General features: G+C 61.0%; 53 protein-coding genes, 1 other RNA gene and 1 pseudogene (1 of these 55 only partly in view). 36 read left to right on the forward strand and 19 right to left on the reverse strand.

Features of this window, described 5'->3' with window-relative positions; all coding sequences use genetic code 11:
- Nucleotides 1-449: 449 nt before the first annotated feature.
- Nucleotides 450-656 (forward strand): hypothetical protein, encoded by a 207-nt coding sequence (locus JJQ51_RS30890; protein ID WP_092720247.1) that lies wholly within the window; start codon nucleotides 450-452, stop codon nucleotides 654-656.
- A gap of 66 nt (nucleotides 657-722) precedes the next feature.
- On the opposite strand, the gene JJQ51_RS30895 is transcribed toward JJQ51_RS30890, so the two are convergent.
- Nucleotides 723-2075: an ATP-binding protein gene (locus JJQ51_RS30895; RefSeq protein WP_269245707.1), complete on the reverse strand. Its 1353-nt coding sequence runs from the start codon at nucleotides 2073-2075 to the stop codon at nucleotides 723-725.
- A 3-nt stretch (nucleotides 2076-2078) separates the two neighbouring features.
- Entirely contained in the window at nucleotides 2079-2798 is a 720-nt protein-coding gene (locus JJQ51_RS30900; protein ID WP_092720253.1) for a response regulator, read from the reverse strand.
- Between the two features lie 361 nt (nucleotides 2799-3159).
- Between JJQ51_RS30900 and JJQ51_RS30905 the strand changes: the two genes are divergently transcribed.
- The 5 genes from JJQ51_RS30905 to JJQ51_RS30925 all read left to right on the forward strand — a co-directional run bounded on the left by JJQ51_RS30905 (nucleotide 3160) and on the right by JJQ51_RS30925 (nucleotide 9151).
- The gene (locus JJQ51_RS30905; RefSeq protein ID WP_145324536.1) at nucleotides 3160-3960 is read left to right on the forward strand and encodes a pseudouridine synthase; all 801 of its coding nucleotides are present in this window, start codon (nucleotides 3160-3162) and stop codon (nucleotides 3958-3960) included.
- A gap of 12 nt (nucleotides 3961-3972) precedes the next feature.
- A complete protein-coding gene (locus tag JJQ51_RS30910) occupies nucleotides 3973-4656 on the forward strand; it encodes a phosphoribosyltransferase (RefSeq protein ID WP_145324538.1) in 684 nt (227 codons plus the stop codon).
- A gap of 143 nt (nucleotides 4657-4799) precedes the next feature.
- Complete coding sequence (locus JJQ51_RS30915; RefSeq protein ID WP_152094695.1) at nucleotides 4800-5744, forward strand: phosphoribosylaminoimidazolesuccinocarboxamide synthase; 945 nt, start codon at nucleotides 4800-4802, stop codon at nucleotides 5742-5744.
- Between the two features lie 350 nt (nucleotides 5745-6094).
- Nucleotides 6095-7564, forward strand: coding sequence for an efflux transporter outer membrane subunit (locus JJQ51_RS30920; protein WP_113354112.1), 1470 nt, complete (start codon nucleotides 6095-6097; stop codon nucleotides 7562-7564).
- A gap of 705 nt (nucleotides 7565-8269) precedes the next feature.
- Entirely contained in the window at nucleotides 8270-9151 is an 882-nt protein-coding gene (locus JJQ51_RS30925) for an SH3 domain-containing protein (protein WP_113330912.1), read from the forward strand.
- A 227-nt stretch (nucleotides 9152-9378) separates the two neighbouring features.
- Here the strand turns inward: JJQ51_RS30925 and JJQ51_RS30930 are convergent, their stop codons facing one another.
- Both JJQ51_RS30930 and JJQ51_RS30935 read right to left on the reverse strand, forming a co-directional pair.
- Entirely contained in the window at nucleotides 9379-9621 is a 243-nt protein-coding gene (locus tag JJQ51_RS30930; protein WP_095433530.1) for a DUF982 domain-containing protein, read from the reverse strand.
- 232 nt (nucleotides 9622-9853) lie between these two features.
- Nucleotides 9854-9976, reverse strand: a complete 123-nt coding sequence (locus tag JJQ51_RS30935) for a hypothetical protein (protein ID WP_257714005.1) — start codon at nucleotides 9974-9976, stop codon at nucleotides 9854-9856.
- A gap of 612 nt (nucleotides 9977-10588) precedes the next feature.
- On the opposite strand from JJQ51_RS30935, the gene JJQ51_RS30945 reads away from it, so the two are divergent.
- The 3 genes from JJQ51_RS30945 (at nucleotide 10589) to dnaJ (ending at nucleotide 16556) form a co-directional block, all read left to right on the forward strand.
- Complete coding sequence (locus JJQ51_RS30945; protein ID WP_152094669.1) at nucleotides 10589-13009, forward strand: transglycosylase domain-containing protein; 2421 nt, start codon at nucleotides 10589-10591, stop codon at nucleotides 13007-13009.
- A 397-nt stretch (nucleotides 13010-13406) separates the two neighbouring features.
- On the forward strand, nucleotides 13407-15326 hold the full coding sequence (gene dnaK / locus JJQ51_RS30950) for a molecular chaperone DnaK (protein WP_269245708.1): 1920 nt from the start codon (nucleotides 13407-13409) through the stop codon (nucleotides 15324-15326).
- Between the two features lie 84 nt (nucleotides 15327-15410).
- Nucleotides 15411-16556 carry a molecular chaperone DnaJ gene (dnaJ, locus tag JJQ51_RS30955; RefSeq protein WP_152094670.1) on the forward strand — a complete coding sequence of 382 codons (1146 nt, stop codon included), beginning with the start codon at nucleotides 15411-15413 and terminating at the stop codon, nucleotides 16554-16556.
- Nucleotides 16557-16626: 70 nt separating this feature from the next.
- On the opposite strand, the gene JJQ51_RS30960 is transcribed toward dnaJ, so the two are convergent.
- The gene (locus tag JJQ51_RS30960; RefSeq protein WP_269245709.1) at nucleotides 16627-17430 is read right to left on the reverse strand and encodes an APH(3'') family aminoglycoside O-phosphotransferase; all 804 of its coding nucleotides are present in this window, start codon (nucleotides 17428-17430) and stop codon (nucleotides 16627-16629) included.
- A gap of 363 nt (nucleotides 17431-17793) precedes the next feature.
- Here JJQ51_RS30960 and recF point away from each other — a divergent pair, with 363 nt between their 5' ends.
- From recF to JJQ51_RS30975, 3 genes are read left to right on the forward strand one after another with little or no spacing between them, the layout of a single operon-like run.
- Nucleotides 17794-18921, forward strand: coding sequence for a DNA replication/repair protein RecF (recF, locus tag JJQ51_RS30965; RefSeq protein WP_152094671.1), 1128 nt, complete (start codon nucleotides 17794-17796; stop codon nucleotides 18919-18921).
- 35 nt (nucleotides 18922-18956) lie between these two features.
- On the forward strand, nucleotides 18957-19727 hold the full coding sequence (locus JJQ51_RS30970) for a molybdopterin-synthase adenylyltransferase MoeB (RefSeq protein WP_145324544.1): 771 nt from the start codon (nucleotides 18957-18959) through the stop codon (nucleotides 19725-19727).
- Nucleotides 19724-20203, forward strand: coding sequence for a GNAT family N-acetyltransferase (locus tag JJQ51_RS30975; protein WP_145324545.1), 480 nt, complete (start codon nucleotides 19724-19726; stop codon nucleotides 20201-20203). The genes JJQ51_RS30970 and JJQ51_RS30975 overlap by 4 nt, the downstream gene beginning before the upstream one ends.
- Nucleotides 20204-20230: 27 nt before the next feature.
- Here JJQ51_RS30975 and murA read toward each other — a convergent pair whose 3' ends face one another.
- Nucleotides 20231-21544, reverse strand: coding sequence for a UDP-N-acetylglucosamine 1-carboxyvinyltransferase (gene murA / locus JJQ51_RS30980; RefSeq protein ID WP_269245710.1), 1314 nt, complete (start codon nucleotides 21542-21544; stop codon nucleotides 20231-20233).
- A gap of 142 nt (nucleotides 21545-21686) precedes the next feature.
- A complete protein-coding gene (locus tag JJQ51_RS30985) occupies nucleotides 21687-22688 on the reverse strand; it encodes a 2-hydroxyacid dehydrogenase (RefSeq protein ID WP_095433520.1) in 1002 nt (333 codons plus the stop codon).
- 192 nt (nucleotides 22689-22880) lie between these two features.
- Between JJQ51_RS30985 and JJQ51_RS30990 the strand changes: the two genes are divergently transcribed.
- Nucleotides 22881-23420, forward strand: coding sequence for an SH3 domain-containing protein (locus tag JJQ51_RS30990; protein WP_113330920.1), 540 nt, complete (start codon nucleotides 22881-22883; stop codon nucleotides 23418-23420).
- A gap of 94 nt (nucleotides 23421-23514) precedes the next feature.
- On the forward strand, nucleotides 23515-24117 hold the full coding sequence (locus JJQ51_RS30995; RefSeq protein WP_233788791.1) for a cadmium resistance transporter: 603 nt from the start codon (nucleotides 23515-23517) through the stop codon (nucleotides 24115-24117).
- Between the two features lie 180 nt (nucleotides 24118-24297).
- On the opposite strand, the gene JJQ51_RS31000 is transcribed toward JJQ51_RS30995, so the two are convergent.
- Nucleotides 24298-25290, reverse strand: coding sequence for an adenosine kinase (locus JJQ51_RS31000; protein ID WP_145324186.1), 993 nt, complete (start codon nucleotides 25288-25290; stop codon nucleotides 24298-24300).
- Nucleotides 25291-25687: 397 nt separating this feature from the next.
- On the opposite strand from JJQ51_RS31000, the gene JJQ51_RS31005 reads away from it, so the two are divergent.
- Nucleotides 25688-26632 carry an AEC family transporter gene (locus JJQ51_RS31005; RefSeq protein WP_113354125.1) on the forward strand — a complete coding sequence of 315 codons (945 nt, stop codon included), beginning with the start codon at nucleotides 25688-25690 and terminating at the stop codon, nucleotides 26630-26632.
- 121 nt (nucleotides 26633-26753) lie between these two features.
- A complete protein-coding gene (locus JJQ51_RS31010) occupies nucleotides 26754-27911 on the forward strand; it encodes a patatin-like phospholipase family protein (protein ID WP_113396127.1) in 1158 nt (385 codons plus the stop codon).
- Nucleotides 27912-27971: 60 nt separating this feature from the next.
- Here JJQ51_RS31010 and JJQ51_RS31015 read toward each other — a convergent pair whose 3' ends face one another.
- Nucleotides 27972-28550, reverse strand: coding sequence for a c-type cytochrome (locus JJQ51_RS31015; protein ID WP_113354127.1), 579 nt, complete (start codon nucleotides 28548-28550; stop codon nucleotides 27972-27974).
- A 151-nt stretch (nucleotides 28551-28701) separates the two neighbouring features.
- On the opposite strand from JJQ51_RS31015, the gene JJQ51_RS31020 reads away from it, so the two are divergent.
- Together JJQ51_RS31020 and JJQ51_RS31025 are read left to right on the forward strand one after the other, a co-directional pair.
- Nucleotides 28702-29457: a 3-deoxy-manno-octulosonate cytidylyltransferase gene (locus JJQ51_RS31020; RefSeq protein WP_113354128.1), complete on the forward strand. Its 756-nt coding sequence runs from the start codon at nucleotides 28702-28704 to the stop codon at nucleotides 29455-29457.
- A 23-nt stretch (nucleotides 29458-29480) separates the two neighbouring features.
- A complete protein-coding gene (locus JJQ51_RS31025; RefSeq protein WP_269245711.1) occupies nucleotides 29481-30335 on the forward strand; it encodes a prephenate dehydratase in 855 nt (284 codons plus the stop codon).
- A gap of 190 nt (nucleotides 30336-30525) precedes the next feature.
- On the opposite strand, the pseudogene JJQ51_RS31030 reads toward JJQ51_RS31025, so the two are convergent.
- The 6 genes and pseudogenes from JJQ51_RS31030 to JJQ51_RS31055 all read right to left on the reverse strand — a co-directional run bounded on the left by JJQ51_RS31030 (nucleotide 30526) and on the right by JJQ51_RS31055 (nucleotide 34363).
- Nucleotides 30526-30923, reverse strand: a pseudogene (locus tag JJQ51_RS31030) (VOC family protein).
- 272 nt (nucleotides 30924-31195) lie between these two features.
- The gene (locus JJQ51_RS31035) at nucleotides 31196-31564 is read right to left on the reverse strand and encodes a VOC family protein (RefSeq protein WP_113354130.1); all 369 of its coding nucleotides are present in this window, start codon (nucleotides 31562-31564) and stop codon (nucleotides 31196-31198) included.
- 320 nt (nucleotides 31565-31884) lie between these two features.
- Complete coding sequence (locus JJQ51_RS31040) at nucleotides 31885-32112, reverse strand: hypothetical protein (protein WP_269245712.1); 228 nt, start codon at nucleotides 32110-32112, stop codon at nucleotides 31885-31887.
- Nucleotides 32113-32297: 185 nt separating this feature from the next.
- Entirely contained in the window at nucleotides 32298-32984 is a 687-nt protein-coding gene (locus JJQ51_RS31045; protein ID WP_269245713.1) for a helix-turn-helix transcriptional regulator, read from the reverse strand.
- A gap of 12 nt (nucleotides 32985-32996) precedes the next feature.
- Nucleotides 32997-33956: an NAD(+) diphosphatase gene (gene nudC / locus JJQ51_RS31050; RefSeq protein ID WP_113330927.1), complete on the reverse strand. Its 960-nt coding sequence runs from the start codon at nucleotides 33954-33956 to the stop codon at nucleotides 32997-32999.
- Nucleotides 33953-34363 carry an HIT family protein gene (locus tag JJQ51_RS31055; protein ID WP_083258209.1) on the reverse strand — a complete coding sequence of 137 codons (411 nt, stop codon included), beginning with the start codon at nucleotides 34361-34363 and terminating at the stop codon, nucleotides 33953-33955. Before JJQ51_RS31055 ends, nudC begins: the two co-directional genes overlap by 4 nt.
- A 91-nt stretch (nucleotides 34364-34454) precedes the next feature.
- Between JJQ51_RS31055 and ffs the strand changes: the two genes are divergently transcribed.
- The 3 genes from ffs to JJQ51_RS31070 all read left to right on the forward strand — a co-directional run bounded on the left by ffs (nucleotide 34455) and on the right by JJQ51_RS31070 (nucleotide 36928).
- An RNA gene (gene ffs, locus JJQ51_RS31060) (signal recognition particle sRNA small type) lies at nucleotides 34455-34552 on the forward strand.
- A gap of 65 nt (nucleotides 34553-34617) precedes the next feature.
- Nucleotides 34618-36498 carry a DNA polymerase III subunit gamma/tau gene (locus tag JJQ51_RS31065; RefSeq protein WP_269245714.1) on the forward strand — a complete coding sequence of 627 codons (1881 nt, stop codon included), beginning with the start codon at nucleotides 34618-34620 and terminating at the stop codon, nucleotides 36496-36498.
- A 106-nt stretch (nucleotides 36499-36604) separates the two neighbouring features.
- Entirely contained in the window at nucleotides 36605-36928 is a 324-nt protein-coding gene (locus JJQ51_RS31070) for a YbaB/EbfC family nucleoid-associated protein (protein WP_037155519.1), read from the forward strand.
- A gap of 240 nt (nucleotides 36929-37168) precedes the next feature.
- Here the strand turns inward: JJQ51_RS31070 and JJQ51_RS31075 are convergent, their stop codons facing one another.
- Nucleotides 37169-37645 (reverse strand): Lrp/AsnC family transcriptional regulator, encoded by a 477-nt coding sequence (locus JJQ51_RS31075; protein ID WP_269245715.1) that lies wholly within the window; start codon nucleotides 37643-37645, stop codon nucleotides 37169-37171.
- Nucleotides 37646-37758: 113 nt separating this feature from the next.
- Between JJQ51_RS31075 and JJQ51_RS31080 the strand changes: the two genes are divergently transcribed.
- Both JJQ51_RS31080 and JJQ51_RS31085 read left to right on the forward strand, forming a co-directional pair.
- Complete coding sequence (locus JJQ51_RS31080) at nucleotides 37759-38295, forward strand: RBBP9/YdeN family alpha/beta hydrolase (protein WP_113397398.1); 537 nt, start codon at nucleotides 37759-37761, stop codon at nucleotides 38293-38295.
- 95 nt (nucleotides 38296-38390) lie between these two features.
- Nucleotides 38391-39002 (forward strand): LysE family translocator, encoded by a 612-nt coding sequence (locus tag JJQ51_RS31085; protein ID WP_113354135.1) that lies wholly within the window; start codon nucleotides 38391-38393, stop codon nucleotides 39000-39002.
- A 2-nt stretch (nucleotides 39003-39004) separates the two neighbouring features.
- On the opposite strand, the gene JJQ51_RS31090 is transcribed toward JJQ51_RS31085, so the two are convergent.
- Entirely contained in the window at nucleotides 39005-39628 is a 624-nt protein-coding gene (locus JJQ51_RS31090) for an MOSC domain-containing protein (protein ID WP_269245716.1), read from the reverse strand.
- A gap of 57 nt (nucleotides 39629-39685) precedes the next feature.
- Here JJQ51_RS31090 and recR point away from each other — a divergent pair, with 57 nt between their 5' ends.
- The 13 genes from recR to JJQ51_RS31155 all read left to right on the forward strand — a co-directional run bounded on the left by recR (nucleotide 39686) and on the right by JJQ51_RS31155 (nucleotide 54930).
- Nucleotides 39686-40291 carry a recombination mediator RecR gene (gene recR / locus JJQ51_RS31095; protein ID WP_113330933.1) on the forward strand — a complete coding sequence of 202 codons (606 nt, stop codon included), beginning with the start codon at nucleotides 39686-39688 and terminating at the stop codon, nucleotides 40289-40291.
- Between the two features lie 202 nt (nucleotides 40292-40493).
- The gene (locus JJQ51_RS31100) at nucleotides 40494-41777 is read left to right on the forward strand and encodes a lytic murein transglycosylase (RefSeq protein ID WP_269245717.1); all 1284 of its coding nucleotides are present in this window, start codon (nucleotides 40494-40496) and stop codon (nucleotides 41775-41777) included.
- Nucleotides 41778-41935: 158 nt separating this feature from the next.
- A complete protein-coding gene (gene rimP / locus JJQ51_RS31105; protein ID WP_269245718.1) occupies nucleotides 41936-42541 on the forward strand; it encodes a ribosome maturation factor RimP in 606 nt (201 codons plus the stop codon).
- A gap of 63 nt (nucleotides 42542-42604) precedes the next feature.
- Nucleotides 42605-44215 carry a transcription termination factor NusA gene (gene nusA / locus JJQ51_RS31110; protein WP_069613595.1) on the forward strand — a complete coding sequence of 537 codons (1611 nt, stop codon included), beginning with the start codon at nucleotides 42605-42607 and terminating at the stop codon, nucleotides 44213-44215.
- The gene (locus tag JJQ51_RS31115) at nucleotides 44212-44904 is read left to right on the forward strand and encodes an RNA-binding protein (protein WP_145324199.1); all 693 of its coding nucleotides are present in this window, start codon (nucleotides 44212-44214) and stop codon (nucleotides 44902-44904) included. Before nusA ends, JJQ51_RS31115 begins: the two co-directional genes overlap by 4 nt.
- Before the next feature lie 101 nt (nucleotides 44905-45005).
- Nucleotides 45006-47753, forward strand: coding sequence for a translation initiation factor IF-2 (infB, locus tag JJQ51_RS31120; protein WP_269245719.1), 2748 nt, complete (start codon nucleotides 45006-45008; stop codon nucleotides 47751-47753).
- Nucleotides 47754-47832: 79 nt separating this feature from the next.
- Nucleotides 47833-48447: a hypothetical protein gene (locus tag JJQ51_RS31125; RefSeq protein WP_269245720.1), complete on the forward strand. Its 615-nt coding sequence runs from the start codon at nucleotides 47833-47835 to the stop codon at nucleotides 48445-48447.
- Between the two features lie 68 nt (nucleotides 48448-48515).
- On the forward strand, nucleotides 48516-48923 hold the full coding sequence (gene rbfA, locus JJQ51_RS31130) for a 30S ribosome-binding factor RbfA (RefSeq protein ID WP_095433499.1): 408 nt from the start codon (nucleotides 48516-48518) through the stop codon (nucleotides 48921-48923).
- A 12-nt stretch (nucleotides 48924-48935) separates the two neighbouring features.
- Nucleotides 48936-49868 (forward strand): tRNA pseudouridine(55) synthase TruB, encoded by a 933-nt coding sequence (gene truB, locus JJQ51_RS31135; RefSeq protein ID WP_069613591.1) that lies wholly within the window; start codon nucleotides 48936-48938, stop codon nucleotides 49866-49868.
- A gap of 91 nt (nucleotides 49869-49959) precedes the next feature.
- Nucleotides 49960-50811: an alpha/beta fold hydrolase gene (locus JJQ51_RS31140; RefSeq protein ID WP_269245721.1), complete on the forward strand. Its 852-nt coding sequence runs from the start codon at nucleotides 49960-49962 to the stop codon at nucleotides 50809-50811.
- Between the two features lie 152 nt (nucleotides 50812-50963).
- Nucleotides 50964-51233: a 30S ribosomal protein S15 gene (gene rpsO / locus JJQ51_RS31145; protein ID WP_069613589.1), complete on the forward strand. Its 270-nt coding sequence runs from the start codon at nucleotides 50964-50966 to the stop codon at nucleotides 51231-51233.
- Nucleotides 51234-51558: 325 nt separating this feature from the next.
- Nucleotides 51559-53697, forward strand: a complete 2139-nt coding sequence (gene pnp, locus JJQ51_RS31150) for a polyribonucleotide nucleotidyltransferase (RefSeq protein ID WP_113354186.1) — start codon at nucleotides 51559-51561, stop codon at nucleotides 53695-53697.
- A gap of 216 nt (nucleotides 53698-53913) precedes the next feature.
- Nucleotides 53914-54930, forward strand: coding sequence for a class I SAM-dependent methyltransferase (locus tag JJQ51_RS31155; protein ID WP_113420956.1), 1017 nt, complete (start codon nucleotides 53914-53916; stop codon nucleotides 54928-54930).
- A 42-nt stretch (nucleotides 54931-54972) separates the two neighbouring features.
- Here the strand turns inward: JJQ51_RS31155 and JJQ51_RS31160 are convergent, their stop codons facing one another.
- Nucleotides 54973-55554: a GNAT family N-acetyltransferase gene (locus JJQ51_RS31160; protein WP_269245722.1), complete on the reverse strand. Its 582-nt coding sequence runs from the start codon at nucleotides 55552-55554 to the stop codon at nucleotides 54973-54975.
- A 76-nt stretch (nucleotides 55555-55630) separates the two neighbouring features.
- Nucleotides 55631-56109, reverse strand: the 3' portion of a protein-coding gene (fabI, locus tag JJQ51_RS31165) for an enoyl-ACP reductase FabI (protein WP_113354146.1). The gene runs 328 nt beyond the window's last position; 479 of the gene's 807 nt are visible here — the last part of the coding sequence; the start codon falls outside the window, past its right edge; its stop codon occupies nucleotides 55631-55633.

A 56109-nucleotide genomic window follows, 5' to 3' on the forward strand; every position in this document is an offset into this window, starting at 1 on the left:
AGAACCACCAATCAGCATCGCAGCCAATCCAGGAAACACCAGAGCGAGAGACTTCGTCGCCAGCAGCGCCGCCGCCCTCGTCAGTGATCGGGCTTATAGACCCCCCAACCCGATATAGTCAACAGGCTCGCTGTAAAAATTCTGACATTTTTGTAAGTGATTGAATTAAAAAGCGGATTTGTGGGGCGCGACGGAAAACAGGTGGTTTTTGCCTCAAAAGCTGCAAAAATCTTGTCCGGAAGGTCAAATTTTGCTCTGGCGTCAGAATCTGAAGACGTTCTCCCTATTATGCGCCCTACGCATCCATTAAAGCCCTTCCTTACAAGCAACCGAACGACAGATCGGGTTTCCGGGGCAAATCCCTCGACCGCAAGCCTCAGAAAAACCAAGATTTTCCCTAAGGTTTCTGCTATGGTTGAGGCTAGATATAAAGGGGAAGGGAGGAAAAAATGCATACTACAAGACCGGAAAGCATTATCGAAGTCAGCTTCGACAGCGCTAACGGCCGCCGTGCGCTCGGTATTATGAGCATGCGCCAGGCATTGGATCTGCCCGACCTGCCGAGCTTCACCTATACGCATCCTGATCCGCAGAAGGCGGCGGCTGGCATTGTCTTGAGCCGGCAAGAGCTGCAGAGCTTCCTGACCTGCCATTGAGTGGGCCGCCTTGCATACCGCGTCGATCGTGCCCGGGCGCGATCGACGCTTAAGCGACGCCTGTCTTCAGGCCGCTCTTTTTTCCATTACCGCCAGCGGCAGCAGGACGACGGCATTCAGGCCGCCTCCTTCGCGGTCTTCCAGACAGAGTGTGCCGCCATGCGCATCGAGAATCTGGCGGACGATCGCCAAGCCGAGCCCGCTGCCGCCGAGATCGCGATTGCGCGATTCCTCCAGCCGCACGAAGGGTTCGAGGACCTCTTTGCGTCGCTCTTCCGGGATGCCCGGTCCGCGATCGCCGACAACGATGGCGGCGTGGTCGCCACGACGCTCGATGACAATATCGGCCCGGCCACCATAGCGCAGCGCATTGTCGATAAGATTGTCGAGTACCCGTACCAGAGCGGTCTCGGTCATCGTCACCCCGATCGACTGCCCGATCGGCGCAAAACCCGCGAGGCCCTGCCCGTCCTGCCGCTCCGCAAGGTGACCTCGAATGGCCGCATCGAGATCGACGATGGTCTTGCCTTCCGAAACGACGGTGCTGCGGGCAAAGCCGAGCGCATCCTCCACCAGCCGCTGCATGGCCTCGACATCCGCGATCGCCCGCTCTCGATGCGGCGTGTCCGGCATCATTTCCATGCGCAGGCGGAAGCGGGTGAGATAGGTCCTCAGATCATGCGAGATCGCTCCGAGGATCAGGGTACGATTACTGACCAGGGCGGCGATGCGCAGCTGCATGGCGTTGATCGCCTTGATCAGCATGCGCAGCTCGCAGGCGCCTCTTTCAGGAATATGAACCGGCTGCAGACCATTGCCTATCGAGTTGACGGTTCGCGACAGGCGCGTCAAGGGCCGGGTTTCGCGCGCCACCGCGGCAATGGCGATGACTGCGACCAGCATGCCGAGAATGCCCGAGATAAGGCCGATGGGAATTCCGCGCAATCTCACGGTCGGGGTCTCGGGAAGATTGAAGACCGCAATCTTGCCGCCGGCGACGCCGATCGACACTTCCATGATCCGGTCCGGCGCACCGACCGAGAACCAGCCCTGCGGTCTTTCCGACAGCGAGCGCATGTTGAAGTAGCGGTTGCCGAAGGCGATGTTGACGAATTCACGCGCCAGCTTGCCGGTAAGCGTCAGATCCGAAGTCTCGCTCTTCTCACCGGCTGCCGGCGCATCGGCAAGCCGTATCGCCAAACCATAGGCATGCAGCGCCCGCACGGCGATCGGCTGCGCCTCAGGCGGAACGGCATCGAGAAGACGGACCGCCGTCTTGACCTGCATGGCCGGCGACAGTTCCGGATTGAATGGCGTATCCGGCTTGAGCTGCGCGGCAACGAAAGCCGCAAGCTGGATAATGAACAATGCCACGGCGACGATCATGATGATGCGGGCGACGAGACCGAGTTTCAGCATGGCTCAGACATCTTTCACGTCCATTGTGAGGAGATAGCCGGCGTTGCGCACGGTGGTGATGATATGGGCGCCATCGGGCAGACAATGGCCGAGCTTGGTGCGCAAGCGGGAGACCGTGACATCGATGGTGCGATCGAAAGGATCGGCACCGCGGCCGCGCGTCCAATCGAGCAGTTGCTCACGCGACAGCACACGGCGGGGCCTTTCGAGGAAGCAGACGAGCAGATCGAATTCGGCCGTCGTCAGATGCACGACGCGCTCACCGTCCATCTCGATCACCCGGCCATCAAGGTCGACCGTCAGCCCCGCAAAGCTCTTTCTCCTCGACGGACGGCTGATATCTTCCGGCCGCTCCGGGCCGGAACGGCGGAGGATGGCGCGGATGCGCGCCAGGAGCTCGCGCGGATTGAAAGGCTTGCCGAGATAATCGTCGGCCCCCATTTCGAGGCCGAGGATGCGGTCTATATCTTCCGTTTTCGCCGTCAGCATGAGGATCGGTACCTTGCTGCGGGCGCGGATACGACGGCATGCCGACAGGCCGTCTTCGCCGGGCAGCATCAGATCGAGGATAATCAGATCAGGAAAGCCCTTGGACAAAAGGCGATCCATGGCAGCGGCGCTGTCGGCCGCCTGCACGGAAAAACCCTCACGGCTCAGGAACTCTTCCAGGAGCGCCCTAATCTCGCGGTCGTCCTCGACCAGAAGCAGCGATGCGGAAACCATGGCTCTTCCATGCGGGGCGAGAGGCGGTCTTGGCAACAGGGAAACGGCCGGCGTTACAAACTGTAACAAATTTCCCCTCTTTTGAAAAATCCCAGCAAAAGAAGCAGTGCAGTTTCTCTGCAATCGCGATCCCTCCGGAGCGAATGGCGGCAGCCATGTTGCCGTCTACCGACCCCATCGCCCGCTCCGGTCCGCGACAGGGCTCGCATCCATGAAATGCGAGCCCTGTCTGCATTTCAGATCGGTCTTTCCGATCCTGCCTCGACAATGCGATTTGCGTCCGGTTCGCTGCCATGCGAAAGGATTGTGCTCCACCGGCTGCCATGCCGGGCCACGGCAACAAGCATATGAGGCAAGACGGGTGAGCCAACGGCAATCACCGCAGAGATCCGGCAGGGCGGCGAAAGGCAGGCCGGAGCCAGAGGGCAAGCGCGTGACCTTGCCGCGGGCGCTTTCCAAGCTCGGCTATTGCTCCCGCACCCAGGCAGAGGCGCTGATCGCTGCCGGCCGTGTGAGCGTGGACGGGCGCAAAGTGTCAGATCCCGCCGTCTGGGTCGATCTCGAACATTCGAAATTCGCGGTCGACGGCACGGAAATCGCTGCGGAGAAAAAACTCTATTTCATGCTGAACAAGCCGCGCGGGCTGGTGACCACCCGCGATGACCCTGAAGGGCGACCGACGGTTTATGACTGCCTGAAGGAGATCGATGCCCGCCACCTCGCTCCGGTCGGGCGACTGGACAAGGCGAGCGAGGGGTTGCTGCTCTTTACCAATGATACGGTGCTGGCGCAGGCCCTGCTCGATCCGGTCAGCCATGTCGGCAAGACCTATCATGTGCAGGTCGACCGGATCATGGATCACGAGCAGCTTTCGCGCATGGAACGCGGCATCATCGACGATGGCGAACTGCTGACCGCCAGTTCCGCCCGCCTCCTGCGCAGCGGCGATCGCAATGGCTGGATCGAGGTGGAGCTGAAGGAGGGTCGCAACCGTCAGATACGGCGCATGCTCGAGGCGCTCGGCATCGAATGCCTGCGGCTGGTGCGCGTCGCCTTCGGCGATATCGCGCTCGGCGATCTGCCGAAGGGGGCCGCTAGAGCCCTGACCGAGGCAGAGATCCTCGGGTTGCACCGGCGCGCAGGAATGAAGATCAACAGATAGAGGCAGGCTGCCATGCAACCCCATGACTTCTGGCAGGAGCTGCATGCGCCTGACACGTTCGATCCCATGGCGGAGCGCACGGATTTTCATGTCGCCGAATTGCCGGACGGGCGTCAGCTGCGTCTGCCGATCCGGGTCCTTGCCGATGGCGAACATGCGCTGGCATCGCTGATCGTCAACCAGGCAAGCTTCACCGTGCTGGAAGCTCTGGCGGAGGCGCTTGTGGAGCGGATAGCAGCTTATGATATCGATGTCGTCGCCGGCTTGCCGACCCTCGGTCTGACGCTGGCAGCAGCAGTTGCCCGCGCACGTGGCCATGCGCGTTACGTGCCGCTCGGGACATCGCGCAAGTTCTGGTATCGCGACGAACTGTCGGTCACGCTTTCCTCCATCACCACGCCGAACCAGGAAAAGCGTCTTTATATAGATCCGCGCATGTTGCCATTGCTGCAAGGCAAGCGCGTGGCACTCATTGACGACGTCATCTCCAGCGGCGCGTCGATCGTGTCCGGGCTTGCTCTCCTGGCATCCTGCAATATCGAGCCTGTCGTGATCGGCGCGGCCATGCTGCAATCCGATCGCTGGCGGGATCGTGTCGATCTCAACGGGAAGCGATGGAGCGAGAGGATCGTCGGCGTGTTTTCGACACCGATCCTCGAGCAAGGTGAAAACGGTTGCTGGCGCCGGCCGGGCTGACACTTTTCGCGCCCGCGCCCCGACGAATGGAGCCGTTTCCATATTATTATATGTGAAAACCGTTCCGATTCCGGCTGCAATGCGCTAAGGGTCCGCTCAAGAAGCATCCGCCGTGCGGATGCACGAGCCTGTTGGTGGACGCGTTGCGAATTCTCTCCGAAGCCCATTTCCCCGAATTGCCCAACTACTATCGCGGCAAGGTGCGCGAGAATTACGATCTGCCCGATGGCAGCCGCATTATCATCAGTACCGATCGGTTGAGTGCCTTCGACCGCATCCTTACCTGCATCCCCTACAAGGGTCAGGTGCTGACGCAGACGGCCCGCTACTGGTTCGAACAGACACGCGATATCTGCCCGAACCATGTCATCGACTATCCGGACCCGAACGTCGTCGTCGGAAAGCGGCTGAATATCCTGCCCGTCGAGGTCGTCGTTCGCGGCTATCTCGCCGGCACCACGGGCACATCGGTTCTGACGCTCTATAAAAAGGGTCAGCGCGAGATGTACGGCATCACGCTCCCGGATGGCATGCGCGACAACCAGATCCTGCCCGAGCCGATCATCACGCCGACGAGCAAGGAATTCGACGGCGGACACGATGAGCCGCTGACGCCGACCCAGATTGTCGAGCACGGGCTTCTGACAAAAGAGCAATGGCAGACGCTGACACATTATGCTTTTGCCCTGTTCGCACGCGGGCAGGACATCGCCCGCAAGCGCGGGCTGATCCTCGTCGATACCAAATATGAATTCGGAACCGACGAAAACGGCACCATCATCCTTGCCGACGAGATCCATACGCCCGACAGCAGCCGCTACTGGCTGGCCGACAGCTATGAGGACAGATTCGAAAAGGGGGCACGCCCGGAAAGCTTCGACAAGGATTTCGTCCGCGCCTGGGTCACCGAGCGCTGCGATCCTTACAAGGACGAGATTCCGGAGATTCCGAGCGACCTCATCGAACAGACGTCCAAAGTCTATATCCGCGCCTATGAAGCAATCACGGGCATGTCTTTCGTGCCTGACGATCGCGGCGCGACACCGCTTGACCGGGTTCGCGCAAGCCTCGCTCGCTACTTCCCGTAAGGACAGTCCGAACGGACTTTCGACTGGAGCGATTCTGCGAAGCAACTCCCTAGAGTTGCGGCGTTGGCCTATTTTTGGCTACGCTGCAGCCTTGAGTGGTGCGCAAAAGGGTATGTTTTTTGCAACACCTTAGATTTTTTTTAACGGCACGCTGATATTTCGGCCGATCCCACATATGTTCGCAGCCGAGAATTCGTAAAAGCCACTGTGCTATTGCAAAACTCATTGCTAGATTGACGCCGACCGCTTCGGGTCATTGTTTGTGTTGCGTAAGACTGGAGCGCCAGCATATGGGGTCACGCCGATCCCGAAAAAAAACTGATCAGTAAATTGAATTGTGGGACAATGTGATGGTTTCCATTCGTACTGCCGCCCCCGCCCTGCTGCTTGTTTTGGCAGGCTGCGTCAGCGGCCCAGACCATAAGCCACCGGAAATGCCTCTCCCGGCCAAATTCTCGGAGGGCGGTACGAAGGCGAACGGCGATATCGCCGGCTCGCAATGGTGGACTGCTTTCGGCGATTCCAAGCTGAATGCCTTCGCCGCACAGGGACTTGCCCAGAACCTTACCATCCAGCAGGCACTGGAACGTATCAACCAGGCAGAAGCTGCCGTCGTCACGGCAGGTGCAGGCGGCCTCCCAAGCCTTACTGTCTCCGGCGACAACACGACCAGCGGCCAGAAGGGTGGCTCGAGAGTATCAAGCTCAGCTGGACGACGGAACACGACGACGGGCACTGCTTCGGCTTCCTGGCTGCTCGACCTGTGGGGTCAGTATCGCCGCGCAACGGAAAGCGCCAACGCCTCGCTCGACGCCGCCTACTCGACCGTCGACGTCCAGCGCCTGACCTATCTGCAGGATCTCGCCAACAGCTACGTCAATGCCCGGTATTATCAGAGGCTCATCTCGATCGCGCAGGAGAACCTGAAATCGCGGCGCGATACTCTTTCGCTGACCAAGTTCCAGCTCGAAGCCGGTGCGGCATCACGTCTTGATGTGGTTCAGGCGGAAGGCCTCGTCAATCAGACGCTGGCTCTGGTGCCTGGTTATGAAATCAGCTATCGCCAGCAGGTGCATCATATTGCAACGCTGCTCAACGTTCCTTCATCGACGATCATCGCGCAGATGCAGGGTAGCGGCAGACAGCCGGTGTTCCGCGGCAGCGTCCGCAGCGGCGTTCCGGCAGACCTGATCCGTAACCGTCCGGATATTCGCGTGGCAGAGCGCACCCTCGCAGCTTCGACGGCCCAGATTGGCGTTGCCGAAGCCAAGCTCTTCCCGTCGATCACGCTTAGCGGCTCGATTTCGCCGACCTACATCCATACCTCATCGGCGAGCGGTGGTCTGACCACCTGGTCCTTCGGCCCGTCGCTGAACCTGCCGATCTTCGATGGCGGCGCCCTGCGCGCTGGTGTCAAGAGCGCTGAATCGACAAGCCGTGAGAACTATCTCGCCTGGCAGCAGACGGTGCGAGAAGCTGTTGAACAGGTTGAAAACGCGCTATCCGCAGTTGCGCGTGACGCACAGACGGTCGCCGCGCTGCAGGCTCAGGTCAAGTCCTATCAGGAAGCCCTGCAGCTCTCGACGGCAAGCTATAAGGACGGTGCATCCTCGCTGCTCGACGTTCTCGACGCACAGCGCAACGTGACCGCAGCCCAGCAGAGCCTGGCGCAAGCCATTCAGCAGAGCGCCCTCGACTATATCTCGCTGAACGTCGCGATCGGCGCAGGCTATGTGCCAGCCGGCAAGGCGACCATTGCCGCAGGGCCGACCAGAGCCAAAGCCGAGGCCATCAAGGTTGCGGCCAAGAAGACGAACTAAGCACATTGACCGGGCTACGCCTGGTCTTATCGCTTAAACCGAGAACCGCCGCGGGAATCTGTGGCGGTTTTCTTTTGAGCGCAAGGAAATGGCGAAAATGAAAATGGCGTGCTACGCTTGCGCGAACACGCCATAACCAAAAACAAAAAAGGCCGGAATGATCCGGCCTTTCGCCATCCGCCTTCGCATCAGTGCCAGTACATCCGTGGTCAAAGGCAAGGGCGGAACTGCAGCCAGATTGATTATGAAAGGTCAACGAAGAGTTAACGCTGCTTCCATGATATCGACGGACCAAACGGCTCGCTTTCCAGCGCGCCAGCGCCCATCGGCTGCATGACTGGATCGTATATCGGCGTCCAAGGTGTCAATTTCAAGGCCGCTTTTTAGTTTCTTCGAAAAAACCTTGAGGCAGCCGACGCTGCTACGCCGGTAATGCCGAGGAAGGCAAGTGAGCCTTGTCAAAAAGACTCGCAGCTTTTCAGTTTCGAACTGATGCCGTTCAAGCTGCATTCATGCAATTACTTCTACAACACATGTAAAGATTGAAGAGGCACCATGGAATCCTATCAGATTCCGTGCAGCGCCAGGCCTTTATCTTGCCGAAATTGGAAAGTCTTACCGAAGAGCGCCGGGGTAGGCGCACGACAGCGGAACAGGCACCAGCCGGCGATTTCGCGGCTTGGATGCGCAAAGGGAGAGTAATCTATGAGGTTCAAGATTCTTGCGGCGGGCATTCTGGCGGCGCTCGTGGCGCTGCCAGCCATCGCGGAAGCGGCAGAAGGCTTTGCCACCGCGAACGTCAACATGCGGTCCGGTCCGAGTACCGCCTATCCGGCAGTGACGATGATCCCCGTCGGTGTGCCGCTTCAGATCAACGGCTGCCTTAACGATACGCCATGGTGCGATGTTTCCTTCTATGGCGGCCGCGGATGGGTTGCGGGTCGTTATATCCAGGCAACCTATCAGTCACGCCGCATCTATGTCGGTCCGCAATATTACCGCCCGCTTGGCATCCCGACGGTGGTCTTCAACTTCGACGACTACTGGGGTCGCTATTATCGCGGTCGCGACTTCTATCGTGACCGCGACCGCTGGCGGCGCGGCCCGGGCTGGGTCGATCGCCGCCCCGACAGCGGCTGGGACCGCAATCCTCCAGGCTGGGATAACGGGCCGGACCGCAATTGGGACCGTCGCCCGGATCGCAATCGCGATTGGGATCGCGGATCGGACTGGAATGACAGACCGGACCGCAACTGGGATCGCCGGCCCGACCGTGATCGCGACTGGGACAGGCAACGCGACGGCAATCGCGACTGGGGCAGACAGCGCCCGGACAACAACCAGGATTGGGGTAACCGGCCGGATCGCCAGCGCGACAACAATCGCCCTGACAATAATCGTCCGGACAACCGCCCGCGTCCGGAACCGCAGCAGGCTCAACCGCAACCACAGCCGCAGCAGCCGCCGCCGCAGGCCAATCCGCGGCCGAATGCAGGCGAGCCGGGGCCTTATAGCCCTGACCACAGGGATCCATGCCCCGCGTCGGAGCCCAATTGTCGGATGTCCGTGAGAGGCTCGAACCGCTGACGGCCAGCCCTGCGACCGCCTGAAAAACCAAAGGCCGGCGACTTCGAAAGTCGCCGGCCTTTTCATGAGATTGCATCGCCTCCGAGGAGAATGCGCTCACCATCATGGGGGAGCTGCATTCAAGAGATGCTTTCGTGGAGGAAACGCGCTCAAAACTCTCGCCTTCTGCCGCGCTTCCGCCGGTTCGCAAGATTTGGGCGGTTGATCCGCGGTGGTAGCGGCATGCTTCAATGCATCTTGAGATGCGCTTCCCGCGTCGCCGAGATGAACATTTCCCGTGCCTCTTCGGCGGACTTGCGGCCGTCGATGGCAGCCCGGCAAAGGCTTCTTGCCGCCACGTAGAGCGGACCGCGCCGGTCAGGCCAGAGATTGGCCATGCAATTGAGGGCCTCGGACGGGCCTGTCACGACCTGGAACGTACCCTGAGCAAAACCGATCTCAATTGGATTGCTCCATTTGATGTGTCGCATGAACACTCCTCCTCACGCGCTACCAATTGCTTGGAACCGCCCTGCAAGACGGCCACATGTCAATACTATAACCTTGATCAGCCCATTCGAAAATATGGAAGATTGCGTGCGCCGCGCGAAGTATCGACGCATTTGGATCGCAGCCTCGCTCCGTATGAAGGCAAGCGAAGCGCTGTCCTGAGATTTCAGGAGAGCGGGCATGGTCGCGGATAACGGAAGCCGCACGGGCGATCTATTTTTCACGTGCGATCCGCCTTGCCTCATCCGGGGAAAAACCGGCGCGGCGTGCGAGCCGTTCGAGGCCAAATATCCGGTCAATCTGGTCGACCAGCCACAATTCGAAACGTTTCCACATCGGCATAGCCTCCTCCGCTGCGAATCGCTCGGTCGCAGCAGCCCACGAAACATCGCGCCGGCCTGCCAAATCCTTCAGCGACCCATCAACGGAATTGGGGCGGCCTTTGCGCGTTTGAGAGCAATTCCTGCTTTGTTGCGAAGTCGCCGAACAGCTTTTTCAGCCGGGCTTCCTCCTCCTTGCAAATCCGATGACGCCGGACGAAATCCTCGACGCTCCAGACCTCGCGCAACTTGCTCTCTTCAACTTCCTCTATCTTCAGCAATGAACTCATGGGTTCGCCCTCTATCGTTTTTGTGAGGGGATAATGCTCAGGATGGCGAAAAGTTCCCTGCACACGCTTGGCAGGCGCCGGGCGAAGGCAGCGGCAAGCGAATCGGAATGTTCTTAATCCCTCCTTAAATCGCCGCATTTACAGTTCAGGCGGGACTTGATGTCTTCACGAGCGGTGCGTGGACGAATAGCGGGTTGCTCCGCCTTGAAAGCCAATGAGGGTTTTCGAGGTCGCGCGCCGACCAGGCGACGGATCAAGCTTAAGGATTTCTACCGCTCCCGTAATCAGCCTGATAGAAGACATGGAATACAAGGGCACCGAGGTACGACCGGCCGGCAATGGCAGATAAGAAGAAATCACGCCAGAGGATAGAACCATCCTTTTCCAGCGGCCGAGAACGCATCGAGGACGGATTCAATGCCGGGGAGCGCATCGTCGGCAACAGGCGCTCGGCCAAGAAATATTCGTCTTCTTCCAAAACATACTATGAAGAGCCGGAACCCGACGAAGACGAGGATGAAGACGACGAGGATGAACCCGTGGTCGAAAAGCCTCGCCGCACCCGTGCCAGCAACCGCCGCAAACCGGCACGTCGTGCGCGGCCGCGGCGCGGCTTTTTCGGCTTCATCCGTTCGACGATCTACTGGGGCCTCGTGCTTTGCCTCTGGGCCGGCATCGGCCTTGCCGGTCTCGTCGCCTATTATGGCTCGCGCATGCCGAGCGCCAGCACGTGGTCGATCCCAGAGCGGCCACCGAACGTCAAGATCAACGATCTCGACGGCAGCCTGATCGCCAATCGTGGCACGACGGGCGGCGAAGCGGTCGCGCTCGGCGACATGTCCCCCTATATCCCGGAAGCCATCATCGCCATCGAGGATCGGCGCTTCTATTCGCATTTCGGCTTCGACCCGATCGGCCTTGCCCGCGCCGTCGTGACCAATGTGGTAACCGGGCATGCCGTCCAAGGCGGCTCGACGCTGACGCAGCAGCTCGCCAAGAACCTGTTCCTTTCGCCGGACCGCACGCTGGAACGCAAGGTGCAGGAAGTGCTGCTGGCGCTGTGGCTGGAGCACAAGTACACCAAGGATCAGATCCTGACGATGTACCTGAACCGCGTCTATTTCGGCTCCAACGCCTATGGCGTCGAGGCTGCCTCGCGGCGCTACTTCAACAAATCGGCAAAGGACGTCAATCTCGGCGAAGCCGCCATGCTCGCTGGTCTGGTCAAGGCCCCCTCGCGACTGTCGCCGGCCCGCGATCCGGCCGCCGCCGAGGCCCGCGCGCAGCTCGTGCTGCAGGCGATGCACGACCAGGGCTTCATCAGCGAATCCGACATCAAGACGGCGATGGCGCAGCCGCCGACCCGATCGAAGAGCTATTGGAGCGGTGCCGAGAATTACGTCGCCGACATGGTCATGGACCAGTTGCCGAAGCTGATCGGCGGCGACGTCAAGGAAGATCTGATCGTCGACACGACGCTCGACATGTCGCTGGAGGAAAAAGCCGAGAAGGCGCTGAGCGACGTGCTCGAAAAGGAAGGCAAGAAGCTCAACGCCTCGCAGGCCTCACTCGTCTCCGTCGATGCGACGGGTGCGATCCGCGCACTCGTCGGCGGCCGCGACTATGCGCAGAGCCAGTTCAACCGTGCCGTGACGGCTAAGCGCCAGCCCGGCTCCGCCTTCAAGCCCTTCGTCTATACCGCGGCGCTTGAGATGGGCCTGACGCCGAATTCGATCCGCAACGACATGCCGGTCAAGATCGGCAACTGGGCGCCTGAGAATTACGAGCAGCGCTACAGCGGCCCGGTGACGCTAGCAACTGCGGTGGCTAAATCGCTGAATACCGTTGCCGCGCAGCTCGTCGCCGAAGTCGGGCCGGACCAGGTCATCAAGGTTGCCCGCAGGCTCGGCATCGAATCCGACCTGCAGGCCAATGCCTCGATCGCGCTCGGCACCTCGGAAGTATCTCTGCTGGAGCTCACCTCCGCCTATGCCACCTTCATGAACGGCGGCTACAAAGTGGCTCCGCATGTCATCACCAAGGTGACGGCCGCTTCCGGCAAGGTGCTCTACCAGGCCAATACCGACAATCCGGAGCGCGTCCTGAACCCGGATATCGTCACGAACATGAACGCCATGATGGCGGGCGTCATCGCCAATGGCACCGGCAAGGCGGCGCGCATTCCCGGTTGGCAGGCGGCCGGCAAGTCAGGCACGACGCAATCCTTTCGCGACGCGCTCTTCGTCGGCTTCACCAGCCATCTGACCACGGGCGTCTGGTTCGGCAATGACGACGGCAAATCGATGCGCAAGGTGACTGGCGGCGGGCTGCCGGCGAAAGCGTGGAAGGAATTCATGGTCGCCGCCCACAAGGGCATTACGCCGACGCCGATCTTCGGCGGCGGCCAGATCATCGACAACGGCCTGCCAATGGCGCAGACGGCGCCGAACAGCGACCAGCCGACCACCATCGGCAACATCATCTCCGGCGTCGCCGATGGTGGACAGCCGGTGCAGCAGCCGACCTTGCAGCAAAGGCCGTCGCAGCAGCCGATCCAGCCGCAGATCGTCAACCAGACCGCCGCCAACGACGATCCGCAGGATTTGCCGCCTGCAAATCTTGCCGACGATACCAATCCCTACAGCTCCAACCCCTATGATAGCGATATACCGCCTGCCGATGTCGGCGACAGCGGCGCTCCGGTCGCCACCACACGGTCGCACCGCTCGTCGCTGCTCGACGTCATCCTCGGCCGATAAAATTGCAATTTTGCGCCTACAGCGCCGCGCGTCATATATCGCGCGCAAAGGCCGCCGCAGCCCTTCATATCTGCTGCATAATTTTTTCCCTAAATCGATCCCGATTTAAGGAATCATGCAGCAGACGCTTGCATGGCCGCGGCAAGGCTGCTCTGATACGCGGTCGTGTCAAATCCGCTGATCCCCGGCGCATACGGGACCACATGGAATTTGGGCGACAAACCATTTGTTTTGCTGGATTTCAGGCTATTTCCTGCCTTGCAGTCAGTAAAACCGCTACTTATATACGCGGCATCACCGCAGTCATGGCTGCGCAATCCTCAAGACCATCCCGTAAGGGGCTGTCAATGGAATGCCTGACAGGGGTTCCGATAGCTTGCTTCAAGGAGAGAATGACATGGCAAAAGTAATTGGTATCGACCTTGGAACGACAAATTCCTGCGTCGCCGTCATGGACGGTAAGGACGCAAAAGTGATCGAAAATGCCGAAGGCGCCCGGACCACCCCCTCCATGGTTGCCTTCACCGACGACGGTGAACGTCTCGTCGGCCAGCCGGCCAAGCGCCAGGCTGTCACCAACCCCACAAATACCCTCTTCGCTGTCAAGCGCCTCATCGGCCGCCGCTACGAAGATCCGACCGTCGAGAAGGACAAGCACCTTGTTCCCTTCAACATCGTTCGGGGCGACAATGGCGACGCCTGGGTCGAAGCCAACGGCAAGGGCTATTCGCCCGCTCAGATTTCCGCAATGATCCTTCAGAAGATGAAGGAAACCGCCGAATCCTACCTCGGCGAAAAGGTCGACAAGGCCGTTATAACCGTTCCCGCATACTTCAACGACGCTCAGCGCCAGGCAACCAAGGATGCCGGCAAGATCGCCGGTCTTGAAGTTCTGCGTATCATCAACGAGCCGACGGCTGCAGCACTCGCTTATGGCCTCGACAAGAAGGACGGCAAGACCATCGCCGTATACGACCTTGGCGGCGGCACCTTCGATATCTCCATCCTCGAAATCGGCGACGGCGTCTTCGAAGTGAAGTCGACCAACGGCGACACCTTCCTCGGCGGTGAAGACTTCGACATGCGTCTCGTCGAATACCTCGTTGCCGAGTTCAAGAAGGACAACGGCATCGACCTCAAGGCCGACAAGCTCGCTCTGCAGCGTCTGAAGGAAGCTGCCGAAAAGGCCAAGATCGAACTGTCTTCTTCGCAGCAGACCGAAATCAACCTGCCCTTCATCACGGCAGACGCAACCGGCCCGAAGCACCTGACGCTGAAGCTGACCCGCGCCAAGCTGGAAAGCTTAGTCGACGATCTCGTCCAGCGCACCATCGCTCCGTGCAAGGCAGCGCTCAAGGATGCCGGCGTTACCGCTGCCGAAATCGACGAAGTCGTTCTTGTCGGCGGCATGAGCCGCATGCCGAAGGTACAGGAAGTCGTCAAGCAGCTGTTCGGCAAGGAGCCGCACAAGGGCGTCAACCCGGATGAAGTCGTCGCACTCGGCGCCGCCATCCAGGCCGGCGTTCTGCAGGGCGATGTCAAGGACGTTCTGCTCCTCGACGTGACCCCGCTGTCTCTCGGCATCGAAACGCTGGGCGGCGTCTTCACCCGTCTGATCGAACGCAACACGACGATCCCGACGAAGAAGTCGCAGACCTTCTCGACCGCCGACGACAACCAGTCGGCCGTGACCATCCGCGTTTCGCAGGGCGAGCGTGAAATGGCTGCCGACAACAAGCTGCTCGGCCAGTTCGACCTCGTCGGCCTGCCGCCGGCACCGCGTGGTGTTCCGCAGATCGAAGTCACCTTCGATATCGACGCCAACGGCATTGTTCAGGTTTCGGCCAAGGACAAGGGCACCGGCAAGGAACAGCAGATCCGCATCCAGGCTTCCGGCGGTCTCTCCGATGCCGACATCGAGAAGATGGTCAAGGATGCGGAAGCCCATGCCGCTGAAGACAAGAAGCGTCGCGAAGGCGTTGAAGCCAAGAACCAGGCCGAAAGCCTGATCCACTCCAGCGAGAAGTCGCTGAAGGATTACGGCGACAAGGTCAGCGAAGCCGATCGCACCGCGATCTCCGACGCGATCGCAGCGCTGAAGACGGCGACCGAAGCTTCCGAGCCGGATGCCGAAGACATCAAGGCCAAGACCCAGACGCTCATGGAGGTTTCCATGAAGCTCGGCCAGGCGATCTATGAGGCCCAGCAGGCGGAAGCCGGTTCCGGTGATGCCTCGGCAGCAGGCGGCAAGGACGATGTCGTCGATGCCGATTACGAGGAAATCAAGGACGAAGACGACCGCAAGCGGTCTGCATAAGCGCGAACCGAAAGGTTTGAGGAAACTTAGATCCGGCTGCCTTTTGGCAGCCGGAAATCCATTTCCGGGGTTCTAATCCTTAATATGGCAAAAGCGGATTTTTACGAGACGTTGGGCGTCTCCAAGACGGCGGACGAGAAAGAGCTGAAGAGCGCCTTTCGCAAGCTCGCAATGCAATATCATCCGGACAAGAATCCGGGCGACAGCAATGCCGAGCGGAAGTTCAAGGAAATCAACGAAGCCTACGAAACGCTCAAGGACCCGCAGAAGCGCGCAGCCTATGACCGCTATGGCCACGCCGCTTTCGAGCATGGCGGCATGGGCAGCGGTGGCGGCTTCGGAGCCGGTTTCGGCGGCGGCGGTTTCTCCGATATTTTCGAGGACATTTTCGGCGAGATGATGGGTGGCGGCCGCTCGCGCGGGCGTTCTTCCGGCGGCCGCGAGCGCGGCGCCGATCTTCGCTACAATATGGAAATCTCGCTGGAGGAGGCCTTCAGCGGCAAGACGGCGCAGATCCGGGTTCCGACCTCGATCACCTGCGACGTCTGTTCCGGCTCGGGCGCCAAGCCCGGCACGCAGCCGAAGACATGCGGCACCTGCCAGGGTTCCGGCCGCGTGCGCGCTGCGCAGGGATTCTTTTCGGTCGAGCGCACCTGTCCGACCTGCCATGGCCGCGGCCAGATCATCCCCGATCCCTGCACCAAGTGCCACGGCCAGGGCCGCGTGACCGAGGAGCGCTCGCTCTCCGTCAACATTCCCTCCGGCATCGAAGATGGTACGCGCATTCGCCTGCAGGGCGAAGGCGAGGCTGGTCTGCGCGGTGGACCGGCGGGCGATCTCTACATCTTCCTCTCCGTCAAGCCGCATGAGTTCTTCCAGCGCGATGGCGCCGATCTTTATTGTGCGGTGCCTATATCGATGACGACCGCGGCACTTGGCGGCACCTTCGATGTCGCAACGCTCGACGGCACCAAATCGCGCGTCACCGTTCCCGAGGGGACGCAGGTCGGCAAGCAGTTCCGACTGAAGGGCAAGGGCATGCCGGTGCTGCGCTCCAGCCAGGTCGGCGATCTCTATATCCAGATCCAGATCGAGACGCCGCAGAAGCTGACCAAACGGCAGCGGGAACTGCTGCAGGAATTCGAGCAAATCTCCTCGAAGGACAACAATCCCGAATCGACAGGCTTCTTCGCCCGCATGAAGGATTTCTTCGACACGTTCAGCGACTGAGCCGCGAATCAAAATGTTTCACATGAATCCGGCCGATGATTCGGCCGGATTTTTTATTGGCATGCGCGAATCAGCCCCAGGTCAGCGGATCGAGCCGGAGGTAGAAGGCGAGACGTTCGCGGTCCGGCTCTGCGATTTCCAGGGTTTCGAACAGGATCGAAAAGGCTCGCTCTCGTTGTTCGGGCGTCACCCAGCTTTCCTCGGCATTGGCAATCATCAGCGAGAGATCGACATAACGATCGGCCTTGCCGACACGGCCTAGATCGATCACCCCGGTACATTGCAGGCTATGCGGATCGATCATGAAATTGGGCATGCAGGCATCGCCATGGCAGAGAACCCTGTCGATGGCTTCCTGATCGAGCCGAACCGGCAGATCGCGCTCGACGCGATCAAGCAGTTCGCGGACCGGCCTATCCTGATCCTCCGGCGGCAGGAAATCTGGGTTTACGGCATTTCGCGAAACCACATCCGCTGCCTTTGCGAACATCAGCGACAGGCTGCGATCGAAGTGGCATCGATCAATCGGCAGCTCATGAAGAGATTTCAGCTGCCGCGCCATCGATGGCCAGGCCTTCAGCAGCGCATCTCCATCCAGCTCGGCTGCCGGTATGCCGGGAATTGTTGTCATGATCAGGCATGCACCCTCCTCCACCTCGCGCCAATCGATAACTCCTGGGACGGCGACACCCTTGCCCTGCAGCCAAAGCAGCCGATCGCGTTCGCCTGCAAGATCGGCCGACCGGGCTGACGACGCGATTTTCGCATAAGCAAGGCCATCTTCGCGGCGATAGACGAGATCGCCCGATTCGCCCGTTTTCACGCGCGCCCAATCGGCGCGCGTATGCACGAGCAGTGCTTTTGCAAATTCCAATTGATGCCCCCTTTCATCCCAAACCTCCCCGAGCATGGCGATATAGGTAGTGCCGTGCGTTAATGCCAATATCGGCAGGAATTCAAATAGATCTCCTCAAAAGACAAGGATGCCGAATGGCGGGCGAATCACCCGCCCTCGTGGTCCGAGACGGCCCCTTGGCCTCTCACCATGAGGGCTCATCCCCTCGCTTTGCCCACAGCTTCCCTCAGCCTGCGGCTTCACTCCAACCCTCATCCTGCGCCCGTCGAAGGACGAGGGTGGCCCGTGACGGCGCTTACATTTCAAACCATCGGCAAAAACCTTGCACTTGCGCGGGGTTCGGCATACCCCTCGGCCATCGATTGCGAATCTTAAAGACAGATGCCGAACAAGGTTTCCATCTCGCGCCTCAAGCTGACCGACTTCCGCAACTATGCGGCGGCGGCGCTGACGCTTGACGAGCGGCACGTGGTGCTGACCGGCGACAACGGCGCCGGCAAGACCAATCTCATGGAAGCGGTCTCCCTGCTATCGCCTGGCCGCGGCCTGCGTCGCGCCGCCTATACCGATGTCACCCGGGTCGATGCGCCAGGCGGCTTTTCCATCTTCGCGGAGCTCGAGGGCATGGATGGCAGCGTCGAAATCGGCACCGGCATCGATACGACCGACGAATCAGCCGCCCGTCGGCTGCGAATCAACGGCACTCCAGCCAAGACGGTCGACGAACTGACCGATCATCTGCGCGTTCTCTGGCTGACGCCGGCCATGGATGGCCTCTTTACCGGCGGCTCCTCGGAACGCCGCCGTTTCCTTGACCGACTAGTCCTGTCGCTTGACCCCGCCCATGGCCGCCGCGCCAGCGATTTCGAGCGCGCCATGCGCAGCCGCAACAAGCTTTTATCCGAAAGCCGGTTCGATCCATCCTGGCTCGGCGGCATCGAGGAACAGATGGCAAGCCTCGGCATCGCCATGGCGATCGCGCGGCAGGAAATGCTCGGCCTCCTTTCGCGACTGATCGCCGAAACGCGCGAGGCGACGCCGTTTCCATCGGCGGCACTGGAGCTTTCCGGCTTCCTCGACGGACAATTCGACCGGCCGGCCGTCGATCTCGAAGACACCTATGCCGATATGCTGCGCGAGGGGCGTTACCGCGACGCGGCCGCCGGTCGCACACTGGATGGGCCGCATCGGGCCGATCTTCTGGTGAGGCATCGCGAGAAGGATATGGAAGCGGAGCGGTGCTCGACCGGTGAGCAAAAGGCGCTTCTCGTCGGCCTCATCCTTGCCCATGCGCGTTTAGTTGGCAATCTCACAGGCTATGCGCCGATCCTGCTGCTCGACGAGATCGCCGCCCATCTTGATGAGGGACGGCGTGCTGCGCTTTTCGATCTCATCGACGGGCTCGGCGGCCAGGCCTTCATGACCGGCACGGACAAATCCATGTTCTCGGCTCTTGGCGAGCGCGCGCAATTCTTTACCGTGGCGCATGGCGGCATTACGAAATCCTAGCGCCTCCTCGCCCTCGATTGTGCTAGACTTTTGCCATGGATCCTTTGAGCTCAGACGAAATCGCCCGCTATCACCGCCATATCCTCCTGCCGGAGGTCGGTGGCACTGGCCAGCAAAAATTGAAGGCGGCGCGTGTGCTTGTCATCGGCGCCGGCGGCCTTAGTGCGCCGGTGTTGCAATATCTTGCGGCCGCCGGCGTCGGCACGCTCGGCATTGCCGATGATGACCGCGTTTCGCTGTCCAACCTGCAGCGGCAGGTGATTCACGATACGGGCACGATCGGCGAACTGAAAACCCAGAGCGCGGCAGACGCCATCACGCGGCTGAACCCGCATGTGCGCACCATCCGCTTCGAGGAACGGTTCAGTGCCGATACGGCTGCGCGGCACCTCGCCGGTTTCGATCTCGTCATCGACGGCTCCGACAATTTCGATACGCGCTATGCGGCTGCCGATGCCACCGAAGCAGCGCATTTGCCGCTGGTGACAGGTGCTGTCGGGCGCTTCGATGGATCTGTCACCACGTTGAAGCCTTACGAGAGCGATGCGGACGGTAACCTCAATCCTCGCTATCGCGATCTCTTCCCGGCGCCACCGCCGGAGGGTCTCATTCCGAGCTGCGCCGAGGCGGGCATCATTGGCGCCTTGACCGGCGTCATCGGCACGCTCATGGCGATGGAGGCGATCAAGCTCATCACAGGCATCGGCGAGCCGCTGATCGGTCGCCTGTTGCTTTATGACGGGCTTTCATCGCGCTTCGAAACCGTGCGCTATCGCCGCAAACGCGCCCGGGTTGCTGCTGAATGAGCGATATCACGCTTCGTCGCCTCGATGATGGCTTCGATCGCTGGGATGCGTTGCTGGATCTGATCCTGACGTCCTTCGCCTATATGAACGGACGCATCGATCCGCCCTCCTCGGCGCTGGCGCTGACATCCGAAACGCTGAAAGCGAAGGCACTTAGCGAGATCGCTTATGTGGCGCTCGATGGCGAACAGTTGGTCGGCTGCATTTTCTGCCGGCCGGAGGCAGAGAGCCTTTATGTCGGCAAGCTCGCCGTGGTGCCGGCGGCGCAAGGTAAAGGTATCGGCAAGCAACTGCTGGGCCTGGCCGAGACAGCGGCGCGAGAGCTTGGCCTCAAGGCGTTGCGGCTTGAAACGCGGATCGAGCTCACCGACAATCACGCCACCTTCGCAGCATGGGGCTTTCGGAAGACGGCCGAAAATCGCCACGCCGGGTTCGATCGGACGACGTCGATCGAGATGCGCAAGGCGATTGCCTAACGCATCCTCAGCCGGTGGATGGAGCCGTCACGCCTCGCGCGGCGGGATGCGGGTGATGCGGGCACCCAGGGCGTTCAGCCGCTCCTCGATGCGCTCATAACCGCGCTCGATCTGCTGGGCATTGTTGATGACGCTCGTGCCCTCGGCGCACATGGCCGCGATCAACATGGCCATGCCGGCACGAATGTCAGGGCTTTCGAGCTGAGCGGCGCGCAGCTTGGAGGGGCCGGCAACGATGGCGCGATGCGGATCACACAGCACGATGCGGGCGCCCATGGCGATCAGCTTGTCGACGAAGAACATGCGGCTTTCGAACATTTTCTCGAACATCAGCACGACGCCATCACATTGCGTGGCGGTGACGATGGCAATCGACATGGTATCGGCCGGAAAGGCGGGCCAGGGCTGGTCTTCTATCTTCGGAATATGACCGCCGAAATCCGGCTGGATCTTCATTTCCTGGCCGGAGCCGATGATGAGATCGTCACCGTCAATCTGGCAGCGGATGCCGAGGCGCTCGAAGGTCATCAGCGTGGAGCGCAGATGCTCGACGCCTGCACGGCGAATGGTGATTTCCGAACCGGTGACGGCGGCAAGGCCGATCAGCGAGCCAACCTCATTGTGATCGGGACCGATGCGATGCGATGCACCGTCCAGCCGCTGCCCGCCGTGAATGGTCATCATATTGGTGCCCACGCCTTCGATTCGGGCGCCCATGGCAATCAGGAAGCGGGCGAGATCCTGAACATGCGGCTCAGAGGCGCAATTGCGCAGGATCGTCGTCCCCTCGGCGAAAACGGCGGCGCAAAGAGCATTTTCCGTCGCCGTCACGGAGGGCTCGTCGAGAAAGACATCGGCGCCGCGCAATCCTTCCGTGCGGAAGCTATAGACGCTGTTGACCTCGATCTTCGCGCCGAGCTGTTCCAGCGCCAGGAAATGCGTATCGACACGCCGGCGACCAATGACATCGCCGCCAGGTGGCGGCAGGGTGATCTCGCCACAACGCGCCAACATCGGTCCGGCAAGCAGGATGGAGGCGCGGATGCGGGCGCAAAGATCGGGATCGAGATTGGCAGGACGAAGCTCCCGCGCTTCGATTTCGAGCTCGTTCTTACCCAGCCAACGCACTTTTGCACCGACCGATTGGATCAGCTCCACCAGCGCCTCGACATCGCGAATACGCGGCACATTGCTGAGCTCGACACGTTGATCGGTCAGAAGCGATGCGGCGATGATCGGCAACGCAGCATTCTTGTTGCCGCTGGGTTCGATCTCGCCCGAGAGCTTGAAGCCGCCCTCGACCACATATTGCACCCGCTCATGCGGCAGCGCCCGCGCCATGATTTCCGCCCTTCCTGATTTATGTTTGTGGTCACCTCTGGGCCGGCTTTGTGACATGCACATGACCGGCGAGAGGGAAGTGAGATCAAATTTGCAGCCGGGTATTCAGCCGCGTTTCGGCGGGCGAATCAGCATGCTTCAGTCACCGAAACGGCAGAACGCGATTGGGCGGGCGATGGCCGTCGATGAAGGTGCGGATGTTGATGATGACCTTGTCACCCATGTCGATTCGGCCCTCGAGTGTGGCCGAGCTCATATGCGGCAGGATCACCACCTTGCCTTCGTTGGCGAGCTTCACCAGCTTCGGATTGACGGCGGGTTCGTTCTCGAACACGTCAAGGCCGGCGCCGGCAATCTTGCCCTCGCGCAGGATCTTGATCAGCGCCGTCTCGTCGATGACGTCGCCGCGCGCCGTGTTGACGATATAGCTCGTCGGCTGCAGCAGCGCCAGGCGGCGGGCCGAGATCAGATGATAGGTCGCCGGTGTCGACGGGCAATTGACCGAGACGATATCGACGCGAGCGAGCATCTGGTCGAGGCTGTCCCAATAGGTCGCCTCCAGTTCGTCCTCCGTCGCCGGATTGACGCGCTTGCGATTGTGATAATGGATTGAAAGGCCAAAAGCCTTGGCGCGGCGGGCAACGGCCGTGCCGATCCGCCCCATGCCGACGATGCCGATGCGCTTACCGTGGATGCGGCGGCCGAGCATCCAGGTGGGCGACCATCCGGCCCATTCGCCGGGGCTGTCCGTCAGCACGCGCGCACCTTCCGCTAGCCGCCGAGGCACGGCGAGGATGAGCGCCATGGTCATGTCGGCGGTATCTTCGGTCAGCACATTGGGCGTATTGGTGACGGTGATGCCGCGGCGGGCGGCGGCTTCGACATCGATATGATCCGTGCCGTTGGAGAAGCTGGCGATCAGCTTCATCTGCGGGCCGGCTTCTTCGATGATCTCGGCATCGATGCGGTCGGTGACTGTCGGCACGAGCACGTCGACAGAGCGGACGGCCTCAATCAATTCGTCTTTCGTGCGCGGGCGATCATCGATGTTGAGTTCGGCATCGAAGAGCTCGCGCATGCGCGTCTCCACCGCGTCAGGCAATTTGCGCGTGACATAGACCTTCGGTTTTTTCTTCGTCGTCATGGCGAGCGGCGATGCCTTGTTCAGATGTTCTTAACCAAGAAGCAGGATAATTTTCCCGTTCCGGGCATTTCTACCAGACCCGCAGGCGAAGACAAACAAAACTCGCTGACGCGATCCGAGGATTTGCCGCTCACCGGAGCGAAAGGTCGCCGGAATGGCGCGCCTTTGTCATGACGAACGAACGGAAATCCCATGCGTGGCAACGTCTTGAAGTCCTGCGCCATTTTCGCAATCGGCCTGATGATGGCCGCTGTGTCGGCCGATCTTGCCGCCGCCCAGGCCGCCAAGGGGCCGAGCGGCCTACCGCTGCCGCGCTTCGTCACACTGAAATCGAAGCGGGTCAATCTGCGCATCGGCCCGAGCGCGGATTACGCCGTATCGTGGCTCTATCTCAAGCAGGGTCTGCCGGTCGAAATCATCCAGGAATATGATAACTGGCGGCGCGTGCGCGATGCCGACGGCACCGAAGGCTGGGTCAACCAATCTCTGCTGTCGGGCCAGCGCTCGGCCATTGCCGCTCCCTGGATGAAAGGCAAGGGCAAGGCCGTCTTCGTCAACATGCGCCGCGAATCCCAACCGTCCGCCGCCGTCATTGCCAAGCTTCAGCCCGGCGTGATGATGAGCGTCAAGGAATGCACGGGCGATTGGTGCCTCGTCACCGCCGACGGCACCGAGGGATGGGTGGCGCAATCCGAGATCTGGGGCGCTTACCCCGGCGAAGCCTTCAAGTAACGACCGCTCGCTTGGCGCCGAACGCAGCCACGCGACTTTCGCTACGCAATGCTGTATCCGGGATCGGATAGGGAGACCGGCGATCTTGGGTTACGTGCTAGGCGTTTTCGGCGTTGCCATCGTCATGTTCGCATCGACGAACATAGACGACATATTCGTCCTTCTCGGCTTTTTCGCCGATCGGAAATTCCGCCTGAGACAGATCGTCATTGGCCAATATCTCGGCATCGGCGCGCTCTATGGCTTCAGTGCCCTCGCCTCGTTTCTGGTTCTCGTCATTCCCGCTGCCTATATTGGCCTGCTCGGCCTTGCGCCGATCTATTTTGGCCTCAGGCGACTATGGGAGCTCTGGAACGGCATCGAGACCGGCGAAGATCCGGAAGATCATGCGAAAGCTTCGGCGGGACATGGAAACATTGTGGCGGTCGCGCTGGTGACGATCGCCAATGGCGGCGACAATATCAGCATCTATACGCCGATCTTCGCAACACGTTCCGCCTATGAGATCCTCGCCATCGGCTGCATGTTCGCGGTGCTGACGGCCATCTGGCTTGGTGCCGCGCACTCGCTCGTCAATCATCCGACCTTGGGTGCACCGATCCGTCGCCACGGCCACAGGATCGTGCCGTTCGTCCTGATCGCTCTCGGCATCCTCATCTTCTACGAGGGCGGGACCGCAACGCTCTTCTGGCACTAAAGCACGTCGCGATCTTCAGATTCGCTCCCTGTGCTTTAGGTCCTTGATTTTGCGCATGTCGTTCTCGCAAAACCGCTACACGCTTTTGCGCGACACTTTAGGCAGCCGTGTCAAACGTAAAAACCGCCCGGCGCTCTCGGCAGCGGGCGGCTGTTACGATCATGCGCGGACGGATTTCCGTCAGAGCAGGCCGAATTCCTTCGCGGCCTCCGAGAGTGACCGCATCGGCCGCGGGCCGATCTGTTCGATGACAATCGCTGCGGCGAGGTTGCCGAGCTTGGCGCAATCTTCCAGGCTGCGGCCCTGCGTATAGCCGAACAGGAAGCCGGCGGCGAAAAGATCGCCGGCGCCGGTCGTGTCGACACGTTCCTCGATCGGATGGGCGTCGACGACATAGCGTTCGCTGCCGCGCACGATGACGGCGCCGTCCTTGCCTGTCGTCACGGCGGCGATCTTGCAGTCGGCTGCAATGAGCTTCAGCGCCTTCTCGAAATCGTCGGTCTCGTAGAGCGAGAGGGCTTCGTCGCGATTGGCGAAGACGATATCGACGGTGCCGGAGCGCATGAGATCGAGAAATTCGTCGCGGTAGCGACCGACGCAGAAGCTGTCGGAGAGCGTCATCGACATTTCCCGGCCATTGGCATGGGCGATACGGGCGCATTCGAGGATAGCTTCCTTGGCGCGCGGCGGATCCCAGAGATAGCCTTCGAAATAGGTTACCTTGGCATCTGCGACGACCTGTTCCTCGACGTCTTCCGGACCGAGTTCGACGCAAGCGCCGAGATAGGTATTCATGGAGCGCTCCCCATCCTCGGTGACGAAGATCATCGAGCGGGCAGTCGGCGGGAACGTGCCCTTCGCCTTGGTCTCGTAATGCACGCCCTGGGCGCGGATATCATGGGCGAAAATCTCTCCGAGCTGATCCTCTGCGACCTTGCCGAAATAAGCTGCCCTGCCGCCGAAATTCGCAACACCCGCAGCCGTATTACCGGCGCTGCCGCCGGAGGCTTCGAGAGCCGGGCCCATACGCGAATAAAGGAGCTCGGCACGTTCGGCGTCGATGAGGTTCATCGCGGCTTTGGTGATCTTGTTGTCGATCAGGAACTGATCGTCGCAACGGGCGATAATGTCGACGATGGCATTGCCAACGGTCAGTACGTCGAAACGAGTCATCTATTGGAGGATCCCGGTATTGGTGATAGCCGGTATCCGGTAATATCGGTTTTTCCGAAGTTTGGAAGAAAAATCAGCGCCGAGGCTGCCAACTTAATTCCAATCAGTCATTTGCCTGTCACTTTCTATCTTTAAATGCTTATCAAGCGGCTGGGATGGGAAGCTCGAAAGACTTCCGAGCCAGTCTGGGAAGGAATGATGCCTTCCGCCTCACCGGTACGCGGGCCGACCACGGATGAACTGGCGGCATGTGCACCGGGGGGACTTTCCGGCGAGACCGGACACACAAGCGGGCAATGCCCGCTTTTTTGTTTTTGTGGGTTCTCACACGTCGGCGAACTGCTACAACTCCCGGATCATCCTCCAGAGTCACACTTTTTTCACGACCTCGCCCGGCATGTCCGAAATCCTCACCGATGTTCTTCCGGTCTTCCTGCTCATTCTTGTCGGCTGGATGATCGTTCGCACCGGCCTGTTGAAGGCCGAGGTCGGCGAGGCGATGAGCGAGTTCGTCTTCAAGATCGCCGTGCCGCTCCTGCTGTTCCAGACCATAGCGGAGGCGGATTTTCGCGGCGCATCGCCTTTTCGGCTCTGGATCGCCTATTTCTCCGGCGTCGCCATCACCTGGACCGCCGGCCATATTGTCGCGACCCGGTTCTTCGGGCGGGATGCTCGCATAGGCGTGCTTGCCGGCGTTTCCTCGGCCTTCGCCAACACGATCTTCATCGGCCTGCCGCTGGTCGGGCGCACCGTCGGGCCGGATGGCGTCATGGCGATGTCGATCCTGATCGCCGTGCACCTGCCGACCATGATGATCGCCGGCACGCTGCTGATGGAACAGGCCGAGCGCAAGGAAAATGCCGGCGCCGGCCGCAGCACCCCCGAGCTGCTGCGGCAGGTCGGCAGCAATCTCGTCCGCAATCCGCTCGTTATCGGCCTTTTCTGCGGCCTCGTCGTTCATCTGACCAGCCTTCCCATTCCCGCGACGCTCGGAACCGCTATCGACAGCATTGCCAATATCGCCGGCCCGGCGGCGTTGATCTCGCTCGGCATGGCGCTGCGTCAATACGGAATGTCAGGCAATCTCGGCATCACCAGTGTGATCGCCTCCTTCAAGCTATTCCTTCTGCCAGCCTGTGTGCTAGCAGCCGGCCACCTCCTTGGCCTTAGCGCGGAATGGCGCGCCGCGCTCGTGCTGACTGCCGCAGTTCCTACAGGTGTGAACGCCTGGCTGATTGCCAATCGCTTCGGGGTCGGCCACAGTCTCGCGGCCTCGACGATTACCTTGACGACAGCGCTCGGGGCGTTCTCAGTGTCGCTTTGGGCCTATCTGCTCGGATAGCCGAAGCTCGACCCCGCCGACAACAATGGCATCTCTCCGCTTACGGAGAGGCAGGCAGGAAAATGGTCATATATTTTGCGCATCCCGGCCTTCCCACCCGGAGCGCAGCAAAGGATGGCACATGAATATTGCAGCTCCAGTCACCAACCCCGCGTCAGCCTATTCGCAGAAGGTCTTTGTGCTTCAAGGCGGCGGCGCGCTCGGCTCCTATCAGGCGGGTGCCTTCCAGGCACTCAGAGAACAGAATATCGAACCGGATTGGATCGCCGGCATCTCGATCGGCGCGATCAATGCCTCTATCATGGCCGGCAACGTGCCCGGCGAACGGCTTGAGGCTCTGCGTTCCTTTTGGAACAAGGTGACCGTGCATCTTCCCGTCGATCTGCTGATGGAAGATCGGCGCGAGACCAATCCCTTCTATCGCTCGGTCAGCAGTTGGTGGGTTTCGACCTTCGGCGTGCCCGGCTTCTTTTCCCCTTGGCAGATTCCGGCCTGGTTTCAGACACGCGGCTCGGCGGGCGCGACCAGCATCTATGATACGGAGCAGCTGCGCCAGACGCTGATCGATCACGTGGATTTCGACCGAATCAACCATGGCCCGGTGCGCTTAAGCCTCGGCGCCGTCAATGTGCGCACCGGCAATTTTGCCTTCTTCGACAATAGGGACATCAAGATCGGGCCTGAGCACGTGATGGCGAGCGGCGCCTTGCCGCCCGGTTTTCCAGCGGTCAAGATTGGCAACGAGCATTACTGGGACGGTGGCCTCGTCTCAAACACGCCGCTCAGCTACGTGCTGCGCAATGGTGCCGATATCGATACGGTCGTCTTTCAGGTCGATCTCTTCAGCGCCGTCGGCCCGCTGCCGCAGGATCTCGAGGAAGTCGAGGAGCGGCGCAAGGACATTACCTATTCCAGCCGCACCCGGCTCAACACCGACCTCTTTCTCGAGCGTCATCGCCTGCGGCGGACCATCTCAGATCTTTATGCCCGCCTTCCCGAAGAGGCCAAGGCCGATCCGGAAATCAAGAAACTGGAGCAGCATTGCTCCGATTACGGCGTGACGATCATCCACCTGATCTATCGCAACAAGCAGTTCCGCTCGCATTCGAAGGACTACGAATTTTCTGCGTTGTCCATGCGCGAACATTGGGAGGCCGGCCTGCGCGATGCGCGAAAGGCGCTGATCGCCGAGGATTGGCGCATGCCGCCAAGCGCCGAGGATGGATTGAAGGTCTTCGACCTCGATCAGCGGACGCGCTCACGCCGGCTTTCAATCTGAACGATCAATACAAAAACGCGGCCTGGCGACCGCGTTTTTCAATTGGTCCGAGAATTTGCCTCAGTTCGTCGCGGCCGGTGCGTTCGGATCCGGCAGCGGCACCTGGGTGTCGGCGAGCGTGCGCAGATAGGCGATCACGTTGGCGCGATCCTCTTCCTTCGGCAGGCCGGCAAAGCCCATCGCCGTTCCGGCGACAAATTTCTTCGGAGCGGCCAGGAAGTGATAGAGGTGGTCATAGGTCCACTTTTCCGAACCGCCCTTGGAGAAGTCCTTCATGCCAGCCGAATAGGCAAAGCCCTCGTGCTCTGCGACCGGGCGGTCGACAATGCCCCAGAGATCAGGGCCAACCTTGTTTGGCCCTCCCTTCTCTCCGGAATGACAGGCCTGACACTTCTTGAAGATCGCTTCGCCGGCCTTGGCATCCGCCTTCTGCAGCAGCTGAGCGATCGGCGTTTCCGCCTTGGCAGCAGCCCCCTTGTCACCGCCAGCAGCCGGCTCCTCGGTCGCGACGATGGCAAAACCGGGCTTTTCCGGTGCCTCTGAATGGAAAATAAATCCTGACGCGAGCGACACGGACTTCAACACGAACAGCGTGGCCAGAAGTGCCCCGACTCCCATGTTCACGTAGGATGAATTCATCTGCTATGCTCCCCTCGCCGCCAGCATCCTCCGCTGGCCCATCTTGAATTCGCGCGAAACCTATGTCTTTTGGCTGTTTCTTGCAACTCTGTAAACGGTCTCCACCATGAGACGTTTTGACACTTTTCCCTCGGGAATAGAAGGCCCAACAATGAGTGATTCAAATTTAGACAAGACGCTGGTCCTCATTCCCGCCCGCATGGCCTCCACGCGCCTGCCAGGCAAGCCGCTCGCAGATATTTGCGGTCTGCCCATGATCGTACAGGTTGCCAAGCGTGCGCGCGAGGCGGCGATCGGTCGCATCGTCGTCGCCGTCGACCATGCGGATACCTATGCCGCCGTCGCCAATGCCGGCTTCGAGGTCGTCATGACGCGCACCGACCATCAATCCGGCTCGGACCGCATCTACGAAGCCCTGCAGGCCGTCGATCCCGAAGGTCGCGCGGAGATCATCGTCAATGTACAGGGCGACCTGCCGACCATCGATCCTGAGACGATCCGCGCCTCGCTGCGCCCGCTCGAAAATCCGGCCGTCGACATCGCAACGCTGACGGTCGAGATCAAGGACGAGGAAGAAAAGACCGCGCCGAGCGTCGTCAAGGTCGTCGGCTCACCGATCTCGGACAGCCGTCTGCACGCGCTCTATTTTACCCGCACGACCGCACCGTATGGCAAAGGGCCGCTCTATCACCATATCGGCCTCTATGCCTACCGCCGCGCCGCCCTCGCGAAATTCGTGAGCCTCGGCCCATCGACGTTGGAGCGGCGCGAATCACTGGAACAGCTGAGGGCGCTGGAGGCCGGCATGCGCATCGATGTCGAGATCGTTGACACGATACCGCTCGGTGTCGATACTCCCGCCGACCTCGAAAAGGCCAGACGCATCCTCTCCGCCGCCTCTCTCTGACGGCATTCCCCCAAGGGCATCCCATGATTACCAAGACCAATAAGATCTCCTTCCAGGGCGAGTACGGCGCCAATTCCGACATGGCCAGCCGTGACACGTTCCCGACCATGGAGCCTCTGCCCTGCCAGACCTTCGAGGATGCCCTCACCGCCATCGATAATGGTGATGCGGATCTCGGCATGATCCCGATCGAGAACACGATCGCCGGGCGAGTCGCCGATATCCATCATCTGCTGCCGGAATCGCGACTGCATATCGTCGGCGAATATTTCATGCCGATTCGTTTCCAGTTGATGGTTCTGCCAGGCGTGAAGAAGGAAGAGATCCGCACGGTGCACAGCCACATCCATGCGCTCGGCCAATGCCGCAACATCGTGCGTCAGAACGGCTGGAAGCCTGTCATTGCAGGCGATACGGCGGGTGCTGCCAAGCTGGTGAAGGAAACCGGCGATCGCAGCATGGCGGCACTGGCGCCCCGGCTTGCGGCCGATCTCTACGGGCTGGAAATCATCGCCGAGAATGTCGAAGATACCGAAAACAACATGACGCGCTTCGTCATCCTGTCGCGCGACGAGGACTGGGCCGAGCGCAGCGCGCCGGACGAAAAAATCGTCACGACCTTCGTCTTCAACGTCCGCAACATTCCGGCCGCGCTCTACAAGGCACTCGGCGGCTTCGCCACCAACGGCATCAACATGACGAAGCTCGAAAGCTATCAGCTCGGCGGCCGTTTTGTGGCGACGCAGTTCTATGCCGACATCGAAGGTCATCCTTCCGATCCACATGTGCGCCGGGCGCTGGAAGAACTGCGCTTCTTCTCCGAAAAGGTCCGCATCCTCGGCGTCTACAAGGGTCATCCGATGCGGGGCGATCTCTAGACCTAGTGGCGCCGGAGGCCGCCTCGTCCTTCGAGGCTTCGCTCATCGAGCTCCGCTCCTCAGGATGAGGCGGAGCGAAGGTCGCTATTGACGTAGAAGGTTAGCCGTCATGGTGAGGTGCGGAAGTCCATAGAGGGCTGAGGCCTCGAACCACGAGGGCGACCGAACCACCAGGACTTCTATCCGGCTGTTATCCTTCGACCTTGGTAACGACCTCGATTCGATGTCCGTCGGGATCGATGACGAAAGCTGCAAAGTAGCTCGGGCCATAATGAGGCCGAAAACCCGGCGGTCCATTGTCCCTTCCGCCGTGAGCGAGGGCGGCTTCGTGAAAAAGAGCGACGGCCTCGCGGCTTGCCGCGGCGAAGGCGAGGTGGAAGCCCGCGCCTGGCGCACGAGCCTCGCCAGCGCGCAATTTGATGGCGAACTTGTCGCCCCCACCCACGGGACCATATCCAATGGCTTGATCGGGATCGCCGGGGTCAAGTCTTCCCAAACCCTGACATAGCCGAGCGGCGCGAAAGCCGCGTCGTAGAAAGCAGCGGCTTTCTCGATATCGGATACACCGAATGAAATATGATGGAGCAATTGGCCCTCCGGTGGCTTTGGGTGCATTGATCAGTGTCTTTTGCAAATGTTGGAAGTCAACACCAACGAAGGGCGGGAGGCTCCGCAAGCCGCTATTATGAAATAGTCTTTGCCTATCATCTCAAGCCCCTCATCCGGTCTCCTGAGCTTGCCGAAGGCCGGTCCCCTTCTCCCCAAGGGGAGAAGGAGCTTATGGTGCTCATCCGCCTCCATATGCGATAGCCCTGCCGCGAGCGGAGAGAGCTAGGGTGAGGGGCAAGCAGGGCAGAGAGTCACTTATCCGGCTCACAAACGCGCAGCCGATGTCCGTCCGGATCGAGCACGACGAAGGTTGGGCCGAAATCCATCGTCGTCAACTCCTGCGCGATCGGCAGGCCGCGTGCCTTCCAATCCTTGTAGTGCTGCTCGACGGCGCCAGCGCCTTCGACCATGAAGCCCAGTTCGCCGCGATTGCCGATGGCGGAGGGCTGGGGTTCGACGCTGCTTCGGCGCCAGAGGCCGAGACTTAGGCCGTTGTCGAGCGCGAAAGCCACGAAGTTCGGCGACGCGAATGCCGGCTCACGGCCGAAGAGATCGCGGTAGAACGGCGTACTTTCGCTGGGGTCCTTGACATAGAAGATGATGAGGTTGGGGCTGGTCATCTGAATAGTCCTCTTGTTTTGATGGATTTAAGGGCATGCGGCTGTAGCCCGGCGGACGGAGCTCAGCCCGCCGAGGATGGCTTTGTCTGTCATGATGAGTGCGTGCGAAGCCACGTTTCCGAAGCCTGCTGCAGCCTTCGGATCAGTGCCTTGCGCTTGAATTTCCGATTTTACCGATATCGTTATCGCAAAGTCGCGGCGAACTTCGCGTGGGATGCTCCGGGGCGGTTCAGTCTCTCGCGGAATCTCCGAACCGCCCTACCTCTTTATTTCCCGCAATTCCTGACGGAAAACTGCCGCGCAGTTTTCCTGGAGCTGCTCTAATACATCCGCTCTTCCTCACGGTAAGGTGCGCGGCCATCGAGAAAACCGAGATCCCGCATCACGGAACTCGGCGCTTCCTCGATATCGAGACGATTCCAGCGGCGAGTGAAATAGCCAAGCGCGAGCTCAGAGAGACGGGCCGGCCATGACTGATGCTTGCCTTCAAGCGCCTCGACGCCGCCGCGATGCACATGTTGCGAAATGATGGAAACGTTGCCTGCCATGATCGGTCCTCCTTCCTGATTGGATGGACCCATCATAGCCGCATTTACTGACAGTTTCTGGCAGTAGCATCACACTGAAGCGGGTCGCGATCTTTCAGATTCGCCTCCTGTGCTTTGGGTCTTTGATTTTACGCATGTCGTTGTCGCAAAACGCTGCACACTTTTGCGCGGCATGCTTTGGCGGATCAATTGTGGACCATGCCCTCACGGGCATGCCATTCCCTGGCGAGCGCGACACGCCGGCGCGGGTAGCGCGCCTCCAGCACCGCAAAATCGACGATGCGGTCGGCGCGGAAATGGCGGAAGTCCTGACGCAGCTCGCACCAGGCCATGATGATGCGGGCATTGTCGAAATAGCCGAGCGCGAAGGGCCAGATACGCCGGGTGGAAATGGCGCCGTTCACATCGCCATAGGTCAGCTGCACCATGCGCTCCGTGCGGATCGCCTTGCGCATGAGGGAAAGATCGGCCTTGTCTTCGGTGACACGCCGCGTGGCAACGATCACTGCCGCCTGGTCGACCTCATCGCGAAGGTCGGCGGGCAGCACGGCGGCGATCTTGGCAAGCGCGTCGGCGCCGGCTGCCGCCAAGCGCGAATCGGTAGCGCGGGCTACCCATCGCGATCCCAGCACCAGCGCCTCGATCTCATCCTGCGAAAACATCATCGGCGGCAGCATGAAGCCGGGCTTCAGGACATAGCCGATCCCCGGTTCGCCCTCGATCATCGCACCCTGCGACTGCAGGCTGGCGATATCGCGATAGAGCGTGCGCAGGCTGACGCCGGTTTCCTCGGCCAGAACGGCACCGCTCACCGGACGACGATAGCGCCGCAGCGTCTGCAACAGCGTCAGCAAGCGTTCCGAGCGAGCCATGGCACAATAGTCCTAGCGCTTCCATTCCACCCAATCGCGCATCAGGCGATGGGCGATGGCGCCCTTGGGCGGAGATGTGTTGCCGGAGGCCGAGACGCGATCGAGCATGGCGAGCGTCTCTTCCGGAGTAAACCAGCGGCAATCCTCAAGCTCGGCCTCGTCCATATGAATGTCCGTCGACTTGGCCTCGGCATAGCAGCCGATCATAAGGGAATGCGGCATGGGCCAGGGCTGCGAGGCGTGATAGCGCACGCGGCCGATATGAATACCGGATTCTTCGAGTGTTTCGCGGCGCACTGCATTCTCGATGGTTTCGCCCGGCTCGACGAAGCCGGCGAGACAGGAATACATGCCTGGCGCGAAGTGATGGCTGCGGCCAAGCAGGCAGCGATTCCGTTCCTCGTCGATCGTGAGCATGATGACGACCGGATCGGTGCGCGGGAAGATCACATGTTCGCAGGCCGTGCAGACCCGCTTGTAGCCCCCGATGCGGCTTTCCATGACGGAACCGCACCTGCCGCAGAAACGGTTGTCACCATTCCAGCGAATGAGGCTCATGCCCTGCGCGGCTTCACCGAGGATTTCGCCTTCCAGCAGAAGATCGCGCCAGAGCGCGCGCATATCAGCCGGCTTGTACTGGCTGGCAAGCTCGTCTGGATTGACGCGCACAGGCACGGCAAGCCGCGGCTCGCCGGTCTTGCGGTAGCCGAGGAGAACGGCCTCGTCCCAATTCGGATCGAGATCCTTCAACTCGTAGCGGGCAAACAGTGGATCCAACACCTGCCCGTCATGCTTCAAGACAAGCCGGTCCTGGGCGAAAGCCAGGATATGCGTGCCTTCCTTGGCAAGCGCCTGCTTGATCGATTCCTCGTCGCGATGCTCGGCATCCCGGTTGAGCTGGTTTTCCGCAAAAGCGGTGAGACTGCTGGCTTCCGGATGCGGCGCATCCGAGGAAAAGATGGAATGGCTCATTGTGAAAGCGTTTCCCGCAACTTGGCTATGAGGCTGTTCATGTCTTCGTCCGAATAGGGTTCCGCCTTGCCGTAGCCCCAGACGGGGCCGGGCCAGTTGGCATCACCTTCGAACCGCGCGATGACATGAACATGCAGCTGACGGACGATATTTCCAAGTGCCCCGACATTGATTTTTGTTGCGCCCGTCACCGTCTTCAGAGCGCTTGCGACCTTATCCGTTTCGAAGGTCAGCAAGATCCGGTCGAGCGGAGTCAGCTCGAAGACCTCCGATTTGCCGGGCCGGCGCGGGATGAGCACGAGCCATGGCCAGCGGCGATCCTTCATCAGCCTGACGTCGCAAAGGCCGGTTATGGTGACGGAAACGCTGTCATTCGCAAGACGATCGTCGAGCGTAAACTCCTTCAAGGGGGCATCCTCCATTGTTTTATCAAATGTTTAGCAGTTTTTTTTGACCTTGGCTTGCTTTTGATGACGATATTGCCGATATGTGCATCCGGGAGGTTGGTGGTGGACGAGCCACTCGCCAACCGGGTCAGGTCCGGAAGGAAGCAGCCCTAACGAGCCCGGCACGGGTCATTCGTGCCAGCCTCCCACCACTCCGAAAGCAAGACCCGGCTTTCGCCGGGCGATGAGCTAGGCACCGGGCAATAAGCAGGGCGATGAGCGACACCGAGCGACAAGCAAAAGATGCCGCTTCGACCGGCACCGGCTACCGGGTGCTGGCCCGCAAATACAGACCCAAAGACTTCACGGATCTGATGGTCGGCCAGGAGCCGATGGTTCGCACGCTGACCAACGCGTTCGAGACCGGCCGCATCGCCCAGGCCTATATGCTGACCGGCGTGCGCGGCGTCGGCAAGACCACGACCGCCCGCATCCTTGCCCGCGCCCTCAACTACAAGACCGCTGACATCGATCGGCCCACCATCGACCTGCGCGAGCCGGGCGACCATTGCCAAGCGATCATGGAAGGCCGACACGTCGACGTCATCGAGATGGACGCCGCCTCGCACACCGGTATCGACGATATAAGAGAAATCATCGAGCAGGTGCGCTACCGCCCGGTCTCGGCGCGCTACAAGGTCTATATCATCGATGAAGTGCACATGCTGTCGACGGCCGCCTTCAACGGGCTGTTGAAGACGCTCGAAGAGCCGCCCGAGCATGTGAAGTTCATTTTCGCCACCACCGAAATCCGTAAAGTGCCGATCACGGTGCTGTCGCGCTGTCAGCGCTTCGACTTGCGCCGTATCAGCGCCTCCGATCTCGTCGGGCTCTTCACCACCATTGCCGGCAAGGAAGGCATCGAGGCCGAGCCGGAAGCGCTCGCCATGATCGCGCGTGCCGCCGAAGGTTCGGCGCGCGACGGTCTGTCGCTGCTCGATCAAGCGATCGCCCATGGCAGCGGCTTCGTTGCCGCCGATGCCGTGCGCGCCATGCTCGGGCTTGCCGACCGCGCCCGCATCGTCGATCTCTTCGGCCATGTCGTCAAAGGCGATGTCTCGGCCGCACTTGCCGAATTCAACAGCCAGTACGAGGCCGGCGCCAATCCCGTCGTCGTGCTGACCGACCTTGCCGATTTCACTCATCTCGTGACCCGCCTCAAATATGTGCCCGATGCCGCCGACGATCCGTCGCTCAGCGAAGTCGAGCGCACGAAAGCGGCGGAATTCGCGCAAGGCGTTGCGGTAACCGCACTTTCCCGTATCTGGCAGATGCTGCTCAAGGGCATTGCCGAGACGGAAAATGCCTCGCGCACGGCCGGCGCCGCCGAAATGGTGCTGATCCGGCTTGCGCACGCGGCCCATCTGCCGGCACCCGAAGATGCGGCACGCAGGCTTGCCGAATTTTCTGATGGTAATGGCGGCTCCCGTCCCTCTCCGTCTCCGTCTCCGAGCGGCAATAATGGCGGCGGAGCGGTGTCCTATCAGGGCAATGCCATGGCGCGTGCAGTGGAAACGCCGGCGCCAAGGCCTACGCCTTCCGCACCGGTCGCTATGCTGCGCTCCGTTCCGAATACACAGCCGGACGTGCAGCCTGTCGGCCGCATCGAGCAGAAACCGGTTGAAGCGCCGAAGCCGCTTGTGCCTGTTAATTCGATGGCCGATATCGCCGAACTTGCGAGCCAGAAGCGCGATCCGAAGATGAAGGCGCTGGTGCGTACCTTCGTGCGCCCCGTCAGGCTGGAGGCGGGAAGGCTCGATGTCAGCCTGGCACCGGGCGCTCCCGGCACGCTGCTGAATGAGCTTGCCGTCAAGCTGAAGGAATGGACCGGCATCCACTGGATCGTCAGCCTCAGCCGCGAGGAGGGCCAGCCGACGCTTGTCGAAGCAGAAGCGAACGCCCAGAAGCAGCGCGTCGCCGATGCACGGCAGGACCCCGATGTCGCGGCGATCCTGGCGCAATTTCCGGGCGCAAAGATCATCGACGTGCGGGTGCGGGCACCCGAGACGGACGAAGAGGACGAAGCGGCTGCTCCGCCGGCAATCGCCGAATCCGTCGATGGCGATATTCTACCCGGCGACGACATCGAATTCTAAGGCTAGGATGAATGCCGACGGAACCGCTTCGGCTTGAAGCGGTTGACGACCATGACGACATATCCTGCCGCTCAAACAGAGACTTGGAGAAGAAGGACCAAAGACGATGCGCGACATCATGGGCATGATGGGCAAAGTGAAGGAAATGCAGGCGAAGATGGAGAAGATGCAGTCGGAGATCGCCGACATCCGCGTCGAAGGCAAGGCCGGCGGCGGCCTCGTCACCGTCACCGTCAACGGCAAGGGCCTGATGGTCGGCCTCAAGATCGATCCCTCGCTCTTCAAGGAAGACGATGTCGAAATCCTCGAAGACCTGATCGTCGCCGCCAACAAGGATGCTCAGGAAAAGGCTGAGGCGATCGCCGCCGAAAAGACCCGCGAGCTGACCGCCGGCCTGCCGATTCCGCCCGGTTTCAAGCTGCCGTTCTGAGACGAGCACACTCCCCCATCAGCGCAGGGGTATCGCATATGAGCGGAGATCGCCGCCGTCCCCCTTCTCCCCAGCGGGGAGAAGGTGCCGCCAGGCGGATGAGGGGGTGCCCGCCAAGACCACAAAAATCCATGAATTCAAATCGATAATCCCCTCATCCGACCCTTCGGGCCACCTTCTCCCCAAGGGGAGAAGGAGCTTAGGGTACTCATCCGCCTTCATATGCGATAGCCCTGCCTATCAGCGGGCGGCCGCCTTGCGGATCAGATCGCGGCCTATCGCTTTCACAGGTTCGTTCCGCAGCACCAGCGATGTCGTCACCGCACCATGGCGGGCGATTGAATCGACGATGGTTTCAAGGTCTGATGGTGTCGGCACGAGAACCTTGAGCAGGAAGCAATCCTCGCCAGTCAGCCTCAGCACCTCGATAATTTCGGGCATTTCCGAAAACTGCTTCAGATAGGGCCGAATATGCTCATGCGTCGTGCGCAGGCGGATGACTGCCATCATGCCGAGCCCGACGGCAGCGGGATCGATGACGGCGCGATAGGCTGCAACCACGCCACGCTCCTCCAGCCGCTTCAGCCGCTCCGATGCCGCCGGCTGCGACAGGCCGACACGGCGGCCGAGCTCCGATACCGAGATTCGCCCGTCCTGCTGCAGGATTTCGATGATCGATAGATCTGTCGGATCCAGTCCTCTTTCGATAGTATCCATTGCTCGCCTTCAATTCATCGGTTGGGACAAGTTTTATCCGATGGATTGCAATGTCAATCGGCATCCCGGCATGCCAGCTTTTCTCCGTGTAAAACCATGGAGAAAGGATAGAGATGAGCGACATCATCACGCTACCGGGACTGGGCGGTTCGGGAGAAGGTCACTGGCAAACATTGTGGGAACGGGACGATCCGACCATGCGGCGCTTCCAGCCGTCGAGCTGGGACAAACCGATACTTTCGGATTGGATTGCAGCGCTCGAGGGCGAAATCTCACGTTCCAAAACGCCGCCGATCCTGATCGCGCACAGCCTTGCGTGCCAACTGATCGCCCATTGGGCGCCCATCAAAAAGACTGCGATCCTTGGCGCGTTTCTGGTGGCCGCGCCTGATCCAAAGGGCGAAATCTATCTTGCCGAAGCCGGCAGCTTTGCCAATCCTCCACGGCAGCGACTGCCTTTTCCGTCCCTTCTCGTCGCCAGCACCGACGATCCTTTCGGCTCCTTCGATCATGCGCGTCGCAGTGCCGAAAGTTGGGGCAGCACCTTCGTCGATGTCGGGCCGCGCGGGCATATCAATGCGGCATCCGGACTGGGCGACTGGCCGGAAGGCAAGGCAATCTTCGGGCGTTTTCGCGCCGAGCTTGGCTGAACATAAATCCGGTATTTGGAAAAGCCGCGCCGGAATGCTATCTCTGGCGCTCTTCTTCCAGATATCGTCCAGCCTGCCCTGTTGGAGGGAATGCGATGAGTTTATCGACGCTGCTTGTTTTTGCCGGTGCCTTATTCATTGCGGCGGGATCGCCGGGACCGAACATAGCTGCACTTGTGGCGCGTGTGCTGACGAAGGGCGCGCGAAACGTGCTGCCCTTCCTCTCGGGCATGTGGCTCGGCGAGGCGATCTGGCTGACCTGCGCCGTTGCCGGCCTTGCGACCATCGCCGAAACCTTCCATTTGGCCTTCGTGGCGATCAAGTGGCTGGGTGTCGCCTATCTGCTCTACCTTGCCTGGAAGATGTGGTTTGCCTCCTCCGATACGGCGGGAGAGGAACTGCCGGACGAGCAATCAGCCATACGGCTCTTCCTCGCGGGCTTCACGGTTACCATGGGCAATCCCAAGATCATGGTATTTTATGTGGCGCTGCTGCCCTCTATCATTGATCTGCACGGCGTAACGATTTCGGGCTGGGCCGAGCTGGTGGCGACGATGTTTGCGGTGCTCGTCGTCATCGACCTCTCCTGGGCGATGCTTGCCGCGAAGGCCAGAACTTTCCTCAAGAGCCGCCGCGCCGTACGCATCGCCAATCGCGCCAGCGCTGGCACCATGGCAGGCGCGGCCGTCGCGATTGCCATGCGGTGATTTCAGACCGCTGCGCCGCTTTCGATGAGCGCACGCAGCTTGTGATGGATGGGCGCGGCCAGATAGCGCGCCCGATCCTCCGGTGACAATCGCCTGCCGAATGTCGCCATCATTTCCGGCATGGCCACCCTCTCGCCGGCATAGGGCAGGTAGGTGACCGGCATATCAGCGCTCACTGTGCCGCTCGCGAGAACGCGGCAATAGATGCCGGGCCGCCCGGCCCGGATGTATCGCTTGACGAATTGCGGATCATCCATCTTCGCCGCGAAGGTCGAGCAGGGAATGCGCGCGGAGGTCACTTCCAGAACAAGATCGCCGGCTATGAATCGATCGCCGGCGGCGACCTGGCAATTGTCCAGGCCATCGATGACGAGGTTTTCGCCGAAGGTGCCGGGCTCCAACGGTCGCCCAAGCTCGGCTGCCCACCAGTCCAGCGTCAGCGAACCCTCGATATAAACGGCCTGATCACGGCCGCCATGATGCTTGCGATTGCAGATGGCATCACCGAGCAACCCGAGCTCATCGACCATGACGGCACCGCTGACGGCGTGCTTATTGATCCCCGTCTTCGCCTTCTCGCCCGGCAGCGTTTCAGGGGCGCCGCGGCACACGGCCAGAATTTTCATCCGTCAACCGTTCCTTCCGTGATTCCGTTCCTTGAGCATATGAGCTAAAAGCCTCCCATGGCAAAGCGAGTCACCGGCCCCGAAATCGAAAAACTCATCCAGCTCCTGGCGAAAGTACCAGGCCTCGGGCCGCGCTCTGCGCGCCGCGCGGCGCTGCATCTGATCAAGAAGAAGGACCAGCTGCTCGGCCCGCTGTCGCATGCGATGGCCGACGCTTACGACAAGGTGAAGATCTGCTCGCGCTGCGGCAATGTCGATACCGTCGACCCCTGCACTGTCTGCACCGACGATCGCCGCGACCAGTCCGTCATCATCGTCGTCGAGGATGTCTCCGATCTCTGGGCGCTGGAGCGATCAGGCGCGATGAACGCCGCCTACCATGTCCTCGGCGGCGTCCTGTCGCCGCTCGACGGCGTCGGGCCTGATGATCTCAACATTCGTGGGCTGATCGCGCGCGTCAGCGAAGGCGGCATTCGCGAGATCATCATCGCCGTCAATGCGACGGTCGAGGGGCAAACAACAGCACACTATATAACCGACCAGCTTGATGGCCTCGAGGTCAAGATCACCCGCCTTGCTCATGGCGTGCCCGTGGGCGGCGAGCTCGATTATCTTGACGAAGGCACGCTGGCGGCGGCGCTGAGGGCGCGGACGGCGATTTGAGAGCCGCAACAAAGGAAAGAGTATGAGGAGAGTTTTTACCCCCCTCTGTCAGCTTTCGCTGACATCTCCCCCACAAGGGGGGAGATTGGTGGCCCGCAGCAGCGATCTGCCTCAAACCAATATCCTGCCTGGAGATGCCGAGGGAAATTTTACGGATAACGGCGGCAGCGAACTCCCAACAATCTCCCCCCAAGTGGGGGAGATGTCGCGAAAGCGACAGAGGGGGGTATCAGCGGCTCGGCATGCACAAAGGCTGCTTTCCCTACTCTGCGTCCTCCTCCTCGCCCTTCTCCCCCTCCCTGCGCTTGCCGCCTCGAAAGCCGATGTCGAAGCGCAGTTTCAAACCTGGATTCAGAAGGATCTCTGGCCGGAAGCGCGAAAGGCCGGGATTTCGGAAAAGACCTTCCAGGCCGCCTTTGCTGGCGTGATGCTGAACTGGGATCTGCCTGACCTCGAGCCGCCGGGTTTCCCGAAGCCGAAGGAGCAGGCACAGACACAGGCGGAATTCTCCTCGCCCGCCCCCTATTTCAACGAGGCACGGCTGCAGAAGCTCACCGCGACCGGGCGGAGCCTCGCCTCGCAATATGGGCCGGTGCTGCGGCGGATCGAGAAGACCTATGGCGTTCCGGGACCGATCCTGCTTGCGATTTGGGGCCGCGAAACCGGCTTCGGCGCCGCCAAGCTGCCGAATTCGGCGATGCAGGTGCTGGCGACCAAGGCCTTCATGTCGACGCGCAAGGATATGTTCCGCACCGAAGTGATCGCGGCACTGCGCATCCTCGACCATGGTGATGTGACGCCGGATCAGTTCAAGGGCTCGTGGGCCGGCGCGCTCGGCCAGCCGCAGTTCATGCCGACCAACTATCTGAAATATGCCGTCGATTTCGATGGTGACGGCCATCGCAACATCTGGACCTCAGTGCCGGACACTTTGGCCTCCATAGCCAACTATATGGTTCAGAAGGGCTGGCAGCGCGGCCGTGGCTGGGGATACGAAGTGACCATTCCGCAGAATGTGTCCTGCGCGCAGGAAGGACCTGATCTAGCGAAGCCGATCTCGCAATGGGCTTCGCTTGGGATCAAGCCGGTTTCCGGCAAGGCCTTCCCAGCGGACGAAATGCGCGCCAGCGGCATGATGTTGGTCCCGGCCGGCCGCGATGGACCGGAATTCATCGTCACGCCGAATTTCTACGTGATCAAGGAATACAACAATTCCGATCTCTACGGCCTCTATATCGGCAATCTTGCCGACCGCATCGCCAATGGCAGCGGCGCTTTTCAGGAAAAATGGGGCGATGTCGGCAAGATGCTGCGCTCGGATGTCGCCAATATGCAGAAGGTTCTGGAGCACAAGGGCTACGATGTCGGCGGCACGGACGGCCTGCCCGGCTACAAAACCCGGCGCTCGATCGGTCAATGGCAGGAAAAGAGCGGCATGAAGCCCACCTGCTATCCCGATAGCTCCATGCTCGGCGTACTGAAATAGCTGCGGAAAAGGCTTTCGACGCGAATGCCTTGCAATTTGCCGGAAAGAGGCTTATATCCGCATCAAATTCTTGATCGTGTGATGAAGAGTGGGCCGCAAGGACCCGCTCTTTTTTATTAGCGCGATCTCCCAATGCATGAACAATGCGGAGTGAATGCTTGTCGGACGTGACAAACGCAGACAATACCAATGAACCCCGGCTGATCGTCGAAACCGGCCTTGATCAGCGCGTCGCCGCGATCATCGAGCCCGTGCTTGTGGGCATGGGCTTCCGTCTGGTGCGCGTGCGCCTCCTCCATCTGAACGGCCTGACACTGCAGATCATGACCGAGCGCAACGACGGCACCATGACCGTCGAGGACTGCGAAGAGGTCTCCATGGCCATTTCTCCGGTCCTGGATGTGGAAGATCCGATCGATAAGGCGTATCATCTCGAAGTGTCTTCGCCGGGTATCGACCGCCCGATGGTGCGAAAGTCGGATTTTCAGCGCTGGATCGGCCATATCGTCAAGTGCGAAACGTCGATCCTCGTTGATAACCGCAAGCGTTTCCGCGGCAAGATCGCCGCCGTCAACAATGACGGCTTCACGATCGAACGCGACCAGGTCGCCTATGGCGAGGAGCCCAAGGTGACCATTCCGTTCAGCACGCTGGCCGAGGCCAAGCTGATCCTGACGGACGATCTCATCCGCGACGCGCTGCGCGCCGACAAGCTGGCGAAAGCCGAGGCAGCGAACCAGAACGAAGCGGACGACCAGGAATAACCGATCAACGAACCGCCTGACGGAACGGGAAACCTGAAGGCAGGAAGACGGAGACTAAGAACAATGGCAGTCAGTGCGAACCGGCTAGAACTTCTGCAGATCGCAGATGCAGTGGCGCGCGAAAAGGTCATCGACCGCGAGATCGTGCTTGCCGCAATGGCGGATGCGATCCAGAAGGCCGCGCGCTCGCGTTACGGCACGGAATCGAATATCCGCGCCGATATCAATCCGAAGACGGGTGAAATCCGCCTCCAGCGTCTGCTCGAAGTGGTCGAAAAGGCCGAAGACTATTCCACGCAGATCCCGCTGGAACTGGCCCGCGACCGCAACCCGGACGCAGCCCTCGGCGATTTTATCGCCGATCCGCTGCCTCCGATGGATTTCGGCCGCATCGCCGCCCAGTCGGCCAAGCAGGTCATCGTGCAGAAGGTGCGCGAAGCCGAACGTGACCGCCAGTTCGACGAATTCAAGGATCGCGTCGGCGAAATCGTCAACGGCACCGTCAAGCGCGTCGAATACGGCAACGTTATCGTCGACCTCGGCCGTGGCGAAGGCATCATCCGCCGCGACGAAATGATCCCGCGCGAAAACTTCCGCTATGGCGATCGCGTCCGCGCCTATGTCTACGACGTTCGTCGCGAGCAGCGTGGCCCGCAGATCTTCCTGTCGCGCACGCATCCGCAGTTCATGGTCAAGCTCTTCACCATGGAAGTGCCTGAGATCTACGACGGCATCATCCAAGTGAAGTCGGTCGCCCGCGATCCGGGCTCGCGCGCCAAGATCGCCGTCATCTCGAACGACTCGTCGATCGATCCGGTCGGCGCCTGCGTCGGTATGCGCGGTTCGCGCGTTCAGGCCGTCGTCGGCGAGCTGCAGGGCGAAAAGATCGACATCATTCCCTGGTCCAGCGAGCCGGCGAACTTCGTCGTCAACGCGCTGCAGCCGGCCGAAGTCGCCAAGGTCGTTCTCGACGAAGATGCAGAACGCATCGAAGTCGTGGTGCCGGACGAGCAGCTTTCGCTCGCCATCGGCCGCCGCGGCCAGAATGTCCGCCTCGCCTCGCAGCTGACCGGTTGGGATATCGACATCATGACGGAAGCCGAGGAATCGGAACGCCGTCAGAAGGAATTCAACGAGCGTACGAACCTGTTCATGGACGCGCTCGACGTCGACGAGATGGTCGGTCAGGTTCTGGCCTCGGAAGGGTTTGCCGCTGTCGAGGAACTGGCTTACGTCGATCTCGACGAAATCTCCTCGATCGACGGCTTCGACGAAGACACCGCCCAGGAAATCCAGACGCGCGCCCGCGAATATCTCGAAAAGCTCGAAGCGGAGATGGACGAGAAGCGCAAGGCGCTCGGCGTTTCCGACGAGCTTCGCCAGATCAACGGCATGACTGCACAGATGATGGTCGCCCTCGGCGAGGACGGCATCAAGACGATCGAGGACTTTGCCGGCTGCGCCGCTGACGACCTCGTCGGCTGGAGCGAACGCAAGAACGGCGAAACGAAGAAGTTCGAAGGCCTGTTCTCCAAGCTCGAAGTCTCGCGCGTCGAAGCCGAACAGATGGTCGTGCAGGCCCGCCTGCTGGCCGGCTGGATCACCGAAGCCGATCTCGCCGCCGAAGCCGAAGAGGCATCGGAAGGTGAAGGCGAGGCCGAGCAGGAAGCATGATGAGCGCAGAGGGGCCGAAGGCCGCGCCCGAAGACAACGATCTTTCGGGTGACGGCGCAAATGGCCGTATGTGCATTGTAACACGCGAAAGCGGATCGCCGGATGAGCTGATCCGCTTCGTCGCCGCTCCGGACGGAACAGTCGTTCCGGATCTGAAGCGGCAGCTGCCGGGGCGCGGATGCTGGGTCAAGATCGACCGGGCGCTCGTGGACAAGGCAGTAGCAAAGAAGTTGTTCTCCCGCGCCCTGAAGGCGGAGGTGGCCGCGCCGAGCGATCTCGGCGCCACCGTCGACCGCCTTCTAGCGGCGCAACTGGCCGGGATGATGAACATGGCACGCAAGGCGGGCCAGTTCGTATCCGGCTCGTCGAAGGTGGATGGCGCCGTTCGCAACGGCTCGGCACTTGCCGTGTTCCATGCGATGAACGCCGCCGCCGATGGCGTGCGCAAGATCGATCAGGCAAGGAAGGCCTGGCATCTCGGCATGGAGACCGAAGCGGAAATACCGTCCTTCCGTGTCTTTACGGAGGCGGAAATGGACGAACTGATGGGCCAGAATGCTTTTATCCATGCCGCAGCGCTTGCAGGGCAGGCGGGTGAGGGTGTAGTGAAGCGCGCAAACCTGCTCGAACGGTACCGCAACGGCGGTCAGTCCCGGGCAACGGGCGGCGCTGGCCGGCGAAAACAATGACGCGGTCACCGGCCTTTGCCGGACGCCTCATTAAGGTACATGCATTGAACGACAGGGTCTGACGGACGTTTCCGTGCCCTGTCCGAAGGAACAGGAACGGAATGACCGACAATCAAGACGACAAGACGCTGAGTGTTTCGGGTAAGAAGACCCTCACCTTGAAGCCTTCAGGCGTAAACCAGGGCACCGTGCGCCAGGACATGGGCCGCGGTCGCACCAAGGCGGTCGTGGTTGAGACCCGTAAGCGCCGCCCGCTACGTCCTGAAGACGAAAAGCCAATCACGCCGGTAACGACATCGGCGCCCTCGGTGACGCGCGTCGCCGAACCGACGCCGCAGCCGCCGCGCCCGCCGCAGCCGGCTCCGCGCATTCATCAGCCTGGCGGCCAGCAGCAGCGGCCGGCACAATCCAACCAGGGCTATCAGCAGCGCCCGCAGCAGGAGCGCTCGTCGCGTCCGGTGGTTCTGAACCATCTGTCGGCCGACGAGATGGATGCCCGCCGCCGCGCGCTGGCTGACGCACAGGCCCGCGATGCGGCAGACGCCGTTCGTCGCGCCGAGGAAGAAGCTCGCCGCCGCCAGGAAGAAGAAGCACGCCGCGTCGCCGAACAGGCCGAAGCTGCCCGTCGTGCTGCAGAAGAGGCCGCTCGCGCCGCAGAAGCAGCCAAGGTCGCCGAACAGGCCCCGGCCGCTCCGGTCGAGGCGAAGGTTGACGCCCCGAAGCCGGCTACGCAGCCTGCTCCGGCGCCGACCGTTGTACGCCGTCCGGATGCTTCCGCTCCGCAGTCTGCCCGCCCCGGCGCAGCCGCCGCGGAAGCGCCGGCCAATCGCCGTCGCCCGGGCAACGAGGATGAGGAAGGCCGTGGCCCGTCCCGCGGCGCTCCGGTCCGTGGCAAGATCACCCGGCCTGAGCCGGCAAAGCCGGTCACCACGCGTCCGAAGACCGACGAAGAACGCCGCCGCGGCAAGCTGACGGTCACCACCGCCGATGTCGACGAAGACGGCAACGCACGCGGCCGCTCGCTTTCGGCCATGCGCCGCCGCCAGGAAAAGTTCCGCCGCAGCCAGATGCAGGAAACACGCGAAAAGATCTCGCGTGAAGTCGTGCTGCCCGAGACCATTACCATTCAGGAACTGTCGCAGCGCATGTCCGAGCGCGCCGTCGACGTCATCAAGTACCTGATGAAGGAAGGCCAGATGATGAAGCCGGGCGACGTCATCGACGCCGATCTGGCAGAACTCATCGCCGGCGAATTCGGCCACACGGTCAAGCGCGTTTCGGAATCCGACGTCGAACAGGGCATCTTCAATGTTGCCGACGAGGAAGGCGAACTGGTTTCGCGTCCGCCCGTCGTCACCATCATGGGCCACGTCGACCACGGCAAGACCTCGCTGCTCGACGCAATCCGCCATGCGAACGTGGTCGCCGGCGAAGCCGGTGGCATCACCCAGCATATCGGCGCCTATCAGGTCGAGCAGAACGGCCAGAAGATCACCTTCATCGACACGCCCGGCCACGCCGCCTTTACGGCGATGCGTGCTCGCGGTGCCCAGGCGACCGATATCGCGATCCTCGTGGTAGCGGCCGACGATAGCGTGATGCCGCAGACGATCGAATCGATCAACCACGCCAAGGCGGCGGGTGTTCCGATCATCGTGGCGATCAACAAGATCGACAAGCACGAAGCCAATCCGCAGAAGGTCCGCACGGAACTGCTGCAGCACGAAGTCTTCGTCGAATCGATGGGCGGTGAAGTGCTCGACGTGGAAGTCTCCGCGAAGAACCGCACCAACCTCGACAAGCTGCTCGAAGCCATCCTGTTGCAGGCGGAAATCCTTGACCTCAAGGCCAATCCGAACCGCACGGCCGAAGGCACGGTCATCGAAGCCCAGCTCGACCGCGGCCGCGGCTCCGTCGCCACCGTACTCGTGCAAAAGGGTACACTGCGTCCCGGCCAGATCGTCGTCGCCGGCGATCAGTGGGGCCGTGTGCGCGCGCTCGTCAACGACAAGGGCGAGCATGTGAAGGAAGCAGGCCCGGCCATGCCGGTCGAACTGCTCGGCCTTTCCGGTGCACCGCAGGCCGGTGACAAGTTCGCCGTCGTCGAAAGCGAAAGCCGCGCCCGCGAAATCTCGGAATACCGCCAGCGCCTCACCCGCGACAAGGCAGCCGCTCGCCAGTCCGGTCAGCGCGGGTCGCTGGAGCAGATGATGTCGCAGCTGCAGACCTCGGGCATCAAGGAGTTCCCGCTGGTCATCAAGGGCGACGTGCAGGGCTCGATCGAAGCCATTGCCGGCGCGCTGGAAAAGCTCGGCACCGACGAAGTGCGCGCCCGTATCGTCCATTCGGGCGTCGGCGGCGTGACCGAATCCGATATCTCGCTCGCCGGTGCATCCGACGCGGCGATCATCGGCTTCAACGTCCGTGCGAATGCTCAGGCCCGCACGCTGGCGGAGCGCGAAGGCATCGAGATCCGCTACTACAACATCATCTACGATCTGGTGGATGACGTGAAGGCAGCGATGTCGGGCCTGCTCTCTCCGGAGCGCCGCGAAACCTTCCTCGGCAATGCCGAGATCCTCGAGGTGTTCAACATCACGAAGGTCGGCAAGGTCGCGGGTTGCCGCGTCACCGAAGGCAAGGTCGAGCGTGGTGTCGGCGTTCGCCTGGTTCGCGACAACGTCGTCATCCACGAAGGCAAGCTCAAGACGCTCAAGCGCTTCAAGGACGAAGTCTCGGAAGTCAACATGGGCCAGGAATGCGGTATGGCCTTCGAAAACTACGAAGACATCCGCGTCGGCGATACGATCGAATGCTTCCGCGTCGAGCACATCACGCGCACGCTGTAAGCAATCCTTCGATTTGCTAGATATCAAAACCGCCGGCCGAAACCGGCGGTTTTTTTAAATGCCGCTAAATGGGTACGCCATGGAGATCACGACAGAGCTTGCAGACGATCAATCCGTCATCGTCTCCTTCGTTCGCCAGCCGGCGGAACATGTCGCCGTGATGCGCCAGGCGGGACAGCGCTTTGCCCTTCGCCGTCCAAGGAATGCACAGAGCGAGACGGCCTGGTTCTTCGTGTCAGCGATCGTGGTCGGCGCAGCGCTTCCCGTCTTTTTCCATCTTCTTCGGGAATATGTTTTCATTCCCGTATTCGGGCTGTCGCGATCGATCGGCCTCGGTGAGATGGCGATCATTTGGCTCGTACCGACACTGATCTGCTACGCACTGATCTTGCTCTATTTTAGGTGGGCCACACGCCGACGCCTAAGGGTGATGCAATCGCGCCTGCGCCCTGATGTCACCGTCACTGTCACGATCACCCCCGAAGGTGCCGCCTGGAATTCGGCGCAGACATCGATTTGGCTTGGCTGGAGCGAGATCCTGAATATCAGCCACCGCAGCGGACGGATTGAATTCGATACCGAAACCTTTGTCACCTACATCCCGGCATCCGCCTTTGCCGATCAGGACGCCCAGAATGCCGCTTTCGCAAGGATTCTCGGCTTCTGGCAGGCCGCAAACCCTCTCCAGCCTTGACCTTTACGCCGGATCGAGTCATTTGACCCGCTTTATCGCGTCCAAACGACGCTGCTAACGGAACAACCATGACCAGACCAACTTCTTCCGCGCCTTCGCAGCGCATGCTTCGCGTCGGCGAGCAGGTGCGCTCAGCGATCACGCAGGTTCTGCAGCGCGGCGAAGTGCGCGACGACCTGATCGAGCGCACCGTGATCTCCATTTCCGAAGTGCGCATGTCGCCCGATCTGAAGATCGCGACCGCCTTCGTGACGCCGCTTGGCGTTTCCGACCACGGCGCCGTCATCGAAGCGCTAAACCGCCATGCGAAATATATCCGCGGCCGTCTCGGCCCGCAGCTTCGCCAGATGAAGTACATGCCGGAAGTCCGCTTCCGCGACGATACGAGCTTCGATAATTACAAGAAGATCGACGCGCTGCTGCGCTCGCCCGAGGTCAGCCGCGATCTCGAAGACGACAACGACCAAGATCAATAACAGAGACAGAGAATGTCCAAGCCACGCAAACCCAAGGGCCGCCCGATTTCGGGTTGGCTCATCCTCGACAAGCCGGTGGATTTCGGCTCGACCGAAGCCGTTTCCAAGATCAAGTGGCTGTTCAAGGCCCAGAAGGCGGGCCATGCCGGCACGCTCGATCCGCTCGCCTCCGGCATGCTGCCGATCGCACTTGGCGACGCCACCAAGACGGTTCCCTACGTCATGGACGGCCGCAAGATTTATGAGTTCACCGTGACCTGGGGCGAAGAACGCGCGTCCGACGACCTTGAAGGCGAAGTGACCGCCACCTCCGACAAGCGTCCGAGCGAAGAAGATATTCGCGCGCTTCTGCCGAAATATACCGGCGTCATCCAGCAGATTCCGCCGCAGTTCTCCGCCATCAAGATATCAGGTGAGCGCGCCTACGATCTTGCCCGCGAAGGTGAAACGGTCGAGATACCCTCGCGCGAAGTGGAGATTTTCCGCCTGACGCTGCTCGCTTGCCCGGACGCTAATACAGCGCATTTCGAAGTCGAATGCGGCAAGGGCACCTATGTGCGTGCGCTCGCCCGCGATTTCGGCCGTGATCTCGGCTGTTACGGCCATATTTCCGGCCTGCGCCGCAGCTTCGTCGCTCCCTTCGCCGAAGAGACGATGGTGCCGCTTGCCGATCTCGTGGCGCTGGAAGAGATCGAGGATGCGGACGAGCGACTTGCAGCCCTGGACGCACTGCTGATCGATACGGCCGAGGCGCTGTCTTCGCTGCCACATCTCGTCATCAGCGACGATCAGGCACACCGCCTGAAAATGGGTAACCCGATCCTCGTGCGCGGCCGCGATGCGCCGGTTGCCGAAACCGAGGCCTATGCCACGGCACGCGGCAAGCTGATTGCGATCGGCGAGATCGGCCAGGGCGAATTTCGTCCCAAGCGCGTGTTTGGATAGCTAAGTTCAGCCGGAAATAGCGCTATTGCGGGCAATGGCGATGCGATATGCTCCCCGACGGGCCTCCATGGCCCGTTCAAAGGGGGCAAACATGCGCAGAGTTGCATTCGGAATAGTTGCATTCCTTTCCCTGTTCCTGACGGTGACGAACGCCCAATCCGCCGAACGGTGGGCCGGGCTGCCGCCGTTCCCGCCAATGCCGCAGCCGAAGGCGAGCGGCATGGCCGATGTCAATGACATCAAGATGTATTATGCCGAATATGGCGAAGGCGACCCGATCCTCTTCATTCATGGCGGTCTCGGGAATGCCGATGTTTGGGGCGCTCAGGTTGCCGATTTCGCGAGAGATCATCTCGTCATCGTCGCCGACAGCCGCGGGCATGGCCGCTCGACGCGCAGCCAGCAGCCCTTCGGCTACGATCTGATGACCTCGGATTACGCCGCGCTGCTCGATTATTTGAAGGTCGGCAAGGTGACGCTGGTTGGATGGTCCGATGGCGGCATCATCGGCATCGACATGGCGATGAAACATCCCGAAAAGCTGACGCGCGTGGTCGCTCAAGCCGCCAATGTCACGACCGACGGCGTGAAACCCGATGTCATGAGCAACAAGACTTTCAACGACTACATCAACGTCGCCGGTGACTATTACAGGAAGCTGTCGCCGACCCCGAACGAATATGACGCCTTCGTCAAACAGATCTCGAAGATGTGGGAGACGCAGCCGGCATGGACCGCAGCCGACCTCGGCAAGATCACTGTGCCGGTGACACTTGCCATCGGCGACCATGACGAAGCGGTGAAGCTGGACCATACCGAGATGATGGCGAAGGAGATCCCGGGCGCGAAGCTTGTCATCCTGAAGGATGCCAGCCATTTCGCTATGCTGCAGGATCCGGAAGGCTACAATGCCATGATCCGGGATGCCATGGCGGGGCGCTGAAAGGCGCCCAGGGAGAACCCTCTTTCCATTGGCGCTCATTTGGTTTATAGGCAGCGCCAGCATCAGGCATACCTGATTGCATTCGCGGCCAATGCTGGACGACATCCCGGCGTTTGGCGACTTCAATCTCCTCTCATAGAAAGGACCATCCGATGTCGATCACTGCTGAGCGCAAGGCTGCGCTGATCAAGGAATACGCTACCGCCGAAGGCGACACCGGTTCTCCGGAAGTCCAGGTTGCGATCCTGACCGAGCGCATCAACAACCTCACGGAACACTTCAAGGACCACAAGAAGGACAACCACTCCCGTCGTGGCCTTCTGACGATGGTTTCCAGCCGGCGCTCGCTTCTTGACTACCTCAAGAAGAAGGACGAAGGCCGTTATACCAAGCTGATCACCAGCCTCGGTATCCGCCGCTAACGGAATTTCCGGCGGGCGTTCACCTGAACGCCCGCCGGATGCTTATGAAGGGTATGAACCCTTGAGACCAGTTTCCCTCGCGCCTTACGCCGGTGCGATGCGAAACCGCCGGCAGGCCGGATGGGCCGGTGCTGCCAACAACAACCGTTGACCTGTCATGGGGCAGGATTGCCGGATGCTTTCAGCCGAAGCTTCACGCTTCGGCCGACTTTCGAAAGCCTCTCGTTGTCTTGCCCGTGATGCGTCACATTTCGTGCGGTTGAAGATGTGCCCTGCCGAATTCGTCGGCCTCGGCGCCTTTTCCCGCATAGTGCAAGGACAAGATATGTTCGATATCCATACCGTCGAAATCGAGTGGGCAGGCCGCCCGCTGAAGCTCGAAACCGGCAAGATTGCCCGCCAGGCCGACGGCGCCGTTGTCGCCACCTACGGCGAGACCGTGGTGCTTGCGACCGTCGTTTCCGCCAAGGCGCCGAAGCCGGGCCAGGACTTCTTCCCGCTCACCGTCAACTATCAGGAAAAGACCTACGCAGCCGGCAAGATCCCCGGCGGTTACTTCAAGCGCGAGGGACGTCCGAGCGAAAACGAAACGCTCGTTTCCCGTCTGATCGACCGCCCGATCCGCCCGCTCTTCCCGGAAGGCTACAAGAACGACACACAAGTTGTCGTCACCGTCATCCAGCATGACCTCGAAAACGATCCGGACATCCTGTCCATGGTCGCGACCTCTGCAGCCCTGACGCTCTCCGGCATCCCCTTCATGGGCCCGATCGGCGGCGCCCGCGTCGGCTACATCAACGGCGAATACGTGCTGAACCCGCATCTCGACGAGATGGATGAATCGAGCCTCGACCTCGTCGTCGCCGGCACGCAGGAAGCCGTTCTGATGGTTGAATCCGAAGCCAAGGAACTGCCTGAGGACATCATGCTCGGCGCCGTCATGTTCGGCCACCGCGGCTTCCAGCCCGTCATCGACGCGATCATCAAGCTTGCCGAAGTCGCCGCCAAGGAGCCCCGCGACTTCCAGCCGGAAGACTATTCCGAGCTCGAGAAGGAAATGCTCGGCCTTGCCGAAGCGGAACTGCGCAACGCTTACAAGATCACCCAGAAGGCCGATCGCTACGCTGCCGTCGACGCCGTCAAGGCGAAGGTGAAGGCACACTTCCTGCCGGAAGAAGGCGAAGCCAAGTACACGGCCGAAGAAGTCGGCGCCATCTTCAAGCACCTGCAGGCGAAGATCGTTCGCTGGAACATCCTCGACACGTCGAGCCGCATCGACGGCCGCGATCTGCAGACGGTTCGCCCGATCCTCGCCGAAGTCGGCCTGCTGCCGCGCACGCACGGTTCTGCGCTCTTCACCCGCGGTGAGACGCAGGCGATCGTCGTTGCCACGCTCGGCACCGGCGAGGACGAGCAGTATGTCGACAGCCTGACCGGCATGTACAAAGAAAACTTCATGCTGCACTACAACTTCCCGCCCTACTCGGTCGGCGAAACCGGTCGCATGGGTTCTCCGGGCCGCCGCGAGATCGGCCATGGCAAGCTCGCATGGCGCGCCATCCACCCGATGCTGCCGTCGGCGGAACAGTTCCCCTACACGCTGCGTGTCGTCTCCGAGATCACCGAGTCCAACGGCTCCTCCTCGATGGCGACCGTCTGCGGCACCTCGCTGGCGCTGATGGATGCCGGCGTGCCGCTGGCAAAGCCGGTTGCCGGCATCGCCATGGGCCTCATCAAGGAAGAAGAGCGCTTTGCCGTTCTCTCCGACATCCTGGGTGACGAAGACCACCTCGGCGACATGGACTTCAAGGTTGCCGGCACCGAAGCAGGCATCACCTCGCTGCAGATGGACATCAAGATCGACGGCATCACCGAAGAGATCATGAAGGTCGCCCTGAACCAGGCGAAGGGCGGCCGTCTGCACATCCTCGGCGAAATGGCAAAGGCCATCTCCGAAAGCCGCGGCCAGCTCGGCGAATTCGCACCGCGCATCGAAGTCATGAACATTCCGGTCGACAAGATCCGCGAAGTCATCGGCTCCGGCGGCAAGGTCATCCGCGAAATCGTCGAAAAGACCGGCGCCAAGATCAACATCGAGGACGACGGCACCGTCAAGATCGCCTCCTCCTCCGGCAAGGAAATCGAAGCGGCCCGCAAGTGGATCCACTCGATCGTCGCCGAGCCGGAAGTCGGCCAGATCTACGAAGGTACTGTGGTCAAGACCGCCGACTTCGGCGCCTTCGTCAACTTCTTCGGCGCCCGCGACGGCCTCGTCCACATCTCGCAACTCGCTTCCGAGCGCGTGGCCAAGACGCAGGACGTCGTCAAGGAAGGCGACAAGGTCTGGGTCAAGCTGCTCGGCTTCGACGAGCGCGGCAAGGTTCGCCTGTCCATGAAGGTTGTCGACCAGGCAACCGGCCAGGAAATCGTTGCCGAAAAGAAGAAGGATGACGCGGCCGAATAAGCCCGCGCCTTCATAAACTTTCCGGGGCGCGGGATCTTTTCCGCGCCCTTTTTATATTATCGGTGCCGACCGTTTTGTAGAAAGTGGGTGCCCGGCCCCCTCACCCTAGCCCTCTCCCCGCATGCGGAGAGAGGGTTAGGGTGAGGGGCAAGCCCAGAATACGACGATGGCGCATATCCGACAGACGAAACCCATTCCCATAACGAGACCACGCCCATGAGCCGCGATGCCCTGAAGACCCTGTTCCATCCCTTTGCCTCCGGCACCGTCGACGCGCCCGGCGAGGGTCAGCGGATCCTGTTCCTCGGCGCCGAGGCGGGCTTTGCGCTGCCGGAGGGATTTGCTGCCGAGCTTTCCGCCGTCCAGGGCTTCCGTCCCTTTTATCGCCAGCTGCAGGCGCAGCGCATCAACGTGACGCCGGAGATCGAAGGCGAAGGCTATGACGGCGCGCTCGTGCTTTGCGGCAAGCACAAGGGCGAGAACGAGGATCACATCGCCGAAGCCCTGACGCGCGTGAGAGAAGGCGGCCTCATCGTCGTTGCCGGCGGCAAGGAAGACGGCATCCAGCCGTTGCGCAAGCGCGTCGAGGCCTTCGGTCTCGACATCGAGCATATGCCCAAATATCACGGCGTTGCCTTCTGGTTTACCCGCCCTGCCGATATCAAGCTGCTGACGGCGCAGCTCGCGAAGCCGGCGACGCTCGTTGACGACAGCTTCACCACAGCGCCCGGCATGTTCTCCCACGACCGTATCGACGCCGGTTCGGAGCTGCTTGCCTCGCGCCTGCCGACCGATTTTACCGGCGATGCTGCCGATTTCGGCGCCGGCTGGGGTTACCTTTCCGTCGAGCTGGCAATGAAGTCGCCGAGAATCGAACGCATCGACCTCTACGAGGCCCACTACGGCTCTCTGGAGGCCGCACGGGCCAATCTGCTGTCGCACTGCCCCAAGGTCGCGCAGCGCTTCTTCTGGCACGATCTGGCGAGCGAGCCGGTCAAGGACAAGTACGACCTGATCATCATGAACCCGCCCTTCCATGAGGGCCATGCCGCCGAACCTTCGCTCGGCCAGGCGATGATCAAGACTGCCGCTTCGGCGCTGCGCGGCGGCGGACGGCTAATGCTGGTCGCCAATCGCGGCCTGCCCTATGAGCCGGTGCTGGCGGAGAATTTCAAGGAGTTCGGCGAGACCTGCCGCAACGCCCGCTACAAGGTGCTCTGGGCGAAGAAGTGAGGAATGATGGCGGTCAGATGGCCGCCATTTTTTGAGCGGGGCTCAGGGGCTTCGTTTCGACGCTCTTGCGGCCCATTCGCGGTTCAGCACGGCGTAGACGCATTCGTCGCCCCAGACACCGTTGAAACGATCGTTTTCGATCAGAAGCGCCTCACGGCGCAGGCCGAGGCGTTCGACGACACCGACTGAGCCGGCATTTTTCGCATCCAGCCGGGCGAATATCCGATGAAAGCCGAATTTTTCGAAACCGAGGGTAATCATGGCTTCCGCCGCCTCGGTAGCATATCCCTTCCTGGCATAGGCTGGGTTAGAGGTATAGCCGAGCTCGGCCTGAAGTGCGGCCTTGCTTGCAAATGTCAGGCTAACGTCACCCACCAAAGCGCCATCCTCCCGCCGAATGACAGCACATAGCAGCGTATCTCCGTCCTCGGAGAAAGGGGAGTTCAGGCGGATATCGAAACGCTCTCGCAACACTTCAGGCGAAGGAGGGTCGCGATAAAGAAAACGATAGATCTCCGGCAGGGAGCGATAGGCGCTGTAGGCGACAAAATCCTCTGGCACAAAGCGGCGAAGGATAAGACGGTCGGTCGATGCCAAAGGTTCTGCGTCGTCGATGGACGTCATCGGGAATCCTCTGAAAGGATATCCGGAAATTGATCCTCCCGGCCAAAACCGGGAGGACACGACTGAGATCGGAGGCTTATTCCGTATCTGCGCTCGACAGCGTTTCTAGCGTCGGCATGGAAGTGATGTTGTAGCCAGCATCGACAAAATGGACTTCGCCAGTCACGCCTGCTGCCAGATCCGACAGGAGGTAGAGCGACGACGAACCGACCTGGTCGATGGTGACAGACTTACGCAGCGGCGCATTGCGCTGGTTCCAAGAGAGGATGGCACGGGCGTCGGAAATGCCGGCGCCAGCAAGCGTGCGGATCGGGCCGGCGGAAACGGCGTTGACGCGGATGCCGCGCGGGCCGTAATCCGCAGCGAGATAGCGGACGGAGGCCTCGAGAGCCGCCTTGGCAACACCCATGACGTTATAGTTCGGAATGACGCGCGTCGAGCCGTTATAGGTCAGCGTCAGCATGCTGCCGCCTTCCGTCATCAGTTCGGCGGCGCGCCTGGCGATCTCGGTGAAGGAGAAGCAGGAAATCACCATGGTGCGGGTGAAATTCTCCC

The organism is Rhizobium sp. AG207R (assembly GCF_027109195.1).
Classification (GTDB): Bacteria; Pseudomonadota; Alphaproteobacteria; order Rhizobiales; family Rhizobiaceae; genus Rhizobium; species Rhizobium dioscoreae.

What these genes read in the sequence shown, in the direction of transcription:
- JJQ51_RS30890 (WP_092720247.1), top strand. Translation starts at nt 450, where the DNA reads ATGCATACTACAAGACCGGAAAGCATTATCGAAGTCAGCTTCGACAGC.
- JJQ51_RS30895 (WP_269245707.1), bottom strand. Translation starts at nt 2,075, where the DNA reads ATGCTGAAACTCGGTCTCGTCGCCCGCATCATCATGATCGTCGCCGTG.
- JJQ51_RS30900 (WP_092720253.1), bottom strand. Translation starts at nt 2,798, where the DNA reads ATGGTTTCCGCATCGCTGCTTCTGGTCGAGGACGACCGCGAGATTAGG.
- JJQ51_RS30910 (WP_145324538.1), top strand. Translation starts at nt 3,973, where the DNA reads ATGCAACCCCATGACTTCTGGCAGGAGCTGCATGCGCCTGACACGTTC.
- JJQ51_RS30920 (WP_113354112.1), top strand. Translation starts at nt 6,095, where the DNA reads ATGGTTTCCATTCGTACTGCCGCCCCCGCCCTGCTGCTTGTTTTGGCA.
- JJQ51_RS30925 (WP_113330912.1), top strand. Translation starts at nt 8,270, where the DNA reads ATGAGGTTCAAGATTCTTGCGGCGGGCATTCTGGCGGCGCTCGTGGCG.
- JJQ51_RS30930 (WP_095433530.1), bottom strand. Translation starts at nt 9,621, where the DNA reads ATGCGACACATCAAATGGAGCAATCCAATTGAGATCGGTTTTGCTCAG.
- JJQ51_RS30935 (WP_257714005.1), bottom strand. Translation starts at nt 9,976, where the DNA reads ATGTGGAAACGTTTCGAATTGTGGCTGGTCGACCAGATTGACCGGATA.
- JJQ51_RS30945 (WP_152094669.1), top strand. Translation starts at nt 10,589, where the DNA reads ATGGCAGATAAGAAGAAATCACGCCAGAGGATAGAACCATCCTTTTCC.
- dnaK (WP_269245708.1), top strand. Translation starts at nt 13,407, where the DNA reads ATGGCAAAAGTAATTGGTATCGACCTTGGAACGACAAATTCCTGCGTC.
- dnaJ (WP_152094670.1), top strand. Translation starts at nt 15,411, where the DNA reads ATGGCAAAAGCGGATTTTTACGAGACGTTGGGCGTCTCCAAGACGGCG.
- recF (WP_152094671.1), top strand. Translation starts at nt 17,794, where the DNA reads ATGCCGAACAAGGTTTCCATCTCGCGCCTCAAGCTGACCGACTTCCGC.
- JJQ51_RS30970 (WP_145324544.1), top strand. Translation starts at nt 18,957, where the DNA reads ATGGATCCTTTGAGCTCAGACGAAATCGCCCGCTATCACCGCCATATC.
- JJQ51_RS30975 (WP_145324545.1), top strand. Translation starts at nt 19,724, where the DNA reads ATGAGCGATATCACGCTTCGTCGCCTCGATGATGGCTTCGATCGCTGG.
- murA (WP_269245710.1), bottom strand. Translation starts at nt 21,544, where the DNA reads ATGGCGCGGGCGCTGCCGCATGAGCGGGTGCAATATGTGGTCGAGGGC.
- JJQ51_RS30985 (WP_095433520.1), bottom strand. Translation starts at nt 22,688, where the DNA reads ATGACGACGAAGAAAAAACCGAAGGTCTATGTCACGCGCAAATTGCCT.
- JJQ51_RS30990 (WP_113330920.1), top strand. Translation starts at nt 22,881, where the DNA reads ATGCGTGGCAACGTCTTGAAGTCCTGCGCCATTTTCGCAATCGGCCTG.
- JJQ51_RS31000 (WP_145324186.1), bottom strand. Translation starts at nt 25,290, where the DNA reads ATGACTCGTTTCGACGTACTGACCGTTGGCAATGCCATCGTCGACATT.
- JJQ51_RS31005 (WP_113354125.1), top strand. Translation starts at nt 25,688, where the DNA reads ATGTCCGAAATCCTCACCGATGTTCTTCCGGTCTTCCTGCTCATTCTT.
- JJQ51_RS31010 (WP_113396127.1), top strand. Translation starts at nt 26,754, where the DNA reads ATGAATATTGCAGCTCCAGTCACCAACCCCGCGTCAGCCTATTCGCAG.
- JJQ51_RS31015 (WP_113354127.1), bottom strand. Translation starts at nt 28,550, where the DNA reads ATGAATTCATCCTACGTGAACATGGGAGTCGGGGCACTTCTGGCCACG.
- JJQ51_RS31020 (WP_113354128.1), top strand. Translation starts at nt 28,702, where the DNA reads ATGAGTGATTCAAATTTAGACAAGACGCTGGTCCTCATTCCCGCCCGC.
- JJQ51_RS31025 (WP_269245711.1), top strand. Translation starts at nt 29,481, where the DNA reads ATGATTACCAAGACCAATAAGATCTCCTTCCAGGGCGAGTACGGCGCC.
- JJQ51_RS31035 (WP_113354130.1), bottom strand. Translation starts at nt 31,564, where the DNA reads ATGACCAGCCCCAACCTCATCATCTTCTATGTCAAGGACCCCAGCGAA.
- JJQ51_RS31040 (WP_269245712.1), bottom strand. Translation starts at nt 32,112, where the DNA reads ATGGCAGGCAACGTTTCCATCATTTCGCAACATGTGCATCGCGGCGGC.
- JJQ51_RS31045 (WP_269245713.1), bottom strand. Translation starts at nt 32,984, where the DNA reads ATGGCTCGCTCGGAACGCTTGCTGACGCTGTTGCAGACGCTGCGGCGC.
- nudC (WP_113330927.1), bottom strand. Translation starts at nt 33,956, where the DNA reads ATGAGCCATTCCATCTTTTCCTCGGATGCGCCGCATCCGGAAGCCAGC.
- JJQ51_RS31065 (WP_269245714.1), top strand. Translation starts at nt 34,618, where the DNA reads ATGAGCGACACCGAGCGACAAGCAAAAGATGCCGCTTCGACCGGCACC.
- JJQ51_RS31070 (WP_037155519.1), top strand. Translation starts at nt 36,605, where the DNA reads ATGCGCGACATCATGGGCATGATGGGCAAAGTGAAGGAAATGCAGGCG.
- JJQ51_RS31075 (WP_269245715.1), bottom strand. Translation starts at nt 37,645, where the DNA reads ATGGATACTATCGAAAGAGGACTGGATCCGACAGATCTATCGATCATC.
- JJQ51_RS31080 (WP_113397398.1), top strand. Translation starts at nt 37,759, where the DNA reads ATGAGCGACATCATCACGCTACCGGGACTGGGCGGTTCGGGAGAAGGT.
- JJQ51_RS31085 (WP_113354135.1), top strand. Translation starts at nt 38,391, where the DNA reads ATGAGTTTATCGACGCTGCTTGTTTTTGCCGGTGCCTTATTCATTGCG.
- JJQ51_RS31090 (WP_269245716.1), bottom strand. Translation starts at nt 39,628, where the DNA reads ATGAAAATTCTGGCCGTGTGCCGCGGCGCCCCTGAAACGCTGCCGGGC.
- recR (WP_113330933.1), top strand. Translation starts at nt 39,686, where the DNA reads ATGGCAAAGCGAGTCACCGGCCCCGAAATCGAAAAACTCATCCAGCTC.
- JJQ51_RS31100 (WP_269245717.1), top strand. Translation starts at nt 40,494, where the DNA reads ATGTCGCGAAAGCGACAGAGGGGGGTATCAGCGGCTCGGCATGCACAA.
- nusA (WP_069613595.1), top strand. Translation starts at nt 42,605, where the DNA reads ATGGCAGTCAGTGCGAACCGGCTAGAACTTCTGCAGATCGCAGATGCA.
- JJQ51_RS31115 (WP_145324199.1), top strand. Translation starts at nt 44,212, where the DNA reads ATGATGAGCGCAGAGGGGCCGAAGGCCGCGCCCGAAGACAACGATCTT.
- infB (WP_269245719.1), top strand. Translation starts at nt 45,006, where the DNA reads ATGACCGACAATCAAGACGACAAGACGCTGAGTGTTTCGGGTAAGAAG.
- JJQ51_RS31125 (WP_269245720.1), top strand. Translation starts at nt 47,833, where the DNA reads ATGGAGATCACGACAGAGCTTGCAGACGATCAATCCGTCATCGTCTCC.
- rbfA (WP_095433499.1), top strand. Translation starts at nt 48,516, where the DNA reads ATGACCAGACCAACTTCTTCCGCGCCTTCGCAGCGCATGCTTCGCGTC.
- truB (WP_069613591.1), top strand. Translation starts at nt 48,936, where the DNA reads ATGTCCAAGCCACGCAAACCCAAGGGCCGCCCGATTTCGGGTTGGCTC.
- JJQ51_RS31140 (WP_269245721.1), top strand. Translation starts at nt 49,960, where the DNA reads ATGCGCAGAGTTGCATTCGGAATAGTTGCATTCCTTTCCCTGTTCCTG.
- rpsO (WP_069613589.1), top strand. Translation starts at nt 50,964, where the DNA reads ATGTCGATCACTGCTGAGCGCAAGGCTGCGCTGATCAAGGAATACGCT.
- pnp (WP_113354186.1), top strand. Translation starts at nt 51,559, where the DNA reads ATGTTCGATATCCATACCGTCGAAATCGAGTGGGCAGGCCGCCCGCTG.
- JJQ51_RS31155 (WP_113420956.1), top strand. Translation starts at nt 53,914, where the DNA reads ATGAGCCGCGATGCCCTGAAGACCCTGTTCCATCCCTTTGCCTCCGGC.
- JJQ51_RS31160 (WP_269245722.1), bottom strand. Translation starts at nt 55,554, where the DNA reads ATGACGTCCATCGACGACGCAGAACCTTTGGCATCGACCGACCGTCTT.